Source organism: Streptomyces sp. WMMB 714, from assembly GCF_900090125.1.
GTDB classification, from domain to species: domain Bacteria; phylum Actinomycetota; class Actinomycetes; order Streptomycetales; family Streptomycetaceae; genus Streptomyces; species Streptomyces daqingensis.
Map to the genome: position 1 here is coordinate 169715 of NZ_FMHJ01000011.1, position 55253 is coordinate 224967.

Annotated in this window: 53 protein-coding genes, 1 tRNA gene and 1 pseudogene (2 of these 55 running past the window's edge); 34 read left to right on the forward strand and 21 right to left on the reverse strand. The window is 72.1% G+C overall.

Annotated elements, in window-relative coordinates:
* Both H181DRAFT_RS20460 and H181DRAFT_RS20465 read left to right on the forward strand, forming a co-directional pair.
* On the forward strand, positions 1–294 hold the 3' portion of the coding sequence (locus tag H181DRAFT_RS20460) for a hypothetical protein (RefSeq protein WP_074467958.1). 6 nt of this gene lie to the left of the window's left edge; 294 of the gene's 300 nt are visible here — the last part of the coding sequence; its start codon lies beyond the left edge, outside the window; it ends in the stop codon at positions 292–294.
* Between the two features lie 245 nt (positions 295–539).
* The gene (locus H181DRAFT_RS20465; protein ID WP_139131734.1) at positions 540–839 is read left to right on the forward strand and encodes a hypothetical protein; all 300 of its coding nucleotides are present in this window, start codon (positions 540–542) and stop codon (positions 837–839) included.
* 93 nt (positions 840–932) lie between these two features.
* Here H181DRAFT_RS20465 and fdhA read toward each other — a convergent pair whose 3' ends face one another.
* The 3 genes from fdhA to H181DRAFT_RS20480 form a co-directional block, all read right to left on the reverse strand.
* Positions 933–2162, reverse strand: a complete 1230-nt coding sequence (gene fdhA, locus H181DRAFT_RS20470) for a formaldehyde dehydrogenase, glutathione-independent (RefSeq protein WP_045865995.1) — start codon at positions 2160–2162, stop codon at positions 933–935.
* A gap of 147 nt (positions 2163–2309) precedes the next feature.
* Positions 2310–3095, reverse strand: coding sequence for an Fpg/Nei family DNA glycosylase (locus H181DRAFT_RS20475; protein WP_045865996.1), 786 nt, complete (start codon positions 3093–3095; stop codon positions 2310–2312).
* Positions 3096–3227: 132 nt separating this feature from the next.
* Positions 3228–3941 carry a TetR/AcrR family transcriptional regulator gene (locus H181DRAFT_RS20480; protein ID WP_045865997.1) on the reverse strand — a complete coding sequence of 238 codons (714 nt, stop codon included), beginning with the start codon at positions 3939–3941 and terminating at the stop codon, positions 3228–3230.
* Between the two features lie 100 nt (positions 3942–4041).
* Here H181DRAFT_RS20480 and H181DRAFT_RS20485 point away from each other — a divergent pair, with 100 nt between their 5' ends.
* From H181DRAFT_RS20485 to H181DRAFT_RS20500, 4 genes are read left to right on the forward strand one after another with little or no spacing between them, the layout of a single operon-like run.
* A complete protein-coding gene (locus H181DRAFT_RS20485) occupies positions 4042–4533 on the forward strand; it encodes a (2Fe-2S)-binding protein (RefSeq protein WP_045865998.1) in 492 nt (163 codons plus the stop codon).
* Positions 4530–5591, forward strand: a complete 1062-nt coding sequence (locus tag H181DRAFT_RS20490) for an FAD binding domain-containing protein (protein WP_045865999.1) — start codon at positions 4530–4532, stop codon at positions 5589–5591. Before H181DRAFT_RS20485 ends, H181DRAFT_RS20490 begins: the two co-directional genes overlap by 4 nt.
* The gene (locus H181DRAFT_RS20495; protein WP_078895870.1) at positions 5588–7876 is read left to right on the forward strand and encodes a xanthine dehydrogenase family protein molybdopterin-binding subunit; all 2289 of its coding nucleotides are present in this window, start codon (positions 5588–5590) and stop codon (positions 7874–7876) included. Before H181DRAFT_RS20490 ends, H181DRAFT_RS20495 begins: the two co-directional genes overlap by 4 nt.
* The gene (locus H181DRAFT_RS20500) at positions 7873–8628 is read left to right on the forward strand and encodes a Rossmann-fold NAD(P)-binding domain-containing protein (protein WP_045866000.1); all 756 of its coding nucleotides are present in this window, start codon (positions 7873–7875) and stop codon (positions 8626–8628) included. The genes H181DRAFT_RS20495 and H181DRAFT_RS20500 overlap by 4 nt, the downstream gene beginning before the upstream one ends.
* Before the next feature lie 39 nt (positions 8629–8667).
* On the opposite strand, the gene H181DRAFT_RS20505 is transcribed toward H181DRAFT_RS20500, so the two are convergent.
* From H181DRAFT_RS20505 to H181DRAFT_RS20525, 5 genes are all read right to left on the reverse strand, one after another.
* Positions 8668–10050: an FAD-binding oxidoreductase gene (locus tag H181DRAFT_RS20505; RefSeq protein WP_045866001.1), complete on the reverse strand. Its 1383-nt coding sequence runs from the start codon at positions 10048–10050 to the stop codon at positions 8668–8670.
* 774 nt (positions 10051–10824) lie between these two features.
* Positions 10825–11535, reverse strand: a complete 711-nt coding sequence (locus H181DRAFT_RS20510; RefSeq protein ID WP_045866002.1) for a DNA alkylation repair protein — start codon at positions 11533–11535, stop codon at positions 10825–10827.
* Positions 11536–11704: 169 nt separating this feature from the next.
* A complete protein-coding gene (locus H181DRAFT_RS20515) occupies positions 11705–12562 on the reverse strand; it encodes an alpha/beta fold hydrolase (protein WP_045866003.1) in 858 nt (285 codons plus the stop codon).
* A gap of 127 nt (positions 12563–12689) precedes the next feature.
* A complete protein-coding gene (locus tag H181DRAFT_RS20520; RefSeq protein WP_045866004.1) occupies positions 12690–12920 on the reverse strand; it encodes a hypothetical protein in 231 nt (76 codons plus the stop codon).
* Positions 12917–13219, reverse strand: coding sequence for a hypothetical protein (locus H181DRAFT_RS20525; RefSeq protein ID WP_368073278.1), 303 nt, complete (start codon positions 13217–13219; stop codon positions 12917–12919). The genes H181DRAFT_RS20520 and H181DRAFT_RS20525 overlap by 4 nt, the downstream gene beginning before the upstream one ends.
* A gap of 116 nt (positions 13220–13335) precedes the next feature.
* Here H181DRAFT_RS20525 and H181DRAFT_RS20530 point away from each other — a divergent pair, with 116 nt between their 5' ends.
* Together H181DRAFT_RS20530 and H181DRAFT_RS20535 are read left to right on the forward strand one after the other, a co-directional pair.
* On the forward strand, positions 13336–14169 hold the full coding sequence (locus H181DRAFT_RS20530) for a helix-turn-helix domain-containing protein (RefSeq protein WP_045866005.1): 834 nt from the start codon (positions 13336–13338) through the stop codon (positions 14167–14169).
* Complete coding sequence (locus H181DRAFT_RS20535) at positions 14166–14381, forward strand: DUF397 domain-containing protein (protein ID WP_045866006.1); 216 nt, start codon at positions 14166–14168, stop codon at positions 14379–14381. The genes H181DRAFT_RS20530 and H181DRAFT_RS20535 overlap by 4 nt, the downstream gene beginning before the upstream one ends.
* On the opposite strand, the gene H181DRAFT_RS20540 is transcribed toward H181DRAFT_RS20535, so the two are convergent.
* From H181DRAFT_RS20540 to glgC, 3 genes are all read right to left on the reverse strand, one after another.
* Complete coding sequence (locus tag H181DRAFT_RS20540; protein WP_052708664.1) at positions 14353–15966, reverse strand: sodium:solute symporter family transporter; 1614 nt, start codon at positions 15964–15966, stop codon at positions 14353–14355. The genes H181DRAFT_RS20535 and H181DRAFT_RS20540 overlap by 29 nt on opposite strands.
* A complete protein-coding gene (locus H181DRAFT_RS29225; protein ID WP_139131735.1) occupies positions 15963–16352 on the reverse strand; it encodes a DUF485 domain-containing protein in 390 nt (129 codons plus the stop codon). The genes H181DRAFT_RS20540 and H181DRAFT_RS29225 overlap by 4 nt, the downstream gene beginning before the upstream one ends.
* A 482-nt stretch (positions 16353–16834) precedes the next feature.
* The gene (gene glgC / locus H181DRAFT_RS20550) at positions 16835–18055 is read right to left on the reverse strand and encodes a glucose-1-phosphate adenylyltransferase (protein WP_045866105.1); all 1221 of its coding nucleotides are present in this window, start codon (positions 18053–18055) and stop codon (positions 16835–16837) included.
* A gap of 480 nt (positions 18056–18535) precedes the next feature.
* On the opposite strand from glgC, the gene H181DRAFT_RS20555 reads away from it, so the two are divergent.
* From H181DRAFT_RS20555 to H181DRAFT_RS20565, 3 genes are all read left to right on the forward strand, one after another.
* Complete coding sequence (locus tag H181DRAFT_RS20555) at positions 18536–19303, forward strand: response regulator transcription factor (RefSeq protein WP_045866007.1); 768 nt, start codon at positions 18536–18538, stop codon at positions 19301–19303.
* 2 nt (positions 19304–19305) lie between these two features.
* Positions 19306–20958, forward strand: a complete 1653-nt coding sequence (locus H181DRAFT_RS20560; RefSeq protein ID WP_045866106.1) for a sensor histidine kinase — start codon at positions 19306–19308, stop codon at positions 20956–20958.
* Between the two features lie 62 nt (positions 20959–21020).
* Positions 21021–21482, forward strand: coding sequence for a hypothetical protein (locus tag H181DRAFT_RS20565; RefSeq protein ID WP_045866008.1), 462 nt, complete (start codon positions 21021–21023; stop codon positions 21480–21482).
* Positions 21483–21641: 159 nt separating this feature from the next.
* On the opposite strand, the gene H181DRAFT_RS20570 is transcribed toward H181DRAFT_RS20565, so the two are convergent.
* Complete coding sequence (locus H181DRAFT_RS20570; RefSeq protein ID WP_045866009.1) at positions 21642–21872, reverse strand: hypothetical protein; 231 nt, start codon at positions 21870–21872, stop codon at positions 21642–21644.
* Between the two features lie 245 nt (positions 21873–22117).
* Between H181DRAFT_RS20570 and H181DRAFT_RS20575 the strand changes: the two genes are divergently transcribed.
* From H181DRAFT_RS20575 to H181DRAFT_RS20595, 5 genes are all read left to right on the forward strand, one after another.
* The gene (locus tag H181DRAFT_RS20575) at positions 22118–23182 is read left to right on the forward strand and encodes a tetratricopeptide repeat protein (RefSeq protein WP_045866010.1); all 1065 of its coding nucleotides are present in this window, start codon (positions 22118–22120) and stop codon (positions 23180–23182) included.
* A 457-nt stretch (positions 23183–23639) separates the two neighbouring features.
* Positions 23640–24896, forward strand: coding sequence for an acyltransferase family protein (locus H181DRAFT_RS20580; protein WP_045866011.1), 1257 nt, complete (start codon positions 23640–23642; stop codon positions 24894–24896).
* Between the two features lie 359 nt (positions 24897–25255).
* Complete coding sequence (locus H181DRAFT_RS20585) at positions 25256–26779, forward strand: M28 family peptidase (protein ID WP_107068815.1); 1524 nt, start codon at positions 25256–25258, stop codon at positions 26777–26779.
* 265 nt (positions 26780–27044) lie between these two features.
* Positions 27045–27341, forward strand: a complete 297-nt coding sequence (locus H181DRAFT_RS20590) for a type II toxin-antitoxin system VapB family antitoxin (RefSeq protein ID WP_045866012.1) — start codon at positions 27045–27047, stop codon at positions 27339–27341.
* Positions 27342–27476: 135 nt separating this feature from the next.
* Positions 27477–28154: a LytR C-terminal domain-containing protein gene (locus H181DRAFT_RS20595; RefSeq protein WP_074467959.1), complete on the forward strand. Its 678-nt coding sequence runs from the start codon at positions 27477–27479 to the stop codon at positions 28152–28154.
* Positions 28155–28208: 54 nt separating this feature from the next.
* On the opposite strand, the gene upp is transcribed toward H181DRAFT_RS20595, so the two are convergent.
* Positions 28209–28844: a uracil phosphoribosyltransferase gene (upp, locus tag H181DRAFT_RS20600; RefSeq protein WP_045866014.1), complete on the reverse strand. Its 636-nt coding sequence runs from the start codon at positions 28842–28844 to the stop codon at positions 28209–28211.
* Positions 28845–28934: 90 nt separating this feature from the next.
* Here upp and H181DRAFT_RS20605 point away from each other — a divergent pair, with 90 nt between their 5' ends.
* The 5 genes from H181DRAFT_RS20605 to H181DRAFT_RS20625 all read left to right on the forward strand — a co-directional run bounded on the left by H181DRAFT_RS20605 (position 28935) and on the right by H181DRAFT_RS20625 (position 31909).
* Positions 28935–29309 (forward strand): hypothetical protein, encoded by a 375-nt coding sequence (locus tag H181DRAFT_RS20605; RefSeq protein ID WP_045866015.1) that lies wholly within the window; start codon positions 28935–28937, stop codon positions 29307–29309.
* A 336-nt stretch (positions 29310–29645) separates the two neighbouring features.
* Entirely contained in the window at positions 29646–30188 is a 543-nt protein-coding gene (locus H181DRAFT_RS20610; protein ID WP_045866016.1) for a tRNA adenosine deaminase-associated protein, read from the forward strand.
* A gap of 138 nt (positions 30189–30326) precedes the next feature.
* Complete coding sequence (gene tadA, locus H181DRAFT_RS20615; RefSeq protein WP_074467960.1) at positions 30327–30827, forward strand: tRNA adenosine(34) deaminase TadA; 501 nt, start codon at positions 30327–30329, stop codon at positions 30825–30827.
* 103 nt (positions 30828–30930) lie between these two features.
* Positions 30931–31015: transfer RNA gene (locus H181DRAFT_RS20620), tRNA-Ser, on the forward strand.
* A 345-nt stretch (positions 31016–31360) separates the two neighbouring features.
* A complete protein-coding gene (locus H181DRAFT_RS20625; RefSeq protein ID WP_045866018.1) occupies positions 31361–31909 on the forward strand; it encodes a DUF1062 domain-containing protein in 549 nt (182 codons plus the stop codon).
* Positions 31910–32216: 307 nt separating this feature from the next.
* Here H181DRAFT_RS20625 and H181DRAFT_RS20630 read toward each other — a convergent pair whose 3' ends face one another.
* Complete coding sequence (locus H181DRAFT_RS20630; protein WP_045866019.1) at positions 32217–33461, reverse strand: MFS transporter; 1245 nt, start codon at positions 33459–33461, stop codon at positions 32217–32219.
* 78 nt (positions 33462–33539) lie between these two features.
* Between H181DRAFT_RS20630 and H181DRAFT_RS20635 the strand changes: the two genes are divergently transcribed.
* Positions 33540–34382: a LysR substrate-binding domain-containing protein gene (locus H181DRAFT_RS20635; protein WP_045866108.1), complete on the forward strand. Its 843-nt coding sequence runs from the start codon at positions 33540–33542 to the stop codon at positions 34380–34382.
* Between the two features lie 212 nt (positions 34383–34594).
* Here the strand turns inward: H181DRAFT_RS20635 and H181DRAFT_RS20640 are convergent, their stop codons facing one another.
* Positions 34595–35521 (reverse strand): alpha/beta fold hydrolase, encoded by a 927-nt coding sequence (locus H181DRAFT_RS20640; RefSeq protein ID WP_045866020.1) that lies wholly within the window; start codon positions 35519–35521, stop codon positions 34595–34597.
* A gap of 397 nt (positions 35522–35918) precedes the next feature.
* Between H181DRAFT_RS20640 and H181DRAFT_RS20645 the strand changes: the two genes are divergently transcribed.
* The gene (locus H181DRAFT_RS20645; protein ID WP_045866021.1) at positions 35919–36614 is read left to right on the forward strand and encodes a hypothetical protein; all 696 of its coding nucleotides are present in this window, start codon (positions 35919–35921) and stop codon (positions 36612–36614) included.
* 425 nt (positions 36615–37039) lie between these two features.
* On the opposite strand, the gene H181DRAFT_RS20650 is transcribed toward H181DRAFT_RS20645, so the two are convergent.
* Both H181DRAFT_RS20650 and H181DRAFT_RS20655 read right to left on the reverse strand, forming a co-directional pair.
* Positions 37040–38791, reverse strand: coding sequence for a SpoIIE family protein phosphatase (locus H181DRAFT_RS20650; RefSeq protein ID WP_078895876.1), 1752 nt, complete (start codon positions 38789–38791; stop codon positions 37040–37042).
* A 311-nt stretch (positions 38792–39102) separates the two neighbouring features.
* Positions 39103–39924, reverse strand: a complete 822-nt coding sequence (locus tag H181DRAFT_RS20655; RefSeq protein ID WP_045866023.1) for an RNA polymerase sigma factor SigF — start codon at positions 39922–39924, stop codon at positions 39103–39105.
* A gap of 463 nt (positions 39925–40387) precedes the next feature.
* Between H181DRAFT_RS20655 and H181DRAFT_RS29520 the strand changes: the two genes are divergently transcribed.
* The 3 genes from H181DRAFT_RS29520 to H181DRAFT_RS20665 all read left to right on the forward strand — a co-directional run bounded on the left by H181DRAFT_RS29520 (position 40388) and on the right by H181DRAFT_RS20665 (position 42696).
* The gene (locus H181DRAFT_RS29520; protein ID WP_175439808.1) at positions 40388–40552 is read left to right on the forward strand and encodes a hypothetical protein; all 165 of its coding nucleotides are present in this window, start codon (positions 40388–40390) and stop codon (positions 40550–40552) included.
* Between the two features lie 287 nt (positions 40553–40839).
* The gene (locus H181DRAFT_RS20660; RefSeq protein ID WP_045866024.1) at positions 40840–41631 is read left to right on the forward strand and encodes an RNA polymerase sigma factor SigF; all 792 of its coding nucleotides are present in this window, start codon (positions 40840–40842) and stop codon (positions 41629–41631) included.
* 198 nt (positions 41632–41829) lie between these two features.
* Positions 41830–42696 carry an RNA polymerase sigma factor SigF gene (locus H181DRAFT_RS20665; RefSeq protein WP_045866025.1) on the forward strand — a complete coding sequence of 289 codons (867 nt, stop codon included), beginning with the start codon at positions 41830–41832 and terminating at the stop codon, positions 42694–42696.
* A gap of 297 nt (positions 42697–42993) precedes the next feature.
* Here H181DRAFT_RS20665 and H181DRAFT_RS20670 read toward each other — a convergent pair whose 3' ends face one another.
* A complete protein-coding gene (locus H181DRAFT_RS20670) occupies positions 42994–43215 on the reverse strand; it encodes a hypothetical protein (RefSeq protein ID WP_045866026.1) in 222 nt (73 codons plus the stop codon).
* Positions 43216–43400: 185 nt separating this feature from the next.
* On the opposite strand from H181DRAFT_RS20670, the gene H181DRAFT_RS20675 reads away from it, so the two are divergent.
* The 3 genes from H181DRAFT_RS20675 to H181DRAFT_RS20685 all read left to right on the forward strand — a co-directional run bounded on the left by H181DRAFT_RS20675 (position 43401) and on the right by H181DRAFT_RS20685 (position 47455).
* On the forward strand, positions 43401–43871 hold the full coding sequence (locus H181DRAFT_RS20675; RefSeq protein WP_045866027.1) for a MarR family winged helix-turn-helix transcriptional regulator: 471 nt from the start codon (positions 43401–43403) through the stop codon (positions 43869–43871).
* Positions 43872–43908: 37 nt separating this feature from the next.
* Positions 43909–46431 carry an MFS transporter gene (locus H181DRAFT_RS20680; RefSeq protein ID WP_045866028.1) on the forward strand — a complete coding sequence of 841 codons (2523 nt, stop codon included), beginning with the start codon at positions 43909–43911 and terminating at the stop codon, positions 46429–46431.
* Between the two features lie 193 nt (positions 46432–46624).
* The gene (locus H181DRAFT_RS20685; protein ID WP_045866029.1) at positions 46625–47455 is read left to right on the forward strand and encodes a YceI family protein; all 831 of its coding nucleotides are present in this window, start codon (positions 46625–46627) and stop codon (positions 47453–47455) included.
* Positions 47456–47689: 234 nt separating this feature from the next.
* Here H181DRAFT_RS20685 and H181DRAFT_RS20690 read toward each other — a convergent pair.
* Positions 47690–48685: pseudogene (locus H181DRAFT_RS20690) on the reverse strand (N-acetylmuramoyl-L-alanine amidase); the annotation flags it as partial.
* 392 nt (positions 48686–49077) lie between these two features.
* Positions 49078–49602: a M23 family metallopeptidase gene (locus H181DRAFT_RS20695; protein ID WP_045866031.1), complete on the reverse strand. Its 525-nt coding sequence runs from the start codon at positions 49600–49602 to the stop codon at positions 49078–49080.
* A gap of 514 nt (positions 49603–50116) precedes the next feature.
* Between H181DRAFT_RS20695 and H181DRAFT_RS20700 the strand changes: the two genes are divergently transcribed.
* The 4 genes from H181DRAFT_RS20700 (at position 50117) to H181DRAFT_RS20715 (ending at position 53227) form a co-directional block, all read left to right on the forward strand.
* The gene (locus H181DRAFT_RS20700) at positions 50117–50554 is read left to right on the forward strand and encodes a WXG100 family type VII secretion target (RefSeq protein WP_052708668.1); all 438 of its coding nucleotides are present in this window, start codon (positions 50117–50119) and stop codon (positions 50552–50554) included.
* A 181-nt stretch (positions 50555–50735) separates the two neighbouring features.
* On the forward strand, positions 50736–52325 hold the full coding sequence (locus tag H181DRAFT_RS20705; protein ID WP_045866032.1) for a cysteine peptidase family C39 domain-containing protein: 1590 nt from the start codon (positions 50736–50738) through the stop codon (positions 52323–52325).
* A gap of 22 nt (positions 52326–52347) precedes the next feature.
* A complete protein-coding gene (locus tag H181DRAFT_RS20710) occupies positions 52348–52803 on the forward strand; it encodes a protease inhibitor I42 family protein (RefSeq protein WP_158715457.1) in 456 nt (151 codons plus the stop codon).
* 28 nt (positions 52804–52831) lie between these two features.
* Positions 52832–53227: a hypothetical protein gene (locus tag H181DRAFT_RS20715; RefSeq protein ID WP_045866034.1), complete on the forward strand. Its 396-nt coding sequence runs from the start codon at positions 52832–52834 to the stop codon at positions 53225–53227.
* Between the two features lie 611 nt (positions 53228–53838).
* Here H181DRAFT_RS20715 and H181DRAFT_RS20725 read toward each other — a convergent pair.
* Positions 53839–54174, reverse strand: coding sequence for an ATP-binding protein (locus H181DRAFT_RS20725; protein WP_368073279.1), 336 nt, complete (start codon positions 54172–54174; stop codon positions 53839–53841).
* A gap of 259 nt (positions 54175–54433) precedes the next feature.
* Here H181DRAFT_RS20725 and H181DRAFT_RS20730 point away from each other — a divergent pair, with 259 nt between their 5' ends.
* Positions 54434–55253: the 5' portion of a helix-turn-helix domain-containing protein gene (locus H181DRAFT_RS20730; protein ID WP_045866037.1), read on the forward strand. Its footprint extends 437 nt past the window's final position; the window shows 820 of its 1257 coding nt (coding positions 1–820); the start codon lies at positions 54434–54436; its stop codon lies off the right edge, out of view.

The window sequence follows — 55253 nt, forward strand, 5'->3', positions numbered from 1 at the left end:
AAGCTTCGCGAAGCTGCCGTAGTGGCCGCCATGGTCGGCAGCGTCGGCATGCTCGGTGCCGGTGTCGCGGCTGCTGGCGGTTCGGAGCTCCCCGAGTTCCCTGTCACCTGCACCCAGGCCAACGGCGACACCGTCGAGGGCGGCGAAGCCGACCTCCCCGCCCTCGCTGCGCTTACCGGCGGCGGTGGCGACGCCGACTCCCGCGCGCAGCAGAACAACTGCGGCATCGGCGTGGAGGACAACACGAACACCTCCGGCAGCGCCACCGGCGGAGACGCTTCCGGCCTCGTCTGAGCAACAGGCCGACCTCGTCGGAACGCATATTCGGGGACCGGACCCTCGGGGTTCGGTCCCCGAATCGTGTCCGTTTCCCGCCGCTGTGCAGACCTCGAATCCCGCCCGGCGGCGGGCCGGGCAGCGGATCGGACCGGAAGGGCGTGTTGCGCGGCCTGTATGCCGATTTCGAGGAATATGGTTTGCCACCGTCTATATGCGATCAATTACTGATCGCGTGACATCCTCATGGAAGTGGAGATGGAATGCCCAAGCTTCGCAAAGCTGCTCTTGTGGCGACCATGGTCGGAAGCGTCAGCATGCTCGGTGCCGGCGTCGCCTCCGCCCAAGGAGACGGAGAACAGCCTCCGGCCACCACAGTGACCTGTAACCAGTCCAACGGCGACACCACGTCGTCGGAGGTCGGCGGGCTCCTCACCATCAACGGCCCCCTCATCTCTATCGCCGACTCGCGCGCGCAGCAGAACATCTGCGGCGTCGACAACGACGGGAACGTGAACGGTTCGGGTGACGCCTCCGGTGGCGGGGGGAACGGCCTCGTCTGACAGACGCCGAGCGCCGGCCCCGTCGGGCAGCTCAGGAACCGGCACACACGCGGTCCTTGAGCTGCCCGTTCCCGTGTCCGGACGCGCTTCGCGTCAGGCGGCCTTCTTGAAGCGGTCCAGCGCGCCGTGGGGGTTGAGGACGTACTTGCGGCTGGCGCCCTTGTCGAACTCCTCGTAGCCGCGGGGGGCCTCGTCGAGGGAGATGACCTGGGCGTTGACGGCCTTGGCGATCTGGACGCGGTCGTGGAGGATCGCCATCGCCAGTTCGCGGTGGTACTTCATGACGGGGCACTGGCCCGTGGTGAAGCTGTGGCTCTTGGCCCAGCCCAGGCCGAGGCGCAGCTTGAGCGAGCCCGACTGGGCGTCGCTGTCGATGCCGCCGGGGTCCTCCGTGACGTAGAGGCCGGGGATGCCGAGGGAGGCGCCCGCCCTGGCCACCGTCATGACGGTGTTGAGCACCGTGGCGGGGGCTTCGTCGGCGTTCTTGCCGTGGCCCTTCGCTTCGAATCCGACGGCGTCCACTGCCGCGTCCACCTCGGGTTCGCCGACGATCTGCTCGATCTGGTCCTCGGGGGAGCCCTTCGTGAGGTCGACGGTCTCGCAGCCGAAGCTGCGGGCCTGGGCGAGGCGCTCCTTGTTGAGGTCGCCGACGATGACGACCGCCGCGCCCAGGAGTTGGGCCGCCGCCGCGGCCGCGAGTCCGACCGGTCCGGCGCCCGCGATGTAGACGGTGCTGCCGACGCCGACGCCCGCCGATACGCAGCCGTGGTAGCCGGTGGGGAAGATGTCCGAGAGCATCGTCAGGTCGAGGAGCTTCTCCAGTGCCTGGTCGCGGTCGCGGAAGCGGAGCAGGTTGAAGTCCGCGTACGGGACCATCACGTACTCGGCCTGGCCGCCGGCCCAGCCGCCCATGTCGACGTAGCCGTAGGCGGAGCCGGGGCGGGCCGGGTTGACGTTGAGGCAGATGCCGGTCTTGCGTTCCTTGCAGTTGCGGCAGCGGCCGCAGGCGATGTTGAAGGGGACGGAGACGATGTCGCCTTCGTGGACGTACTCGACGTCCGGCCCCGTCTCGACCACTTCGCCGGTGATCTCGTGCCCGAGCACGAGGCCCGCGGGGGCGGTGGTGCGGCCGCGGACCATGTGCTGGTCGCTGCCGCAGATGTTGCTCGCGAGGACCTTGACGATCACACCGTGGCGGCAGTCGCGGCCGACGTTGGCGGGGTCCACCCCGGGGCCGTCGTGCAGCCGCAGGTCGGGGTAGTCGAGGTTCTCGATCTCGACGACGCCGGGTTCTATGTAGGCAACGGCCTTGTTTCCAGTCATGAGCTGTCCCTCCGCCGGACACGGACACACCTTTAGTCCCTTTCACGGCAGTTTGAACCAGACGGCCCGAGTCAGCCAGTGCGGAGCGGGAAAAGCGCCGTTGACCTGCGGTTTCGTTCCGTTTGGCCGTTCGGCGGGGTCGTGCCGTCAGGAGGGCGCGGGCTGGCAGTGCGGGCACCAGACCGTGCCGCGGCCCGCGACGCGGCCCCGCTGAAGCGACGTGCCGCAGCGCGGGCACTCCGGGTCGGCGTCGTCGCGGTGGCCGGTCAGCCAGGAGGGGCGTGGCGGTACGCGGTCGGCCCTCATCGAGGAGCGGAGGACGCGGCGCATCTCCGTGTGGAGGCGCCGCCGTTCACCGCCGGTGAGGTCGCGTGCCGGGCGGGCCGGGTGGAGGCGGGAGCGCCAGAGGATCTCGTCGGCGAGGAGGTTGCCGATGCCGGCGAGCACGGACTGGTCGGTGAGGCCGGACTTGACGGTCCCGCGCCTGCGGGCCAGCGCCTCGTCGAACTGCTCGCGGCCGACCGAGGCGGCGTCGGGCCCCTGCGCCTCCAGGGTGCGGGCGACGGCCGCCTCGTCGGCCAGCCAGAGGCCCTTGAGCTTGCGCTGGTCCCGGTAGCGGAGCTGCCGGCCGCCGCCGAGCGTGAAGGTGACCCGGTCGTGGGGGGCGAGTTCGTCCTGCGGGGCGCAGCACAGCAGGCCGCCCGTCATGCCGAAGTGGAGGAGCACGGTGGGACCGTCGGTGCGGGCGAGGAGCCATTTGCCGTGCCGCTCCGGCTCCGCGAAGGTGCGGCCCTCCAGGTCGCGGCGGAGGCGCCGGGCGCTCACGCCCCGCAGGACGCCCGCGTCGTGCACCTCCACGCGGGCGATGCGCCTTCCGCGGGCGCAGGAGTCGAGCACCTTCCGGAATCCTTCGACGTCCGGCAGTTCGGGCATGCCGTCACCGCCAATCCCCGTGGAAGTCGTAGCAGCAGCGCCGGGACGGTGCGTTCCGAGCGTACGGCGGGGCGCGCTGCCCGGCAGGGTGAGCAGGGGGTGGGTGAGCCGGGGCGGGGACAGCGGGTGCGGTCAGGTGCCGGAGTCGCGGAGGGCCGGGAGGCCGACGGCGAGGGCCGAGACGGCGCGGCGCAGGGTGGGGAGCATCCGGGGGCAGGCGGCGGCGAGTTCGGGGTCGGCCTCGTACAGCTCGGCCAGGACGGGTGAGGGCGAGGCCACCGGGTAGAGGGTGCCGGCGAGGGCGGCCGCGGCCTGCACCAGTTCCGAGCCCTCGCTGTCACTGAGCTCCGGGCAGGCGGCGGAGACGAGCGGGCCGAGCCTCAGGACGACGCCGTGCGCCGCGTATTTGAAGCTGCGCGCCGCCTCCAGGGAGATGTTGTGCTCCAGCGTGGTGGCGGTGTGGCTGAGGAGGTCGCAGAAGAAGGGGCGCTCGTCGAGCGTCTCGGCGAGGGCGGCGGCGGTGCGGGTGCGCCGGCCCTCCGCGCCGGGCTCCGTCCCCTTCTCCCCGCCCGTCTCCGCGCCCGTCTCCGCGCGGAGGCGGGCTTCCACGGCGAGGCCCCACTCCTGCCAGCCCGCGGCCGCGAGCTCAAGGAAGATCTCCTCGCGGGTGCCGAAATAGCGCACGACGTTGGATTTCGCCAGGCCGACGGCCTGCGCGACGCCTCCCAGCGTCACGTTGCGCACGCCGGACTCCGCGCCGAGCTCCCGCGCGGCGGCGAGGATCGCCTCGCGCCGCTGCTCCTTCTGCTCCGGCCGCCGGGCCCGGACAAATCCCGCACCTGTCATGACGCTGCCAGCATACGAGCCCTATAAAAGACCACTGTTTCCTTAATAAGAGAACGTCGTTCTGTTAGTGTCCTTCCACCGCGCCACACAGGAGGACGCCATGGTTGAAGTGCGCCTGCGGGTCAATGGAACCGCCCGCGAGATCGACGTAGAACCCCAGGTCAGCCTGCTCGACGCGCTCCGCGAGCGGCTCGGGATGACGGGGACGAAGAAGGGCTGCGACCAGGGCGCGTGCGGCGCGTGCACCGTGCTGGCGGACGGGGAGCGCATCTGCTCCTGCCTCGCTCTCGCCGTGCAGTACGACGGACGCGAGATCACCACCATCGAGGGCGTCGACCATCCGCTGCAGGCGGCCTTCACCGAGCACGACGGCTTCCAGTGCGGCTACTGCACGCCCGGCCAGATCTGCTCGGCGATCGGCATGCTCGCCGAGCACAAGGCCGGGGCGCCGAGCGCCGTGACGGAGGAGCTCGACGGCGGCGGAGCCGAATTGACGGACGACGAGATCCGCGAGCGGATGAGCGGCAACCTGTGCCGCTGCGGGGCGTACAACGGGATCGTCGACGCGGTCCGGGAGGTGGCCGGACAGTGAGGCCCTTCGCCTATGTCAGCGCCCGCGACGTGGACGCCGCCGTCGAGGCCGTCGCGGAGCATCCGGGAGCGAGATTCCTCGGGGGCGGCACCAACCTCGTCGACCTGATGCGCGAGGGCGTCGAGCGTCCCCGTACGGTCGTCGACATCAGCAGGCTCCCGCTCACGGCGATCGAGGAACTGCCGGACGGCGGCCTGCGCATCGGCGCCCTCGTACGCAACTCCCGCCTCGCGGCTGACCCGTTGGTCCGCAGCCGCTACCCCGTACTCGCCCAGGCCGTGCTCAACGGGGCCTCGGGGCAGCTGCGGAACATGGCCACGGTCGGCGGGAATCTGCTCCAGCGCACCCGCTGCCCGTACTTCTACGACACGGCCGCGCGGTGCAACAAGCGTGAGCCCGGCGCCGGTTGCGACGCGATGGAGGGCTTCAGCCGCTCGGCTGCGGTGCTGGGCACGAGCGAGGAGTGCATCGCGGCGCACCCGTCCGACATGTGCGTGGCGCTCGCCGCCCTCGACGCCGTCGTCGAGGTGCGGAGCGTCCGCGGGGCGCGGCGGCTGCCGTTCGGGGAGCTGCACCGGCTCCCGGGCGGCACCCCGCACATCGAGACCGCGCTGGAGGGGGACGAGCTGATCACGGCGGTCGAGCTGCCGCCGTTGCCGCTCGCGGCGCACTCGCGCTACCGGAAGGTCCGCGACCGGGCCTCGTACGCCTTCGCGCTGGTGTCGGTCGCGGCGGCGCTGGAGGTACGGGACGGCGCTGTCGCGGACGTGCGGCTCGCTCTCGGCGGAGTCGGGGCGAAGCCGTGGCGGGCGCACGAGGCCGAGGCGCTGCTGAGGGGCGCGCCCGCCACGGAGGAGTCCTTCCGCCGTGCGGCGGACGCGGAGTTCGCCGCAGCGGAGGGCCGGTCCGCCCGGACCGGCATGCCCGACAGCCGGAGCGCGGCGGAGTCGGGCGGGCAGGGCGCCCGCGCGGGAAACGAGTTCAAGATCGAGCTGGGGCGCCGCACCGTCGTGGCCGTCCTGCGCCGGCTCGCCGACGACGAGGGGAGCGGGGCATGAGCAGCCCGCACAGTCCTGGAACGCACGCGGGCCCCGGAACCCACGCGGATCCCGGAACGCACGCGGATCCCCGAGGCACCGGGGCGGCCGGCGTCCCGGCGGAGCCGGCCCTGGCCGCCGTGGGCCGGGCCGTGGACCGGGTCGACGCGCCCGCGAAGGTCACCGGCAGGGCACGCTACGCGGCCGAACTCCCCTACGAGGGCCTGGCCTGGGCGGCGTTCACGTACGCCACCGTCACGCGGGGCCGCATCACCGCGATCGACACGGAGGCCGCGTCCGCCCTTCCCGGCGTGGTCGCGGTGATCACCCATCTCGACGCGCCCCGGATGAAGCCGTCGCCGAAGCCCAACCCGATCCGCAGCATGGAGAGCATGGCGACGGCGACGTCCGTCGACTACCTCAACACGCCGGAAGTGCACTGGAACGGCCAGCCCGTCGCCGTCGTCGTGGCGGAGGATCCCGAAACCGCCGCGCACGCCGCCGAGTCGGTCTCGGTGACGTACGAAGTCCTGCCCCACAGCGTCGACTTCGCCGACGAGGAGCGCCACGCCGTACCGCAGAGGAGCAGCGTCATCCAGCACGCGTCCGGCTCGAAGGGCGACGCCGACGCGGCCCTCGCCGCCGCGCCGGTCTCCGTGGATCTGCGCTTCACCACGCCCCGGCACCATCACAACGCCCTCGAACCGCACGCCACCACGGCCGTGTGGGACGGCGACCGGCTGACGGTGCACGACGGGACGCAGAACATCCACTGGCTCCGTTCGCAGCTCGCGACGAAGTTCGACGTCCCCGTCGGCGACGTGCGCGTCCTGGCGCCGTTCGTGGGCGGCGGATTCGGCGGCAAGTCGATGGTGTGGCCCGGCACGATCCTCACCGCCCTGGCCGCGCGCGTGACCGGCCGTCCGGTACGGGCGGCGCTCACCCGCGAGGGTGTCTACCGGTCCGTCGGGGGGCGGCAGCCGTCGGTGCAGCGCGTGGCGATCGGCGCGGAACGGGACGGCGGCATGACCGCGCTGATCCACACCAGTACGGCCCCGACGGGCAAGGTCGGCGGGGCGCCCGAGCAGATCACGTCCGTCGCACGGCACATGTACGGCGCGGAGCACATCCGCCATCAGCAGTACACGCTCGGGCTGGACACGCACAGCACGACGAACATGCGCGCCCCCGGGGAGTCGATCGGCTCGTACGCGATGGAGGCGGCCGTCGACGAACTCGCCTGCGAGCTGGGGCTGGACCCCGTCGAGCTGCGCCTGCGCAACGAGCCGTCCAGCAACCCCATCGACGGAAAGCCCTTCGCGCACCGGCAGTTGGCGGAGTGCTTCACGAGCGGCGCCTCGCTCTTCGGCTGGCACGCGCGGAGTCTCGAACCCCGGTCCATGCGCGAGGGGCGTTCGCTCGTCGGCTGGGGAACCGCAGCGGCGTACCACCCGGCCTGGCAGCTTCCGGCCAACGTGACCGTACGGCTGGACGCCGGCGGGCGGGCCCTCGTGCGCTGCGCCTTCCACGAGATGGGCATGGGCACCGCCACCGCCCAGGCGCAGATCGCCGCCGACGAGCTCGGCGTGCCCTTCGGGGCCGTGACCGTCGAGTACGGCGACTCGGACCTGCCCACCGGGCCGGGCGCCGGAGGCTCGGCGCAGACGGCCAGCGTGGCGAGCAGCCTGCTGGAAGCCTGCGAGAAGCTGAAGAAGTCGATCGGGACGCCGCGGGAGGGCGAGTCGTACGCGCAACTCCTCGCCAGGACGGGCCGGGACCACGCCGAGGCGGCCGTCGGCTCGGAGACGCGGGTCGGCAAGCGGGTCGGGCAGGTCAGGTTCACCGCGAAGTACCTGCGGGAGCGGCGGCGCTGGATGAAGGCGGCGTGCGGGGCGCACTTCTGCGAGGTGCGCGTCGACGCCGACACGGGCGAAGCGCGCGTCACCCGCTGGGTGGCCGTCTTCGACGTGGGGCGGGTGGTCAACGCCAAGACGGCGGCGAGCCAGCTGCGCGGCGGCATCGTCATGGGCATCGGCCAGGCGCTCACGGAGCAGACGCTGCTCGACCCACGAACGGGGCGGATCATGAACCCGAGCCTGTCCGAGTACCACGTCCCGGTGCACGCCGACGTCCCGCGCATCGACGTCAGCTGGCTCGACGACCCCGACCCGACCATGCCGCTGGGCATCGTCGGCGTCGGCGAGGTCGGCATCACGGGCGTGGCCGGAGCGATCGCGAACGCCCTGCACCACGCGACGGGCAGACGCCTCTACGACCTGCCGCTGACCCTGGAGAAACTGCTGTGAGGATCGTCCTGTTCGGCGCCTCCGGCATGATCGGCCAGGGCGTCCTGCGCGAATGCCTCGACGACGAGAGGGTGGCGGACGTCCTCTGCGTCGTACGGACGCCCCTGGGGGTGCGGCATCCCCGGCTGCGGGAGGTGGTGCACACCGACTTCTCCGATCTCTCGCCGCTCGCCGAGCAGTTCGCGGACGCCGACGCGTGCTTCTTCTGCCTGGGCGTGTCGGCGGCGGGCCGGAGCGAGGAGGAGTACCGGCGGATCACCTACGACTGGACCCTCGCCGCGGCGCGTGCCCTCACCGGGGGCAGGGAAGCGATACGGGGCGGGGACGGGGGCGTGGCCGGAAGCACGGGCGGCGGCGGACGTCGGCCGGTCTTCGTCTACGTCTCCGGAGCGGGCACCGACAGCACCGGGAACGGCAGGGTGATGTGGGCCCGGGTGAAGGGCAGTACCGAGAACGCGCTGCTGGCGATGCCCCTCCGCGCGTACATGTTCCGGCCGGGCTACATCCGTCCCGTACACGGCGAGACGTCGAGGACGCCGGGCTACCGGCGGCTGTACGCGGCCCTCTCCTGGCTCTACCCGGTGCTGCGGCGGCTCGTCCCGAAGCAGGTGACGACGACGGAGAACCTCGGCCGCGCGATGCTCGCCGTCGCCCGTCGCGGGGACGGTGACAGTGGCGGCAGCGGTAGCGGTGACGGTGGCGGGCAGCGAGTGCTCCACAGCCAGGAGATCAACGCCGCGGCGCGGGAGTGACGCGGCTCGTGCGCTGACGCGGTCACCGCAGAAGCCGCGTCACGGCACGAGGTAGGAGTGGAACAGGTTCGCCGGGTCCCAGTGGGCCTTGAGCCGCTTGAGCCGCTCCCAGTCGGCGGGCGCGTACGAGCGGCGCGAACGGGACGCACCCGCCGCGAGGTCGGCCTCGGCGACGTAGTGGCTGCCGGTCCCCTGCGGGTCGAAGGCGTCCATGGCACGCCGCAGCCAGCGTGTGCAGTCCTCGTCCTGCGCCGGGTCGTCCCAGATCGCGAAGGCGGCCAGATAGGACTCGCCCAGCGGCGAGAAAGCCATGCCGCGTCCGCCTTCCGGGCCGGGACCGACCGGTTCGACGGGCACAAGCACGAGCGAGTCGCCGGAGGGCGCCTCGGCGATCGCCCGTGCGGCGCGGGCGAGTTGGGTCTCGTACGGCTCCGGGGACCACAGCGTGTCGACCACGTACCGCTGCTGCCCCGGCCACTTGCCGTCGGCACCCTCGTGCAGCGCGACGTACGACGTCGCCTCCGGCGGCCGGTGCGTCAGCGCCCGGTCGGCGAACGGGCAGCCGGTCAGGGGCGCCAGCACGTCCGCGCCCTCCCGCGCGGAGCCGGCGAAGACGGTCGACGTCAGCGTCAGCCCGGGGGCGGGGCCGGAGGAGGTGGCGGCCGCCGGTTCGCGGGCCGACAGCACGAACGACGTCTCCACGGACGGCGGCAGAGCCAGCGCGGTGGGCACGGCCCAGGCAGCCACACGCTCCACCTCCGGCAGGGGAAAGGTGAACGACGTCGTGACGATCGCGCCCGGATGCGGACGGAACCGCAGGCGGAAGCGGGTGGCGACGGCGAAGAAGCCCGGCCCGGCGCCGCGGGCGGCCCAGAACAGGTCCGGATTCTCCGTCTCGTTGCAGACGACCCTGCTGCCGTCCGCGGTGACCGCCTCGACCTCCTCGACGTACGAACAGGCAGGCCCCCAGGCCCGGGAGTTCCAGCCGAGACCGCCGCTGAGCAGGAAGCCGCCCAGCGCGACCGTCGAGCAGTGGCCGAAGGGGAAGGCGAGTCCGTGCGGATCCAGCGCGGAGGCGAGGACGCGGCCCGTCACCGCCGGTCCGACATCGGCCGTTCCCGAACCGGGGTCGACGACGCACCGGTTGAGCCGTGAGAGGTCCAGCAGCAGGGCGTCGTCGCGGAGTTGGGTGCCGGACCAGTTGTGCCCGCCCGACCGGACGGAGACCCGCAAGTCCTGCGCGCGGGCGCGGGCGAGCGCCCGGGGGACGTCGTCCTCCGTGGCGGCGACCACGATCTCCGCGGGGAAGCGGCCGGGCTTGAGCCCGTTCCAGACGGCATCCGCGCGGGCCCGTTCGTACTCGGCGTCACCGCGCCTGATCAGCGGGCCGTCGATGCTGCCGGCGGACGTCCGGTCGGTCATGGGCTGGCCTCACTCAGGGGGACGCGGCGGTTGGGTGCGGCGCTCAGTATGGTCCCGCCGCGGAGGCCGCCGGGGTACGCCGCCCCGGGCCCGCGGCGTCCGACGGAGTCCGGTGGAGACCGGTGGAGACCGGTGAGGACACGTTGGGACCGGTGAGGACCGGTGGGGAGCGTGGGGGGGGCCGCCGCAAGGGGTCGGTGGAGTCGTTCCGTCGAAGGGGCCCGTACGTCGCTGCGGTGCGGTGCGCGGCTTCGTCGCTCCGCGGCTTGCGCGGAGGCTCATCTCCGGTAGCGTATGCAAGTGTGATTTTCGGTGCAACTGAGACACTTGTCCGCTGAATTCACCCGCACATCTCTCCCTCCCCACCAGCGACGCACTCTGCGATGCGCGAACAGCCTCCACCGCTCGCGCACAGACGACTCTCCTGCCGGTCGCCGACCCGAAGACGCATGGCGCATAGGATTCGACGACTTGTCCAGCACCGTCCAGCACGAGGACCTCGGCCCGAGGCCCACAGCACGAGGGCTTCCGCGGCCCCGCGGGACCGGCGGCGCCTCCGCCCCTGGAGGCCCGTCTCGGCGTGCGAGGCTGGACCAACAAGACGGACCCGCCCCCCTGTTGAGGGGAGGGCAGGTCGATCAGACCCGGCGGCGGACCAGTTCGTGTTCCCTTCCGTGACAGTTCACGAACGGTCCGCCGCCGCGGTACGTCCGGTCCCCGACCGGGCCGCGGACCCTCGGAGATCCGAAAGAGCGGAGATCCGAAAGACCGGCCCTATCCCCGCCGCCGCACCATCTCGGTGATCCACGTGGGCGCGAACGGGGAGGTGCAGCCCGGGGGCGTCGGGTAGTCCTTGAGCACTTCCAGGCGCTCGCCGATCGCGACCGCGCGGGCGCGGTGCTCGGCGTGTTCGATCCCGATCCGGGCCAGGCAGTGGTTCATCGCCCACTGCAGCCGGTCAGGGGCGTCCTTCATCTCCGCCTCGACGACGTCGAGCAGCCCGGCGAGGTCGAGCCCCTCGGGCCTCTTCGCCACGCGTTCGGTGGTCAGCGCCCAGCCCGCACTCGCGACCACCGGATCCGGATCGGCCCACCAGGCCAGTCGCAGCTCCTCCGAGTGCGGGCTCTTCTTCACCACGTAGTTCACGAGCCAGTCGTGCACCTTGGGTGTGCGCGCCTCGCGCAGCATGACGTCCAGCTCGTCACGTCCGAACGCCTTCGGACGGCAGATCAGCAGCGCCAGCAGCCTCGCCGCGGTGTCACCCGTCTCCCAGAGGCCGCACGCGAGTTCCTGCTGCTTACGGAGCCTCTTCGCCAGGGCGCGCAGCTCGGTGAGGTTCACGCCGTGATCGTCGCCGTGCCTCTCGTTGACCGCGCGGATCCTCGGATCGTCGAGGCGGGCCAGCTCGGCCGTCACCTCGGCCAGCGGCGTCGGGACCGGCGTCGCCCGGCTCGCTGTCCGCGGACTCGGTGTCGCTTCGGGCATCTCGGCCTCCCGTCCGTCGCGTGGGACGTCCGTCGCACGGGATGTCCGTGGCATGGGGCGTACGTCCCATGGGTCGTCCGTGGCATGGAACGTCCTCACGTGGAACGTCCAGCGTACGGCGGCCGCCGGGAAGCAGACAGGCGTCAGAACCCGGGTCTCCCCCGCCGGCTCAGCTCGCGTCCCGTACCGGCGCTGCCCCGGTCCGGAGCAGGAAGTCGGTGAGCACTTCAGCGAGCCGCTCGGGCTGGTCCTCGGGGACGAGGGTGGACGAGTCGGCGATCTCGACCAACCGGCCCTGCGGGTAGAGCTCCGCGAGGCGGCGGCCGTGCTCGCGCGGCATCAGCCTGTCCTCGGTCGCCCAGACGACGAGTACCGGACGGTCGAAGTCCCGCAGCCGCTCGCTCCAGGCCAGCAACGTCGCACGCCTGGGCGCCGACGTGGCGAACTTGGCGAAGTCCCTGCGGACGGCCCTGCTCTGTGCCGCGGGAGCGAACCAGCCGTCCAGGACCTCGTCGGGGATTCCGCGCAGGCTCATCCCGCCGTAGCCGCGGGGGTCGTTCCGGAACCAGGGGACGCGCATGAGGCGCGTCAGGAGCAGGACTCCACCGGGAACCCTGCACACCGCTGCGGCCGCTCGGGCGGGCCCCGGGGGGAAGTTGTCGAACGCCTCGCAGGCAACGAGCACCAGGCGCGCGACTCGCTGGGCCCGCCCTTCGGAGATCAGGAACTGACCGCCGCCCCAGTCGTTGAGGACGAGGGTCACGTCGTCGAGGCCGAGCCGTTCGATGAACTCGCCCAGGAGCAGCGCGATACCGCGCTGGGACAGGTCGGCGTCCGGGTGCATCGGCCGGCGGTGGCCGCCCATCGGCAGCGTGGGCAGGACACAGCGGTACCCGTTCAGCAGGGGCACCACCTTGCGCCACTGCGTTCCGCTCATCGGCATGCCGTGGCAGAAGACCAGTACCGGGCCCTCGCCACCGGTGTCCTGGTAGTCGATCGTTCCCGAGGACAGCGCGATCTGCGGCATTCCACCTCCACGTGAGCTTTCCTCACCGCCCATTCCACCGAATTGACGCGTATCCCGCAAAGGGCGCCGCCGGAAGCGGGAACGGGCAGGCGGCGGCGCCCCGGACCCGGCCGAGGACGGCACCCGCTCACGCGCGTCCCGCGCTGCTCGCCGCGTTCACCGCGGCGAGGGTGGCGGCCAGGCGCTCCTCCGGCGTGGCCGTGCGGACGCGGGACGGGTCGGCGTCCCACTCGCGGCCTCCCCTGACGGGCCGCAACTGCACCCGGCCGCCGGACGAGTCCATCACCTCCCCGACCCGGCCCTGCTCCTCGTCGACCGCCACCGTCCCCACGGACGGCGGGACCGGCTCCGCCGTCACCCCTGCGCCGCCGCCCTGCGCAGGGCCGCCGTGAGCGCCGCCGCCGTCTCCAGGTTGCAGCGGCCGAGTTCGACGAGGGGCCGGGGGCCGAGCGGGCGGCTACAGGAGAGCAGGTCGATGCTCAGCGAGGGCAACGTGATGCCCAACGCCGCCAGCGCGTCCCCGAGTCGGGCCACGGCACGGTCGGAGAGTTCGAGCGCGTCCAGGGTCCTCTCGCCAGTGGAGTCCGGATGCCCGGAGCCCGCGGAGGAGTCGGACGGTGTCCCAGCGCTGGGAGATACCGGTTGATTCGAGGCCATGTGCGTCCTTCACTCGTTGCCGATCGTCACGCTTCGAACCCAAAGAGTGACGCCCCGGAGCTACGCTGAGTAGGAGGTGCGACCCAGCAGGCAACTTGCGGACAGAGGACGCCGTCATGACCCAGCCCAAGGAACTCGACCCGTACACCTCGGCACGGGCCTTCTACGGTGCGGAACTTCGGCGCCTGCGAGAGCAAGCGGGCCTTTCGCAGGACCAGTTGGGCGAGCGGGTCTTCTGTTCCGGTACGTACGTGGGGCAGTTCGAGTCAGCTGTACGGCGACCGCAGGCGGACGTCTCCCGGCTCTTCGACGACGTACTCGGCAGCGGTGAGCACCTCCAGCGACTGTGCAGGCTGGCACGCCGGTCCAAGCACCCCGACTACTTCGCGGACGCGGCGGAGCTGGAGAAGCTGGCGACGACGATCAGCGAGTACGCACCCATGCTGGTGCCCGGGCTGTTGCAGACGGAGGCGTACGCCCGGGGCCTGACCAGGGCGGCTCTGCCGTTCGCCCCCGAGGAGGAGGTTGAGGCTCATGTCTCGGCCCGAATGGAACGTGGGCGTCGCATCGACGAACCGGGTGCGCCCGAGGTGTGGGCCATCATCCACGAGGCCGCGCTGCGCGTGCCGGTCGAGGCGCCGGAAGTGATGTGTGAACAGCTCGATCGCGGCTGGGAGTTGTCACGCTCGCATACCCGCGTCGTAGTGCAGGTGATTCCGTTCAGCGCAGGCCCTCACCCGCTCATGTACGGCACGACGATCCTGATGACCTCCGCCGAATCCCCACCTGTCGCGTACACGGAGGGCGCGCACACCGGCCAGCTCATCGACGAGCCACCGATGGTCGCCAAGTTCCAGAGGTCATACGATCACGTCAGGGCTGCCGCACTCTCGCCGAAGGCATCCCTGCCCGTGATCGCATCAGCCGTGAAGGACTACTCCACACCATGAGCCTCCTGCACGATCCCGGCAACGCTGTCTGGCGCAAGTCCTCGTACAGCAACGGGGAAGGGGGAGCCTGCGTCGAGGTCGCCGACGGGTACGACCGTGTGCTGCCCGTGCGTGACAGCAAGGCCCCCGACGGCCCGGCGGTCACGTTCTCCGCCGGCGCCTGGAGCTCGTTCGTGTGCGCCCTCAAGTCCGGGGCGTTCCGGCCGCGTTGACCCGCTCGCCGTCCGGCGTGCCGAGTTGCGGCGGGGTGTGCTGCTGCCGCCTCCGCAGCGACCCGAGCGCACCCAGCAGGAACGCTGCTGGGATGCTGACCAGCCCCGGGGCGTGCAGGGGGAAGACGCTCCAGTCCGCGTCCGGCACCAGCGCGTGCGGGCTGCCGGAGACGGCGGGCGACAGCGCGAGCAGGGCGACGGTGATGCACGTGCCCCCGTGGACGCACCAGCGCAGCCCGCGCAGGGTGAACCGGCTCCACAGCAGGCTGTAGGCGACGGCAGGCAGCACGACTGTGGCGGCCTCTGTGTACGAAAGCGTGAGCCAGAACTGGGCGTTGGCGGTGCGTCCGGTGACGGCGAGTCCGATGCAGGCACCGCCGACGAGCAGCAGGGCCGTCCTCGCCCGCAACCCCCCGGGCGCGGGGCCCTGTCCCGCCGGTGGGCGCCCCTCGTGCCGGAGGTCGTGGACGATCGCCGCCGAACCGGCGAGCAGCAGCACCGAGGCGGATGCGAGCACGGTGAGGAAGGCGACGCAGGAGACGAAGGTCAGCAGGGTGCCCGGTGCGTCCATGCTGCCGGGGTCGGCGCCGTCGAGGACGGCGGCCAGCAGCAGCACGTTGTCGCCGCCTCGCGGCCCGGCCTGGCGCAGCGTCTCGCTGTCGACCAGGGCCTGGATGCCGTAGCCGGTGACCGCCGCCGCCGCGCACAGGAGGCAGGAGGCCAGCACGGCCCAGCTGGTGGCGCGGCGTGCTGTTCCGGCGGTCGGGCTCGCCGAGAGGCGGGTGAGGAGGTGCGGCAGGAACGCCGTCCCGAAGAGCACGGTGAGGCCGAGGCTGAGGGTGTCGAGGCGGCTGGCGGCGCCGGTGCCGAAGAGCCGTCCCGGTGCGAGGTACGCGTCCCCGGCGCCGCTTCCCGCCGCGGCCCTGGTGAGCAACTCGCCGTAGTTCCAGTCGAATTGGGCGAGGACGAGCACCACCAGCAGCGGCGCGGCCACGACGAGCGCGAGGGTCTTCCCGATCTGCAGCAGCGTCGCCCCGCGTACGCCGCCGATGCCCGCGCAGGCGCAGATGAGGACGCCGACGAGGACGATGCCCGTGATCTCGCCGGTCCGTCCGGGCACTCCCATCAGGGCGGCCGTGATGCGGCCGATGGGTACGAGCTGGGCGATGAGCAGCGGCACGGAGACCACGAGGGTCGCCCACCCGGCCGCGCGCCGTGCAGGACCGGACGGCAGGCGCCGGGCCAGGACGTCGCCGAGGGACCTGCCCGGTCCTCCCGGCAGCCGCTCCGCCAGCCACACCTTGAGCAGCAGCGGTGAGAGAGCGGCGGCGACGACGAGCAGGACGCCGTCGTAACCCGTCTCCGCGACGATGCCGCAGAAGTACAGCACCCCCGCGGCGGAGACGAAGTCGCCGGTCAGCGCGAGTCCTTGGCGCAGCGGCCGGGAGCGGGACGGGTGCGCGAAGAAGCCGCCGCCGCCGTGCTGGAGGTCCGGGCTGGCGAGCATCGCGACGAACAGGCATCCGGCGATGAAGAGGACGAAGAGCGAGATGACCGTCGCGCGGTCCCCGGCGAGCCAGCTCACAGAGGCGCCCTTCCGCCGAACGCCTTGACCCGGTCGAAGGCGTCGAAGGACGCGGAGGGGGCGGCTACCCGGGCGGCGGGGACGGAGGCAGGTCCGCCGTCGGTAGCGGAACCGGCGGCGCCGGGCTGACGGCCGAAGCCGTCCCGGTGCCGGTCGGCGACCCGCCGCGCCAGCGGGTCCACGTACCGCCTCGCGGCTCTGTCGTGCGCCCACACGCCGAAGCCGATCACCAATACCTGTGCGCCCGTGGCCAGTTCGCCGACCTGGAGGCCGCCGTGGACGGAGCGGCTGAGCAGTCCGGGTGCGAGGCAGAAGGCGAGCGCGTGCAGCAGGAACGCGCCCAGCACCAGGGCGACCCCCCGGCGCAGCAGGCTGCGGCGTGCCACCCGCAGGCCCTCGGACGAGCAGCGGCCGGGGGACGGGCGGGACGGGCGGCCACCGGCACCGGGGCGCGCGGTACCGGTCCCGGGACGCGCGGTACCGGTCCCGGCCGCCGCCCCGGGGTACGACGCGCCCGTGGGCGCAGTGGAGCGCCGCCCAGGGCCCAGGGGTGCCGTCTCCCGCAGTGCCGTCTCCCGCGGTGCCGTCGGCCGCGCCCCCCGGACGCGGGTGCGGAGCCGGAAGCGGAGGCGTGCGGGCATGCCGATGCGAGGGGTGACGGTCACGGGAACTCCAGCAAGGGGGATGTGCGGGCAGCCTGAAGCCGGGAAGGGGCGGTGCCGCAGAGGGGGATGCGCCAGTGATTACCGGCGGTTACGAAGGAGTCTAGATCCACCCATGGTGATCGTCCAAGGGCTCAGCGTGAAGGGCCCCGTGAAGGTACCGTGTCCGGCCGCTCACACTCCGTGTCCCCGGGCCCGGCGCGCGGTCACTCCCGTACACGCTGCCCCTTGCCCAGCGCGACGATCCCCTCGGGGGAGATGGTGCAGTACTCCGCGTCGTGCTCCGGGTTGACGCCGATCGTCGCTCCGGGCGGCACCACGACGTTCTTGTCGAGGATCGCCTGCCGCACCACCGCGCCGCGTCCCACCCGTACCCCTTCGAGCAGCACCGCGCCCTGCACCATGGCGCCCTCCTCGATCACGACCCCGGGCGCGACGACGGAGTTCGCCACCTGGCCCGCGAAGATGCCGCCCGCGCTGACCATCGACTCGTTCGCGATCCCCCCGGCCACGAACTTCGCCGGAGGGCGCTGCGCCTGCTTGGTGAAGATGGGCCAGTCGCGGTTGTAGAGGTTGAAGACCGGCTCGGGGGAGATCAGGTCCATGTGGGCGTCGTAGTAGGCGTCCAGGGTCCCGACGTCCCGCCAGTAGCCGTGGTCGCGCTCGCTCTCCCCCGGCACCTCGTTGGCGTCGAAGTCGTAGACCTGCGCCTGCCCGCGCGCCGTGAGCAGCGGCAGGATGCTGCCGCCCATGTCGTGCACGGAGTCCTCGTCGGCGGCGTCCTCGCGCAGGGCTTCGAGGAGCACGCCGGTGGAGAAGATGTAGTTGCCCATCGACGCGAAGACGTGGTCGGGGTCGGAGGCCAGTACGGGCGGGTCGGACGGCTTCTCCAGGAATTCGCCGATCTTGTCACTGCGCGCGTCCGTGCTGATCACGCCGAACGAACCCGCCTGGTCCCGGGGGACCTTGATGCCCGCGACCGTCACGCCGGCGCCGCCGGCGATGTGCTGCCTGAGCATCTGCCACGGGTCCATGCGGTAGACGTGGTCGGCGCCGAACACGACGACGTAGTCGGGCTGTTCGTCGTGGACGAGGTTGAGCGACTGGTAGATGGCGTCGGCGCTGCCGAGGTACCAGCGCGGCCCGAGGCGCTGCTGCGCCGGCACGGGCGTCACGTAGTCGCCGAGCAGCCCCGTCAGCCGCCACGTCGTGGAGATGTGCCGGTCCAGGGAGTGCGACTTGTACTGCGTCAGGACGCAGATGCGCTGGATGCCGCCGTTGACGAGGTTGGACAGGACGAAGTCCACCAGCCGGTAGACGCCGCCGAACGGCACCGCCGGCTTCGCGCGGTCGGCCGTGAGGGGCATGAGCCGCTTGCCCTCGCCGCCTGCCAGCACGATGCCCAGCACGCGTGGTTTTGCTGCCATCACGACACCTCCGCCGCCTTCGTTCGACCGCCGGGTCCGCCTCCGGCCGGGCCTCGAGTCGATCACGCCCGCGTCCCGCACCGGTGGTACGGCGCACCCCGGAGCGGCGGCTCCCGCGCACGCCCGGCTCCGCGGAGTCCCGCGCCGGAACGCCGGAACGGGGGGCGCGAGGCCGGGGCGCCGAGTTGGGCGGGGACGGGCGGACGGGGAGCGATCGGAGCGGGTCGGGACGGGAACGGAGCGGGACGTCGTGGACGCGGACCCGTGTACCCCTTGTGCGCCTGTTCGCCGCGCGGCAAACGTCGCGGATGGAGCGGCGCGGCGACCCGGGGCGGCCGGAGGGTCGCGCGCCGCCGCGAGTCCGCGCGAGACTGCGCCGGACGGGCGGGCTCCGGACGGCCGGAGCGGGACGGCAGGCCGGACCGGGACCACCGACCGGGACCGACCTGGACGGCGGGCGAGGATGACAGGGGAGGACGGATGAGCGGTGCGGGCAGTGACCGCGGACGCGTGCTGGTGGTCGACGACGACGCCGCCATCCGGCGCTCCCTCCGACGCGGCCTGCGGCTGAACGGTTTCGACGTCGACCTGGCCGAGGGCGGGCACGGCGCCCTCGCCCGCATGCGGCAGCACCCCGCCGACGTCGTCGTCCTCGACATCTCGATGCCCGGCCCGGACGGGATCCAGGTGTGCCGGACGCTGCGCGAACGCGGCGACGACGTACCGGTCCTGATGCTCTCCGCGCTCGACGAGACGGCCGACCGCATCGCCGGGCTCCAGGCAGGCGGGGACGACTATCTGATCAAGCCGTTCGCGCTGCAGGAGCTGGTGCTGCGCCTGGACGCGCTGCTGCGCAGGCGGCCTCCTCCCGCCGCCCCGTCCACGGGCGCCGCCCCGCCCGCGGCGCCCCCTCAGGCGGACCCGCCCCCTCAGGCCCCCGTACGGGTCGGCGGCCTCGTCCTCGACCCCGCGGCCCGCGAAGCGCGCCGGGACGGCGAGCTCCTCCCCCTCACGCGCCGCGAGTTCGAACTGCTGCAGGTTCTCGCCCGCAACGCGGGCATCGTGCTCACCCGCGACCAGCTCCTGGAACGCGTCTGGGGCTACGACTTCGAGGTGCGCACCGACGCCGTCGACACGTTCGTCAGCTACCTGCGGCGCAAGACGGAGGCCGGCGGCCGCCCGCGGCTGCTGCACACGGTGCGGGGCGTGGGCTTCGTACTGCGCGAGGAGAGGCAGGCGGCGCCGTGAAGATGAAGCTCTCCACCCGGATCGCGCTGGCGATCGGCGTCACCGTCCCGCTCCTCGTACTGGCGTCCGGCTGGCTTCTGTACCTGCTGGTCGCCCGCGATCTGCACGCCGAGCAGGACGCGCACCTGCGCGAACGCGCCGCCGTCGTGCAGGGCGACGCCCGGCGCCTGCTGCGGGCGGCGGCCGCCGGCCGTCCCGCCGCCGAACTGGCCCGGGAGCGCAGGCTGTACGCGTCCGCCCTCGACGTGGGCATCCGCGTCACCGGCCCGAACGGCACCGTCTCCGGCGGGCCGCAGCCGGACGCCCGGACACGGCTGCCCGAGGCGGCACCGGACCCGGTGACGGTGCGGGAGAGGGGCGCCGGACGGGCGGAGGGGATGCCGGAAGGCCGCCGCGTCAAGAACTGGCGGGTGCTGTCCGTCCACATCGACGGCCGACGGCCCGGCGTGGAGGGCACGCTGTGGCTGTTCTCCCCGGACACCTCGGGGCAGGCCCGGCTGGCGTCCGTACGGAGGCGAGTCGTGGTGGTCGCCGTCGCGGCCGCGCCCGTCTCCGCGCTGCTCGCCTGGGCCGCGGCGTCCCGGGCGAGCCGTCCGCTGCGCCGCCTGCAGCAGCGGACCAGCGGCCTCGACCCGCGTTCCGACACCTCGCGGCTCGAACACGCCCCCAGCGGGATCACGGAGGTCGACGACCTCGCCGCCACGCTGCGCACGGTCCTGTCCCGCTACGACGAGCAGGCCGCCCGCACGTCGCAGGCGCTCGCCACGGCCCGCTCCTTCTCGTCCGCGGCGGCCCACGAACTGCGCACGCCGCTGATGAGCATGCAGACCAATCTCGAGATCCTCGCCGAACACCCCGAACTGGCGGGCCAGGACCGCGACGAGGTCGTGGAGGACCTGCGGCAGGAGCACAGCCGGCTCCTCGGGCTGCTGGTCATGCTCCGCCGGCTCGGCCAGGGGGACCTCGTCGAAGCCGACGCCTTCGCGCCCCTGGACCTCGCCGAGGTGGCCGAGGCGGCCGTGTCCGACGCACGGCGGCGCGACCGTACGGCGGACGTCACGTTCTCGGTCGCCGCGCCGGGGGAGGGCAGCGGCGACCACTCCGGCCCGGCCGGTACGGTCGCCCCGCCCGTGACCGGCCCGGCCGCGCCCGGGACCGTCCTGACCGTGCACGGCTGGGAACCCGGCCTGCGCTCGCTGCTCGACAACCTCGTCGCCAACGCGCTCGCGCACGGGCGCGGCGCGGACGGTCGCGCACACGTCGAGGTCCTCGTACGAGGCGGCACCTCGCCCCTGGGGCCCATCGCCGTCCTCACCGTGGACGACGGCGGCCCCGGCATACCTCCCGAGCAGCGGGCCGCGGTCTTCCAGCGCTTCCAGCGCGGACCCGGCAGCACGGGTTCCGGACTCGGCCTGACCCTCGTGGCGCAGCAGGCCGCCCTGCACCGGGCGACCGTCGAGATACGGGACCGCCCGGGCGGCCGCGGCGGTACGCGCGTCGAACTGCGGATCCCGCTGGCGGACCACGAGGGGACGGGGACGGCACGGGCCGCACAGGACCTGCCGTCGCAGCGTGACTGGCTGATCGGCGCCGCCCCCGGCACGTCCTCCCGAACGGCCTCCGATCCACAGGGAATTCACAAGAACGGTCTCTAGCGTCTCCGTCCGCGCGGGGCGAACCGCACTCGTGCTGTCCCCACACGACACGGAGGAGACACATGATCAAGGTGAAGACGACCACCGTCGCGCTGACGACCGTCGCCGCGCTGCTCGCCACTGGCGGAGCGGCCGCCGCGGTCGCCACCTCGGACTCCGACGCGGGCCCGGCGGCGGCCGGCACATCCGGGACGCAGGCGAAGACGGCGAAGCACGCGCCGAAGGGGGACGGCGCGAAGCGCCTCTGCAAGCGCGCACCGAAGATCGACAAGAGGATCGACCGTGTGCTGCGCCGTCTCGACGGCGACGTGAAGAAGCGCGGCTCGCTCGAACGGCTCGAGAAGCGCATCAGCAACGCGAAGAAGGCCGGCCACGACGACGTCGCGAAGTTCCTCGGCGAACGGCTCAAGGACCGCCGCGCGCTCGGCCCGAGGCTCGAGGACCGCCAGAAGGACCTGGCCGATCTGCGGAAGTGGTGCGCGGAGCAGAAGGACGAGAAGGAGAAGGAGACGGACAAGGGCTAGGCACGTCCGGCGTCCGCTTCCGGCGTCGTCCCGCTTCCGGCGTCCGGCCGTCCGGCCGGACGGCGGGGAGCCGAACCGGAAGCCGGGCCGTTCCCGACCGGGGCCGTTCCGCGACGCGGGGCGGCCCCGGCGCCCGTCCCGGGGCCGGGCCGGTGCGCGTCAGTTCGTACGCTCACCCACGTAGAACTCCAGCCGGCGGCAGGCCACGCACGCCCGGGCCAGGATCGTGTGATGGACGCTTCGCGACTTCCGCGCCCCGCCGAAGACGTTCAGCTTGACCGGACCCGACATCCATCGCACCCCGTTCTGGCCGAGCGTCTCGACGAACCCGTCCTCGAACTCGACGCCCCCGCACCCGGGGCATTCAGGGGTCCCGCTCTGCGGACTCATGCCGCCGCAGCGTACTCACCCGGCCGGACTGCCGGGAGCCGTTTCCCCGTGCCCGCAGCCTCCGGCGCGATCGCCCCGCGCGCCCGCCCGCCGCTGCGCTGAAGTCCCCGCCCGCTGCGCCGAGTTCGCGGCCGGGCCCGCCCGTACCTGCCGTCCGCGGCACCGTTCCAGCGCTCTATACACTCCATGTATACATACTGTGTATAGTCTCCGGGAGCCCCCACAGGACCGCGGAAAGGCAAGGCATGTACGGCAAGGCATTCGCGCCCGAGTACCAGGGCACCCTCGGCTCGCTGTCGGTCAACTCCTCCCTCGCCGACGTACTCGCGCAGGCGGGCACACGGCTGCGAGCCGCCGAACATGCGGGCGCCGTACGGGAAGCGGCCCACTGCGGCCTCGCCGTCGCGGAGGCCAGCCGCCGTCTCGGCAACGTCGACGACGCGGAACGGGCCTGGAGGGCGAGCTACCGCGCCGCACGCAGTGCCGGTGACTCCGCCGCGATGGCCTGGGCCGCGTGGAGCGGAGGCACCCTGGCCCGCCAGCGTGGAGCCATGGCGCTGGCCCGGCGGCTCCTCGCTCTCGCCGCCGGACTGGGCGAACGCGGCGGCAGCGTCCACGCCCGCGGGTACGCCCTCGCCGGACTCGCCGAGACCGGCCGCATCCAGGGCGACTACGAGGCCGTCGAAGCGCTGCACGAACAGCTCCTCAGCGAGGCACGCTCGCGCGGCGAGGCCCGCCACATGGTCTGGGCGCTCGAAGGCATCGCCCAGATGCACCGCAACACCGGCCGGTACGACTCGGCGCTCGCCATGTTCGAGGAGGCCGCCGAGATCGCCGCGCACGCCGACGACAGACGGGGCCTCGCCTGGGCGCTGCGCGGCATGGCCGACGTGGTCTCCGTCCGCGACGGCGACACCGGCCGCGCCCTCGGCCTGCTCACCGAGGCCGCCGCGCTGTGCGGCGCCATGGACCTCGCCGGAGCCCTCGCCTACAACCACAAGATGCGGGCCAACGTCCTGTACCGGGCGGGCCGTTGGACGGAGGCGCGGAGGACGTACGAGCAGGCGCTGGCGGAGTTCCGCGACCTGGGCGAGCCGCGGGGCGAGGCCCTGGCACGGCTCGGCCTGGTCAAGTCGCTCGCGCGGCTGGGGCGCGACCCCGGCCGTACGTCTGCCGACCTGGACGGACTGCGCCTGGACCTCGAAGCGGTCGGACTGCGGCACGCCCGGCAGATGGTGGACGACGCCAGGGCCCAACTGGGCGTCGCCGCAAGCCGGAAGGGGGACACGGAGGACGCCGTCGCGGCCTGAGCGACGTGCCCCGCGGGTGGGGCGAGCCGTCCTGCTGCCCCGCCCGCGCCGGTCCCGGCCGCCTCCACCGGCCGCGCGGCCCGGGCCTCCGGCCCGATGTGGTGAATCCGACCCGCCGATCAGGCCGGGTACGGCCGATTACGGGGAACCCGTGGGCCATGAGCCCCTCGACAGCGCCATGCCGCGCACGCCGAGTACGGGCCGCAGCCCGTACGCCGATGAGACGCAGACCGGAGCACTCGGCCCGGCCCGCCTCCCTTTCCGCACCTCACAGGCCGTCACCCCGGACCCGAGGGCGGCCCGCCGCACCGTCACGCGTGCCGACGCACCGTCAGCATCGTCCGGGCCGCGGCGAGTTTGCGAACAGTGGGAGCGCAATTACAGTGATCGCGATGCTCTCCCCCTCCCCCTTCCTCCTCACCGCAGCGCGTCCGCCACGGCCTTTCCAGGAGGTCCGGTGAGACAGCAACTCACGAAGTTCAGCTCGGCACGGGCCCCGCTCCCTCCCGCCGCCCCCGGCACCCCGCAGTCCACGGAGCCGACGGCGGGCAGCGACCACCGGCGTGCCGCCCCGGGCACGACGCCCGGCGCGGCCGGCAAGCCGGAAGAGCGGACGGCGCGGAGCGGCAGCGCGAAGCCGCGGGACCCCTACTTCGACAACGCCAAGTACCTGGCCATCGTGCTCGTCGCGCTGGGCCACTCGTGGGAACCGCTGAGGGCCGACTCGCGAGCCGCCGGAGCCCTCTACATCTTCGTCTACACGTTCCACATGCCGGCGTTCATGGTGATCTCCGGCTACTTCTCGCGCAGTTTCCAGGGAAAGCCGCACCAGCTGAAGCGCCTGGTGACCGGGATCGCCGTCCCGTACGTCCTCTTCGAGGTCGCCTACACGTTCTTCAAGCGCTGGGCGGACGACGACCCGAACCAGCCGATCAGCCTGCTCGACCCGTGGTATCTCACCTGGTTCCTGGGCGCGTTGTTCCTGTGGAGGCTGACGACGCCGCTGTGGAAGATCGTCCGCTGGCCGGTCGGGCTCGCGCTCGCCATCGCCGTGCTGGCCTCGGTCTCCCCCGACATCGGCGACGACCTGGACTTCCAACGCGTACTGCAGTTCCTGCCGTTCTTCGTGATCGGGCTCTTCCTCAAACCCGAGCACTTCGACCTCGTACGGCGCCGCTCGGCCCGCCTGCTGTCCGTCCCGGTCCTGGTCGTGGGGCTGGTCGTCGCGTACTGGGCCGTCGAGCGGATGAACGCCGAATGGTTCTACCACCGCGACAGCGCGCAGGAGATGGGCGCTCCCTGGTGGGTCGGGGTCGTCATGACGCTCGCGCTGTTCGGCTGCTCGATGGTGCTCACGGCCTGCTTCCTCGCCTGGGTTCCGCGCCGCCACATGTGGTTCACCGCGCTGGGCGCCGGGACGCTCTACGGCTACCTGCTGCACGGCTTCGTCGCCAAGGGCTCCCGCTTCTGGGAGTGGTACGACGTCGGCTGGGTGAACACCCCGCTCGGCGCGATCGGCGTGACGTGCGCGGCGGCGGCGCTCATCACCGTGCTGTGCACGCCGCCGATCCAGCGGATCTTCCGCTTCGCCATGGAGCCGAGGATGCCGTGGGCGTTCCGGGAGGACCCTGCCGCGACGGCCCGTCAGCGCGTGGAGACCGCGGCCGGGAGCAAGGCCGAGGGCGCTGAGGGCAGGGTTCCCGAACGCAAGTGAACTCCCCGCGGGAGAGCGGCACTTCCCGCGGAGCACAGGCCCGGACCTTCCGAGGTCCGGGCCTTCGCCGTGGCCGCACCGAGCCGCCCCCGACCGCGGGCAGGGCGACGCGGACAAGACGCGCGGACAAGACGCGGAGACCAGGTGCGCCCGACACGTTCCCTGCGGGCCCCCGGCCCGCTAACTTGCCGGTACGCGCGCTTCGTCCGCAACCCGGACACGGAGCACACCAAGCCGGACAGCGCCGTCGCCACCGTTCGCACCGGAAGGACCCGACAGTGCCCGTACCACTCTCCACGACCCGCCGCTCCCCCGACGGAGCGGCACGAAGAGGCCGGACGGCCAGGTCTCTCGCCGCTCTGGCGGCAGCCGTGCTGGCCACGCCGCTGCTCGTCACCGCGGCCGCCTCGCCCGCCGCGGCCGACACGACGGCTCAGCCCGCGCCGTCCAAGTCATCCGGCTCGCAAGGCAGTTCGTTCGGCGCCGGCACCGACGAGGGCTCGAAGCTCGCGAAGAAGCTCGTCCGCCGTACGGGCGTCAAGGGCGCCATGCGGCACATGAAGGCCTTCAACGCCATCGCCGAGCACGCCGGAGAGGGCAACCGCGCCGCCGGGTCGCGCGGCCACGAACTCTCGGCGAAGTACGCGGGCACCGTCCTGAAGGCGGCGGGCTACGAAGTCACCTACCAGGACTTCGACTTCATATACCGCGAGACCCTCGCCGAGAAGCTCACCGTGCGCACGCCCGGCGAACGCGACGTCCCCGTCAAGGTGATGACGTACACGAAGAGCACCCCCGAGGGCGGCACCGAGGCGGCGGTGACCCACGTGCCCGTCGACGAGGACGGCACCACCGGCTGCACCGCCGAGGACTACGAGTCCGGGGACTTCGACGGCAGGATCGCGCTGATCCAGCGCGGCGGCTGCACCTTCGCCGAGAAGCAGGCCGCCGCGGCCGACGCCGGCGCGGTCGTGGCGGTCGTCTACAACAACGAGGAGGGCGAGCTCAGCGGCACCCTGGAGGACCCCTCCAACGGCCGCATCCCCACCGGCGGGATCAGCAAGAAGGACGGCGAGGCCCTGGCGGCGGACGCCGAAGCCGGCGACGTCACGGTGAACGTGGAGCTGCGCGAGTTCCAGGAGGAGCGCAGCACGCCCAACGTCATCGCCGAGACCCCCGGCGGCGACGCCGACAACGTCGTGATGCTCGGCGCCCACCTCGACTCCGTCGGCGAGGGACCCGGCATGAACGACAACGCCTCGGGCTCGTCCGGAATCCTCGAGACCGCGCTGCAGTTCGCCGCGGCAGGCGGCACCGAGCGCCACGGCAAGGGCGGCTACGACGGGAACAAGGTGCGCTTCGCGCTGTGGACGGCCGAAGAGGTCGGCCTTCTCGGTTCGGAGCACTACGTCTCCGAACTCTCCGAGGCGGAGCGGAAGAAGGTCGCCCTCTACCTCAACTTCGACATGATCGCCTCGCCGAACTACGGCCTGTTCGTCTACGACGGCGACGACTCGGACGGCGAGGGCTCCGGCCCGGGCCCGGAGGGCTCGGCCCTTCTGGAGCGCGACATCGTCGAGTTCATGGCCGGGCGCGGCGCCGAGGCACGCGGCACGGACTTCGACGGACGCTCCGACTACGGCCCCTTCATCGAGGCGGGCATCCCCTCGGGCGGCGCCAAGACCGGCGCCGAGGACCTCAAGACGGAGGAGGAGCAGAAGCTGTGGGGCGGCGAGGCGAACGCCGCGTACGACGGCTGCTACCACCTCAAGTGCGACGACCTCGGCAACATCGACAAGAAGGCGTTCGACCTGAACGTCAAGGTGATGGCGAACGCGGTCGGCCACTACGCCCATGACCTGGGCGGCCTGCCCCGCCCGTAGCCCGTCCGGCGCTCCCTCCGGGAGTCGCCGCCCTGCCGGCGCCCGCCCCGCAGCGACACCTCGTCACCTGTCGCGCGGTGCGGGCGCCGGCGCTTCGCCGCCCCTTGTGCGGCTCCCGCCCCGGAAAACGCTTCACCCCTTGCCTGACGGGCACGGCGCCACGTCGGCCGCACACCCGCACCGGGCCCGTCCCCGGCCCGCCGACCCGCCCCGTAAGAGCCACAGGAAGCTGCGCCCGGCGCTGGTGGCCCGGTAGGCTTTCCGTGTGATCTTCAAGCGAATCGGAAACGGGCGGCCGTACCCCGACCACGGCCGGGAAAGCACCCGCGAGTGGGCGGATGTGGCCCCACGCCCGGTGCGTCTTGACCAGCTCGTCACCACGAAGGGCCAGCTCGACCTCGAAACGCTGCTGGCCGAGGACTCCACGTTCTACGGAGACCTCTTCGCCCACGTGGTGAAGTGGCGCGGCGATCTCTACCTGGAGGACGGGCTGCACCGCGCCGTACGGGCGGCACTCCAGCAGCGGCAGGTGCTGCACGCGCGCGTGCTGGAACTGGACTGAGCCGCCTGACGCTCCATGACATCGCCGGTCGCGGTACCGGGCCCCGGAATTGTGCCCTAGCCCTTTCAGGGTCGGCACGTCACGATCACTGATCATCTAGTAGGCATTGCGTTCATACGGCATTACCCTGCGCCTATGAGCATGCTGACTCCCCCCGGCATGGGCGGAAAGTACCGGATCACGGGAAACCGCTACCCCCGCATGCGCCGCCCCCGCCAGCGGCGCAGGATCGTGCTCGCCTCCATCGCCACCGTCTGCGCCCTGAGCCTGGCCGCGTGGGGAACGCTCCAGCTCATCGACATCTTCACCGGCGGCAGCTCCGCCAGTGCCTCCAGCGGCCAGGACAAGTCCAAGGCCAAGGGTGCGAAGTGCACCACCGACGCGAAGTCCCAGGCCGCCGGGAAGGGCAAGCCCGGCGACGGTGAGAAGCTCCCCGAGCCGGTCTCCGTCAAGGTCAACGTCCTCAACGCGACGGACCGCAGCGGCCTCGCCAAGTCCACGGCCGACGAGTTGAAGAAACGCGGCTTCAAGGTCGGCGAAGTGGCGAACGCCCCCGCCGAGTTCGACGGGAAGGTCAAGGAGACCGGCGTGGTGCTCGGTGCTCCCGGCGAGGACGGCGTCGCCCGTCTGAAGGTGCTGGGGACTCAGCTCGACGACGCCGACACCCGCTTCGACGAGCGCAAGGGCGACGACGTCGACCTCATCATCGGCGACGCCTACAAGAAGCTGGCCGAGAAGAAGGAAGCCGAGGACGCTCTGAAGGGGCTGTCCGCCGCCGGCGCCTCGCCGTCCGGCCGGGACTGCTCCCGCTGACACGCCGTCCGGGGCGCGCCGGCCGTCCGGTTCACGTGCCCCGCGGGCAGCGGCTCAGCCCGCCGTCCCGTACATGCGGTCGCCCGCGTCGCCGAGCCCCGGCACGATGTAGCCGTTCTCGTTCAGACGCTCGTCCACGGACGCCGTCACGACGGTGACCGGCGTCCCCGCCAGCTCCTTCTCCATCAGCCGCACGCCCTCGGGGGCCGCGAGCAGGCAGAGCGCCGTCACGTCGTCGGCGCCCCGGCGGATCAGCTCCCTGATGGCGGCGACGAGCGTGCCCCCGGTGGCGAGCATCGGGTCCAGCACATACACCTGACGGCCGGACAGGTCGTCCGGCATCCGGTTCGCGTACGTGGACGCCTGCAGCGTCTCCTCGTCGCGGATCATGCCGAGGAAACCCACCTCGGCCGTCGGCAGCAGCCGCACCATCCCGTCGAGCATGCCGAGCCCGGCACGCAGGATCGGCACCACGAGGGGACGAGGGTGCGACAGACGCACGCCGGACGTCTCCGTCACCGGCGTGCGGATGTCGACGGGCTCGGTACGCACGTCCCTCGTGGCCTCGTAGGCGAGCAGGGTCACCAACTCGTCGGCGAGGCGCCGGAACGTCGGTGAGTCCGTGCGCTCATCACGCAGGGTCGAGAGCTTGTGCGCCACCAACGGGTGGTCGACGACGTGGATCCGCATGACTCGACAGTAGCCGAGGGATGCGAACGGCTGTACTGGCGTACCCCTTCGATGCGGGGGAAAGCGGTCCTGTACGGCGGAGGTGTGCAGATGCCCGACTCACATGACCAGCGGAAACGCGAGCGCAAGGCCGAAGGCGACAGGCCGTCGGCCGGGAAGAAGGCAGGCAGGCCCGACCCGGGCCACGTACGCGCGCGCAGGATCAGCGCGGAACGCAGCGAGGTGAAGGCCCACGGCAGCGCTGCCGCCTCGCCGGACGGCCGCCGCGCGGCCGGTAGGCCGCGCCCCGCGAGCAGCAAGGAGGCCGGGCACGCCGGGCACAGCGACGCCGAACGGCTGCGGCGGCGCGCACGCTTCCTGCGCGAGCGCAGCGAGGCGAAGGAGCTCCGTGAACGCGTCCAGCCGCGCCGTACCCGCAGCGCCCGGCTGCGTCAGGCACTGCGGATGCGCACGTTCCGCTGGTGAGGCGCGGTCGCCGCTTCCGGCCGGCGGGCGCCGGCCGGGCGGAGCGCCGGCGCGACCGGCCCCGCCGTGGCCATCACCGGGACGGGTGACCCTCGCGGGGAGGCATCGGCGCGATGTGGCGCGGAATCCCGGGCCGTTCCGCGACACCAGGTCAAAGTCATGTAACCCTGCGTCCCCATTTCGGGGCTTGTGCTGCGGAAACGTGCAAACACCCGCACGACGCACTGTCGAAGACCCTTCGCATCGCCCCGGTTTCTGCCACGATGCCGAATGGGGCGGGGGCGTACTCCTCGTCAACAGCCATCGGGCACCTCAGATACCAGTGGGAGAGTCACGGTGTATTTCGCCGCACTGCTCGCGCGCACCGAAGACGGGTGGGAAGCGAGCGACACAGAGCTCGACGATGTGGAGACCCTGGCCGACCTGGCCGATCTGGCCCGGGAGGCAGCGACCGACGACGAGCCCGTCCTCGCCTGCATCGAGCAGGAGGGCGCATGGTTCGGCGTCGTGAGAATCGAGGGCGAGGACGACCCGCGTGTCTTCGTCTCGGACGCCGCCGCTGCCATGCGCAGCTCGTACGGCGAGATCCTGCTCTCCGACGAACTGCTCGGCCGCGAACCGGAGGACCTGGAAGCGCTCGACCAGCTCGTCGACCTCGACGGCACGGAGGACGGTGAACCCGACTCGAAGGACAGCTCCGACGGCGGCGAACAGGCCGGCGGCAGCGACACCACGCCGCCCGGCCCGATCGGCGACGCGAAGCTCCTGGCCGACCTCGGCATGGACGACAAGGCACTGGTCTCACTCGCTCCCGAGGACGCGCTGAGCGAGATCGCGGACGCGCTCGGCTGCACGGACGTCCTGGAAGCCGTGCGCTGAGGAGCCGCCGCCCGCACACCGGTCCACGGGCCGGGCCCACGCGGGCGGCACGTTCCTCCCCCGAAGTCCTCGTCGCGCTCGGCCCCTCACCCTGTGCGGGGCGCACGGCCGGCGGGGCCCGGTAGCACACTGGCTGCCATGACAGACGTCCCCGCCGCCGTCCCTCCCCCGCCCGGCCCCGACCCCGTACGGGACCCGTGGCACGCACCGATGCGCCTGGCCCTCGCGGAGGCCGCACGGGCGGAGGAGACGGGCGACGTACCGGTCGGCGCGGTGGTGCTCGGCCCGGACGGCGCCGTGCTCGGAGCCGGTCACAACGCCCGCGAGGCGGACGGCGATCCGACTGCCCACGCCGAGATCGTCGCGGTCCGCGCCGCCGCCGGAGTCCTCGGGGAGTGGCGGCTGCACGGCTGCACCCTGGTGGTCACGCTGGAGCCGTGCACGATGTGCGCGGGCGCCGCCGTACTGTCCCGGCTGGACCGCGTCGTCTACGGAGCGGCCGACGAGAAGGCGGGCGCCGCGGGCTCCCTGTGGGACGTCGTACGGGACCGGCGGCTCAACCACCGGCCCGAGGTGATCTCCGGCGTCCTCGCGTCCGAGTGCGCCCGCCTGCTGACGGACTTCTTCCGCTCCCCCTGACCGGAACCGGACGGAGGGCGCCCGGGCGTCAAGGCGACCGCCTGCCGTCCGGCCGCCGGAACGGATTTCGGGACACGGCACCGATTGGGCTAGAGTGCCTCTCGGTAGCGTGTCCGAGCGGCCGAAGGAGCTCGCCTCGAAAGCGAGTGAGGGGCAACCCTCCGTGGGTTCAAATCCCACCGCTACCGCAGATGAACGAAGGGCCGGACCCGGCAAGGGTCCGGCCCTTCGGCGTGCTCCGGCGTGCTTCGGCGTGCTCACCGGACGACGTATGCGGCGACACGGATCCTGGGCCGGAGCCCGGCCTTGCCCGTCATCCGACCCTCCCGTGGCCGCCAGGCGGCGAGGCCCAGCGAAAAATCAGTAGAGCATGCCGCTGCGCTTCCCTACCGTGCTGCCCGACCGAACAGTCGAGGCAAGGACGTGCCGTTGTACACCGCGTGAGACCCCCCGAGCGCTGAATCGTCGCGCGTCGCGCCTGCGCGCCGCGCCCCTTCTTGCTGCGGACTTCTCACAGAGACCGGTGTACCCCTGTGCTCCACCGCTGGGCCATCGAGCCCACCTGTCTGCCTGCCATTCTCCGCCGCTGCCACGCGTGCGCTTCCGAGCGCTCGCAGGCGAGCGGCAAATTCCGTGTCAACGCCCACCACAAGCTCATCGACGCCTGGCTCCTCGCGCTCTGTACCGCTTGCGGGGCTACCGCGAAGCTCACGGTCCTGGAACGGGTGAACGTGCGCTCCGTACGACCGGGGCTGCTGCAACGCCTCCACGGCAACGACCTCGCTCTGACAAGCGAGTTGCTCCAGGATCCGGACATGCAGCGCCGCAACAAGTTCGCCCTCGACTGGGGAGGCGCATGGCGTCTCGACACCGGCGGATCGGACCATCTCCACCGCGAAGCGATCGACGTCTCGGTCCGTTTCGCGGCGCGGATACCCGTCCGTCCGGTGCGACTGATCGCTGAAGGCTGCGGTCTCCCGCGGGCCGAGGTCGGGAGACTCCTCGCGGAGGGGAAGCTCGTGTCAACGGCCCGGCTGGGCGGCAAGCTCTCCGGCGACTTCGCTTTCCTGCTCAAACGCTGAGCCGCCGGCACAAGGTGCCTGCCCGGCGGACTGCGCCGGGCAGGCACCCGCCGGGAACTCCGGCCCTCACCAGTCCCAGTTCCAGTCCCACCGCTACCGCAGATCAGAAGGCCGGACCCACTGGGCCCGGCCTTCGCCGCGGAATGTCTCAGCCTCCGTCAGATGCAAGCACGGCAAGAACGAGGTAAGGAATCGCGCTCCCGCCGCCCTGACCGCAGGCACCTCGGCTTCCTGGCCGACCTCGCTTTCGAAGGCTGATGACGGACGACGGCTGCTCACCACCGCGGTGCCCGTCCGTGGCCGTGCCTCAAGTGCCGGGGCGGGCTTCGGCTTCGGCTTCGGCTTCGGACGGCTCGTCGTCGGGGGACGAGGGTGCTGAGGGGGGCCGCCCGCGGGTGGGGACGCGGCGGGAGAGCAGGTAGCCGACCAGTGCGGCGGCGACGCCCGCCAGTCCGGCGGCCGCGAAGCCGCCCGCCGGCACGGTCAGGTCGATGGCACCGCCCACGACGGGCGACCCGAGCGCGAAGCCCGCGCTCAGCGCGGAGGACTGCAGACCCGTCGCCTCGCCGCGTACACGGGCAGGCGCGAGCCGGCTCACCGCGTCGGCCACCGCGGAGAGGGCCGGCGCGGCGAGCAGCCCGGCGCAGGCGACGGCCACGCACAGCCAGGGCCAGCCGCCGGCCAGTCCGGCGGGGATCGTCGCCAGCCCGAGCAGGCCGAGCGGCAGCCATGTGGGCAGCGGTCGGGAGAGCCGGCCGTACACGAGTCCGCCGGTGACGGAGGACAGGCCATACACCGCGACGATCACGGCGGCCCACGACACCTGGCCCTCCTCCTCGAGGGCGGCGACGATGGCCAGGTCGGTGCCGCTGAGCAGCATCGTGACGCCGAACGACATCACCAGCGCGGCGATCATGCCGGGGCCGAGCCATTCGCGGCGGGCAGGACGTCCGGCGGCCGCTGCCTGCGACTCGTGCCCGGAGCGCAGCGGCGGGTCGAGCAGGGCGAGCCCGGCTCCCCCGGCGACGATCGCGGCACCGATACCCCACGCCATCACGCCGGAGGACGCCTCCGCCGCACAGAGGATCACGATCGGCGGACCCACCATGTACGACAGTTCGCCCTGCACGGACTCCAGCGCGAACGCGGCCCGCCGCTGTCCCTCCGTCGTCATCGCGGCGATCGCCTGCCGCGTCACCGCCTGCGCCGGGACCATCAGCAGTCCGGCCGCGAAGGCGGCGCACAGCAGCGCCCCGTACGGGAGGACCGGCACGCTCAGCCAGAACACGGCTTGCGCTGCGGCCGTCGCGAACAGCACGGTGCGAGGGCCCCGCCGGTCGATCACGCGTCCGAGCAGCGGCCCGCCCAGAGCCACCCCGGCGGTGAGAGCCGCGGCGACACCGCCCGCCGCGACGTAGCTCATGTCCAGGTCGAGCACGACGTACATGGTCAGCGCCATCACGTCCGCCGTGATCGCGAGACGCGCGAGCAGCGAGACGCCCAGCAGGGACGCCATTCCCGGTACGGCGAGAACCTGTCGGTATCCGGTCACCCGCCTGACGCTAGGTCAACCGCTCCCCCATAGGTAGCGGTTAATTGGTTGGGGGCGGCATAATCGATTCTTATGGCCATGGTCCGGGATCTCGAGACGGCGTTGCTGCGGTCGTTCGTCACCGCCGTGCGCGCCGGCAGCATCAGCCGCGGCGCGGCCGCGCTCGGGCAGACCCAGCCCGCGCTAAGCCAGCAACTGAGGAGGCTGGAGAGCGCCGTCGGCCGCCCGCTGCTGCACCGCTCGCCGTCCGGCGTCTCGCCGACCCGGGCGGGTGAGGAGCTCCTGCCGTACGCCGAGCGCATCCTCTCCCTCTGCGCGCAGGCGCTCGCCGAGACCGGGCGCGCGCTGACCGGGCACTGCCGGGTGGGGCTGCTCGAAGACCTCTCGGCGTCCCGGCTCTCGCAGGCCCTCGCCGACCTCGCCCGGCTGCACCCCGGCGCGACGCTGGAGGTGCTGAGCCTGTCCAGCGCCGAGATGCGGGAGGCGTACGGCGCAGGCCGCGTCCAGCTCGTCCTCGATCACGTGCTGGACGTGCCGGGTCCGCCGCGCTGGACTGTCCGCCGCCCGCTGACCTGGGCGATGGGCCCTGGCGTGGAGGCGGAGGCCGATCCGCTGCCGGTGGTGCTGTTCTCGAACCCGTGCTTCTGGCGCACCTCCGTGCTGGAGGCGCTCGAACGCGCCGGCCGGCGCTGGCGGGTGGCGTTCGAGAGCAACAGCCTGGCCGGGGTCCTCGCGGCGGTACGGGCCGGGCTCGGTGTGGCGGCGCTCATGCCCGCGAACGTCGAACCGGCCATGGCCTGCCATGACGCCGGAGCCCTGCCCGCCCTGCCGGACGTCGAACTCGCTCTCGCACGGCATCCGCGGACGGAAGGCGATCTGCTGGTCGACGCCGTGGAGACCGCCCTGCGGCGCATGGTCTGACGCCGGTCGTCCGTCGATGGTCAGCTGTCAGTTGTCAGATGCCGTCAGCTGTCATCCGTTAGCCGTCGGCCGTCGGCGGTCATCCGTTAACCGTCAACCGTCGGTGGCCATCCGTTATCCGTCAGCGGTCGGCCGTCAGCCGTCAGCCGTCAGCGGGCCTCGCGCACCTCGGTCCCGGTGTAGGACATCGGCATGCGGAGGCCCATCGGCGTTCACGGCACGAGGAAGTCCCGTACGAGACGGCCCACTTCCCCGGGCGCCTGGAGGTGCAGCATGTGCCCGGCCTCCGGAACCGTCGTGATGCGCAGCCCGGGCCTGCCCTCTTCCCGCAGCGATGCGAGCCCCCGTCGTACGCCCTCCGCCAGCGCCTCGTTCAACTCCCGGAAGGGCGCGGGCAGTCCGGACAGCTGCGGTCCCTGCCCGCCCTGCACGAGGAGCACCGGACAGGACGTCTCGCGCACCGCGGTGAAGGTGTCCCAGCCCTCCAGCGGGCGCATCAGCGCCTTCTGCGCCGACGCTCCGGGCCTGCGGAGGAGGCGTCCGTCCTCCAGCGGCCGGAGGGAACGCCGGGCCCCGGCTTCCTCCAGCTCCGCGTCCAGGCCGTGCGCGGCGGCGGCCCGCCGGGCCCGTTCCAGGACGAGATCGGCCTGGCCGGCGTCGAGGATCTCCGGCTCGAGCGCCGCCGAGTAGACGGCGAGCTGCTCCGCGCGCCGCTCCGCGACGGTCTCGGGGTCCAGGCCCGGGTAGAGCTCGGGACGGCCTCCGCCGAAGCCGTCGAGATCGACCACGCCCGGGCCGTCCGGGCGCCGTCGGCCGTGGCACAGCGCGATCACGCCGCCCAGGGAGTGGCCGATCACGCGCGGGTCGTCGAGGGCGAGTGCTTCGCACACGGCGTCGAGGTCGGCGAGGTGGGCGTCCCAGCCGTAGTCTCCGTCCGGCGGTGCGTCCGACCGGCCGTGGCCGCGCAGGTCGTAGGAGACGAGGCGCAGGCCGGTCAGGTGCGGCAGCAGCTTCTCCCAGTCGAGCAGCGTGCGGTTCGCTCCGTGGCAGAGCACCGCGTCCGGGCCGTCGCCGCCGTGGTCGGTGACGGCGATCTCCCCGGCCGGTCCTGGTACGCAGTGGTTCCGTACGTGTGACACAGGTGCTCTCCCCCTTGGTCCTGACATGGCGCCGCCAGAGTGCCTCCCGCAGCTCCGGGATGCGACCGAATATCCGGGGACGCGGGCAGGCCTCGTACGGCACCGCCCGGGGCTGCTCACGGCGGCCGCCGTGCCCGCCCGCCGGGAGGGCACTCAGCGGCGCGCTCCGCAGGCTGATCTTCGGGCTGGTCCGCGGGCTGGTCGGCAGCATGCTCAAAGTCCGTAAGAATGACCCCAGTTGACTGTCCCCAGGTGCCTGGCGGCCGTGGTGCCTGCACGTGATCCTGTCGATCCTGGGAACCTGTGGTGCGGTCCGAAGGCGCAGGGGGCGGAATTGAGTGCAGTGTTCTCGAGCGGGTTCGACAAGCGGTCCCCACGAGGGAGCGCGTATCGGGGCATGTTCGGCACCGGGGTGCTGAGCGGACTCGTCGAGGGCATCGACGAGTACCGCGCCGGCCTGGAGCGGCAGCCGTACCGGTCGCGCAGCCTGGGTCCCGCCCTGCTCGGCGCCTTCCACCGGCTGGACGACGAGGAACTCGTGGAACGCATCGCCGGATACCCGGCCGCCTGCGTCGTGATCGGTGACGAGCCGCACGCCCTGCCCACCGACGTGGAGCTGCTGCGGGACGCCGCCAAGCGCAGCGCCGGCTTCCCGGCCGGAGCGCTCCCGGGCCTGCCTGGCCTCGCGCTCGCGGCCAAGGGCAGGCCCCCCGTCGCCGGACCGGCGAGCCCCATGGCGGACGTACGGCTCTCCGCGCTGCGCACGCTCGGCAGCGCCTCGGGGGAGGAGGAGGGGGACGGCGCCGCGCCCGCCCTCCACACGAAGATGCTGATGGTCGGCGAGCTCTGGTGGCACGACGAGGCGACGCTGGGCAAGGCCGCCGACGTCGCCGAGTTCACCCCGCACAGGCTGTGGCTGGGCAGCGCCGACGGCACCGCGCGCTCCAGGGCGGACCTCGAGTTCGGGCTGTGGCTCGACGACCGCGGGCTGCTGGAGACCGCCCGCCAGTTCATGGTGCAGCTGCTCGCGCGCTCGGAGGACTGGAACCCGGACGGCGCGGCTCCCGCCCCCGGGCTCACGGCTCAGGCCTGAGCCGGCGGACCGGCGGGGCGCTTTCCGCGCGGCGCGGCCGTCAGGGCGTCCCGCGTGCACGGCGGCCGGACGGGGGACGCCACTCGGGGCGCCGTCGAGACCTGCTGGGGAGTCCCGGGCGATCTGCTCGGGACGCACGAAGGCATCTGCACGAGGAGGCCCGGAGTCCCGCCGGGCGGAGGCCGGGAGTCCGCTCGGGTACGGCCGGGAGTCCGCTCGGGTACGGCCGGAGGTCCGCTCGAGGATGCCCGGAAGTGCGACGGGACGTGTACGTCCGTGCAGCGCGGTTACTCAGAGGACTGCCCCGCTGCTTCGGCAGACAGGCAGTGGGGAAGTACCTGCGGGCCGGCCGCGGACGGCGTGCGGGTACGCCTGGTGCCTCCGCCTCGGACAGTGCGACGGGGCGGGCGCGCTCCGGCACGGTCTCAGACGGCCTGTGCGGGCTCCGCGCCGTCCGCTGCGGGCGCGGCGGGCACCCGGAAGGCGAGCATCGCGACGTCGTCGCTGTTGTCGTCCGGACGGACGCTCTCCAGGAGCCGGTCGCAGAGGACGCCCAGGGGCCCCTGCGCGAGCGGCACCGCGTGGTCCCGCAGCTTGGCGAGCCCGAGGTCGATGGACTCCCCCGGCGACTCGACCAGGCCGTCCGTGTAGAACACCACGGTGGACCGCGGGGGGAGCGTGATGACGGCGTCGTTGCGGTCGGGAGCCACTCCCGTCCCGAGCAGGATGCCGTGGCCGTACTCCAGGAAGCGCGCCTCGCCGTCGGGCGTCACGAGCAGCGGCGGAGGGTGGCCGGCGTTGGTCCAGCGCAGCAGCCACTGCCCGTCGTCGGTGCCCTCGACGTGGGCGAAGACGATGGTGGCCATCGATATGTCGGTCAGGTGCAGCAGCGCACGGTCCAGCCGTTCGAGGATCGCGGCGGGACGTTCCTGATGGGACCAGGCGAGGGCGCGCAGCATGTTGCGCACCTGCGCCATGCCCGCCGCCGCGTCGAGGTCGTGGCCGACGACGTCGCCGATGACGAGGGCCGTGGGGCCGTCCGGCAGCACGAACGCGTCGTACCAGTCGCCGCCCACCTGCGAGGCGTTCGGCGCGGCGAGGTACCGCGCCGTCATCTCCACGCCCGTCACACCGGGGAGTTGGGGCAGCAGATGCCGCTGCATCGTCTCCGAGACGCGGCGCTGCTGCTGGTACAGGTGGGCGTTGGACAGGGCGAGTCCGGCGCGGCGGCTGATGTCCTCCAGAAGGGACAGCTCGCCGGCGTCGAACTGCCCGTCCCGTTCGGCCCGGCCGAGCGTCAGGGCGCCCAGCACCTCGCGCGGCGCGCGGATCGGCGCGATAGCCGCCGAGTGGATACCGGTCGCCTCGAACATCGCCCGCTGCACCACCGCCACCCTGGAGTCGGGCGCGCCCTGGTACGTCTGCGGTCCCGCGACCGCGGCGGAGACCCCGCGCAGCGCGCGGGAGAGCGGCATCGACGATTCCTGGGGGGCCGGGGGCATCCGCCCTTCGAGGCTCTCCTTGCGGACGAGGGAGCCCTCCTCGTAGTGGTACGCCGCGATCCGCCGGACGTCGCCCCCCTCGGTGATCAGGTCGACGATGGCCCAGTCCGCCAGCAGCGGCACCACGAGCCGCACGAGCCGGTCCACCGCGTCGTCGACGTCCAGCGTCGAGGTCAGCGTCGTCGTCGTCTCGGCGAGGAGCGCCAGGCGGTCGAGCTCGGTGAGGGGGGTGGAGCGGAAGCTGTGACGGTCCGCGGTGATCGTGGAGGTGTCGGGGCGCTCCTTGTGGATGAGGACGACCGCGCCCCGGGCCTCTTCGCCGAGGTGGCAGGGGGTGACCGTCCAGGAGAGCTCCAGCAGGGAACCGTCCCCGCGTTCGAACCAGTCCTGCGTGCCGTGCGCGGTGCGGTTGCTGAGGAAGGCCTGCATCAGCGAGCACTGGGCGCGGGGGACCGTCTCCCCGCGGCTGTTGCGGCGGAGCAGGTCGTGGGCGTCCTGGCCGACGAGTTCCTCGGCGGTGCGGGCCAGCAGCTTCTCGGCCTGTGCGTTGACGTCGACGATGCGGCCGTGGGCGTCCAGGACGTACATGGCGACGTCCAGGGCGGCGCCCAGCCCCCGGAGTGGCTGCGGGCTGTGCCCCGTTCGTCTTTCGGCGCCGGAACCGCTCACGCACATGCCTCCTCAGCTCCGCCTTTCACTGGCCGCCACTCTTGCACACCTCATGGATATCTCCCCCGGTCGCGAGGACCGCAAGCGGGCAGGCGGATGTCCCCAGGTGATCTGGCGAACCCACCCTGTGTACCCCGCGGGTGGAGTCCAAACGCGTATGCGGCGAGGCGGTGTTGCGCCGCAGGCCGGGTCCGGCGCCTGTGCGGCAGATCACGGGAGTCCGCCGTGCCGGACGGGTGGGAAGCCGCCCCGCGGACAGGCGCTCCCGGGGGGTGCGGGGCCGGAGGTGGCCACGGCCCGGAGGGCGGTGCGGTGCGTCAGGCCGCGGCCAGCGCGACCTCCGGATGCCGGTCGCTCTCCACGTCCCGGCGCAGACGCTCGCACGTGCCGGAGATCAGCCGGGAGACGTGCATCTGCGACAGGCCGAGATGCGCCGCGATCCGCGACTGCGTCCATCCGCTGAAGAAGCGCAGGTAGAGGATCTGACGCTCCCGTTCGGGAAGGCTGTGGAGGTGGGGCTTGACGGCCTCGCGCGACACGACCAGATCAAAGCCGGGGTCGGTGGCGCCGACGCAGTCGAGCAGCGCGTAGCCGTCGTCGCCGCCGCCGATCGGCGCGTCCAGCGAGAGCGACCTGTAGCTGCCGAGGGCCTCCATGCCCAGCTGCACGTCCTCCTCGCACAGTCCGCACTCCTCCGCGAGCTGTGCGACGGTCGGCGACCGGCCGAGGGTGCTGCTCAGCGTGGCGATGGCGGTGCGGACCCGGTTGCGCAGCTCCTGTACGCGGCGGGGAACGTGGACGTCCCAGGTGTGGTCGCGGAAGTGCCGCTTGAGCTCGCCCGTGACGGTCGGGATCGCGAAGCTCTCGAAGGCGGTTCCCGTCGAGGGGTCGTACCGGTCGACCGCCTTGAAGAGGCCGAGCGCGGCCACCTGCTCCAGGTCCTCCAGCGACTCGCCCCGGTTGCGGAACTTCCGGGCGAGACGGTGCGCCATCGGCAGCCACGCCGCGACGAGGCGCTCACGCAGTTCGTCGGCCTCCGTCCCCGGGCCGAGACGGGCCAGGCGCTCGAAGTCGCCGGCGGTCTCCGGAGCGTCGTGATGAGGGTGCCTGCTACGCCCGTGGAGTCGAACGGCGTCCATGAGGGTGCTTACCTCCCGCGATTGCACAGCCAGTCGGATGGCGCGGGCGTCGACGCAGCCGTGGAAGCCGGCCGGTGAAGAGCTGCCGACTCCCGCGCTGTGCCTGCTTTCCGAAGCACTGGCCTCCCGTTTGTCCTGGGGTCCGCCCGTCAAACCGGGCCGTTCCGGGAACGGGTTCGGAGGCCGGGTTCCGAGCCGGGGTGGGATCCGGGTTCCGAGCCGGGTTCCGAGGCCGGGCGGGCGTCCGCCGGGCATCGTGGCGCACCGCGGCGACCTGGCCGGTGCGTGTGCGCGCGGCGGGAACCACCCGGTGAGGGGGAGGGGCGAAAGTGGTGGCGAACCACGTCAAAGAGCCCTGCTTGCGGCCCATTTGGGGCTGTACGCGCAGATCATGCAGGCGGTGCCGGTGGTTAGACTCACCCGACTGCGATCGGGGACGTCGGGCAGCCGCAGGAGGCACAGGATGGTGCAGGCGAAGAAGATCATGCTCTACGTGGTGGTGGTCTTCGCGCTCTATACGATCATCACGTCCCCGGCCCGGGCCGCCGACCTCGTCCAGATCGGCTTCGAGGGCATATCGAGCGCCGCGCAGGGCGTGGGCCACTTCATGACGGAGCTCGTCAACTAGTTCGGTTCCCGGCGCCCTCCCGCGACGTTCCGCGAGAGCGCCGGCGTACTCGGCAGTCGGCCCTCGCGCTTCACCGGTGCGGGGGCCGAACGCCGTCCACGGCCGCCGCCGCGGCCCTCCGCGCAGCCTCCGCCACCAGCAGCCGGAGGCCTCTCGTGCTTCTCAACTCACCACCAACACGGCCATTTACGGTGCTTGCACACGTTGCACATGTCTTGTGATGCTATGACCGCTTTTGGCCGATGCATCGAGCGAACAGACCCGGACCTTGAATAGGTGGTGGCTGAGTGGCGGCGACCCAGACCCGCGAGAGCCGCAGCGCGGAGGCCCGGGCGCTGACCCAGGAGCTCTTCGAGCAGCTGGCCGGGCAGAAGCCCGGCACCGCCGGCCATGAACGGGTGCGCACCGCGCTCATCGAGGCGAACCTGCCGCTGGTGCGGTACGTGGCAGCCCGCTTCCGCAGCCGCAACGAGCCGATGGAGGACGTCGTCCAGGTCGGCACCATCGGGCTCATCAACGCCATCGACCGCTTCGACTCCGAGCGGGGAGTGCAGTTCCCGACCTTCGCCATGCCGACGATCATCGGCGAGATCAGGCGCTACTTCCGCGACAACGTCCGCACCGTGCACGTCCCCAGGCGGCTGCACGAGATGTGGGTCCAGGTCAGCAGCGCGACGGAGGACCTGACCACCGCCTTCGGGCGCTCGCCCACCACGGCCGAGATCGCGGAGCGGCTGAAGCTCGCCGAGGAGGACGTCCTGGCGTGCATCGAGGCGGGACGCTCCTACCGCGCAACGTCGTTGGAGGCGGCGCAGGAGCGCGAGGACGGCCTGCCGGGGCTGCTGGACCGGCTCGGCTACGAGGACCCGGAGCTGGACGGGGTCGAGCACCGCGATCTGGTCCGGCACCTGCTCGTCCAACTCCCCGAGCGCGAGCAGCGGATCCTGCTGCTGCGCTACTACCGGAACCTGACGCAGTCACAGATCAGCGCCGAGCTGGGTGTGTCCCAGATGCACGTATCGCGGCTTCTGTCCCGAAGCTTCGCGCGGCTCCGCGCGGCGAACCGTATCGAGGCATAACCGGGCAGAGGCGTACGTAACGAGGACTCAACTGCCTTCGCTGTGCAGTTTTATCGACATGAGGCTACGTCGCGTTGCCTACTTGTGACATTCTGCAAGAGCTGCGTTTGCCGCAACGGCGCTTCCGGTATGCAGGGGGAGGTGCCTCCCTCGAACGAGGGTGCCGCTGCGACCCGTCCGCGACCTCAAGGGGGTGGCATGTCCGTAGAACTGGGCAGCTCGAAGGTGCTCACCGAGAACACGAACGCGACCGGCGACGTCGACGCCGTGGGAGCCCCCGAGGCGCCCGCAGAGGACACCGCCCTCGACACGCGCACCCTCTCCCGCGCCCTCTTCCTGCGGCTGGCCACGCTCGGCAAGGACAGCGCGGAGCGGACCTACGTGCGGGACACCCTCATCGAGCTCAACCTGCCGCTGGTGCGGTACGCGGCGGCGCGCTTCCGCAGCCGCAACGAGCCGATGGAGGACATCGTCCAGGTCGGCACGATCGGCCTGATCAAGGCCATCGACCGGTTCGACGCCGAGCGCGGCGTGGAGTTCCCGACGTTCGCGATGCCGACGGTCGTCGGCGAGATCAAGCGCTTCTTCCGCGACACCTCCTGGTCGGTGCGCGTCCCCCGCCGCCTCCAGGAGCTGCGGCTGGCGCTCACCAGGGCGAGCGACGAGCTGTCGCAGAGCCTGGACCGCTCGCCGACGGTGCCCGAACTCGCCCAGGCCCTCGGGGTTTCCGAGGAGGACGTCGTCGACGGACTGGCCGTGGGCAACGCCTACACGGCCTCCTCGCTGGACTCCCCCTCCACGGAGGAGGACGGCGGCGAGGGCTCTCTCGCGGACCGGCTCGGCTACGAGGACGCGGCGCTGGAGGGCGTCGAGTACCGGGAGTCGCTGAAGCCGCTGCTGGCCAAACTGCCGTCGCGCGAACGCCAGATCATCATGCTGCGCTTCTTCGCCAACATGACGCAGTCCCAGATCGGCGAGGAGGTCGGCATCTCGCAGATGCACGTCTCCCGGCTGCTGACGCGCACGCTCGCGCAGCTGCGCGAGGGCCTGATCGCGGAGGAGTGACCTCGGGCCTGCCCTTCGGATCTCCGCGGTCGTGCCGGCCACGGCGCGCGGAGACCCCCGAGCGGCCTCCGTACGCGCCGGCGTGAGCAAGCGTCACCAGCGGGACGCCGGCCGGAGCGCACGCCCGGGGGCGGGCCCGCAGCCGGACCGGTCCGGCGGACAGCGATCCGATGAACAGCGCCCCGATGGACAGCGGGCCGGTGGGCAGCGACCCGGGCGCGCGGACCAAGGTGACGGCTGACCGTCAGTGGCAGCGCCCCCGGCAGGGGCGCCGGTGAAGTGCGGCCCCGCCGGCCGTCAGGCCATGGCCAGCCAGATCGCGGCACCGACGACCACTGCTGCGGCGACGATGCCGAAGACGACGCCCATCCGCGAGCCGGACGACGCCGCCTGAGGGGCGGACCGCCGCGCTCCGCCGGGGCCGCCCTCCTCCTCGACGAAGGCGCGGAACATCTGCGTGCTGCCGGCCGGATCCTGGGAGTTCTCCGGGCCCTGCGGTGCATGCGGGTTGTGTGCCATGAGGCAGGACCCTAGCGAACGCGGGGAAGGGCCGTCAGCCCCCGCCCCACCATGAAGATCCACCCCCGTCGCCGCCCTCCACCACCGGCGCTTTGCCGATTCTTTGATTCCGTTTCCCTCATTCAATTTGCGTACGGCAACTAATGGACTATGGTTGCCTTGAGCAACAATAAGGAGGGGGTGAGATGGCTGCGCGAGCTGCACGCAGTAGCTACGAGGAACTGGCCCGGCACCTTAGCGGCATAGGCGCCGTGAGGCGAGAGATGGCGCGAGGATTGCCGCCGGACTGCCCGCCGGCCTCCGCTGCGGCCCTGACCCTTCTCCACAAGTACGGAGAGATGCGGATAGGCCGCCTTTCCGAACTCATGGCCGTCGACATGTCGGTGACCAGCCGACACGTCTCGCACATCGAGGAACGGGGCTGGGTCGAACGCCACCCCGACCCCCTGGACGGCAGATCGCGGCTGCTGCGCCTCACCGGACCGGGCCGCCGGCAGCTGGACGTCCTCGCCGAGGCCACCACGGAGACCCTGGAGACCTTCCTCCACGACTGGACCGACGAGGAGATCGCGGGACTGAACGGAATGCTTGAGCGTCTTCGCCAAAGCTTCGGCGACAGCCGTGCATCCCGCCCCGCCCCCGAGGACACTCCATAGACCACCGCACCGCACCGAGCACGAAGTAAGGAAACGAATGGCCACGACCACACCTTCCGGTGTGCACGGAGCCGGCGCCGGAGGCGGAGCCGGGCACGCGTCGCCGGCGCCCGCGCACGCCTCCGGTGGTGCCGCACCCATGACGCACCGGCAGATCATGGAGGCGCTGTCCGGGCTGCTGCTCGGCATGTTCGTCGCCATCCTGTCGTCGACGATCGTCGCCAACGCCCTCCCGAAGATCGTCGCGGAGCTGGGCGGCGGACAGAGCGCCTACACCTGGGTGGTGACGGCGTCCCTGCTGACGATGACCGCGACGACGCCTCTGTGGGGCAAGCTCGCGGACCTGTTCAGCAAGAAGGCCCTGCTGCAGACCGCCATCGTCATCTTCGTCCTGGCGTCCGCCACCGCCGGCTTCTCGCAGGACACCAACCTGCTGATCGCCGCGCGCGCCGTACAGGGCATAGGCATGGGCGGCATCACGGCTCTCGTGCAGACCGTGATCGCCGCGATGATCTCCCCGCGCGAACGCGGCCGCTACACCGGCTACATCGGTGCGACCTTCGCCGTCGCGATGGTCAGCGGCCCGCTGCTCGGCGGCGTCATCACGGACACGAGCTGGCTCGGCTGGCGCTGGTGCTTCTACGTCGGCATACCCTTCGCCGTCATCGCGCTGGTCGTGCTCCAGGCCACGCTGCGGCTGCCCAGGGCCAAGCGCCAGGTGAAGATCGACTGGCTCGGTGCCTTCTTCGTCGCGGCCGCCGCCTCGCTGCTGCTGATCTGGGTGACCTTCGCCGGCGACAAGTACGACTGGCTGTCGTGGCAGAGCTACAGCATGGTGGGCGGCTCCGTCGCACTGGCGCTGCTGTTCCTGCTCGTCGAGGCGAAGGCCTCCGAGCCGATCATTCCGCTGCGGCTGCTGAAGAACCGGACGATCGCGCTGAGCTCGGCGGCCTCGATGTTCGTCGGCATCTCGATGTTCGGCGCGACGGTCTTCCTCAGCCAGTACTTCCAGCTGGCGCGCGGCGAGTCGCCGACGATGGCCGGTGTCATGACGATCCCCATGATCGTCGGCATGTTCCTCTCGACGACCGTCTCCGGACAGGTCATCAGCCGCACGGGCAAGTGGAAGCTGTGGCTCTGCTCCGGCGGCGTGCTGCTGACCGCGGGCCTCGGCCTGCTGGGCACCCTGCGGCACGACACCGTCTACTGGCACATGGCCTGCTTCATGGGCATGCTCGGCATCGGCGTCGGCATGATGATGCAGAACCTCGTCCTCGCCACCCAGAACCAGGTGGACACGGCGGACCTCGGCGCAGCCAGCTCGGCGGTCAACTTCTTCCGCTCCCTCGGCGGTGCGGTGGGCGTCTCCGTGCTGGGCGCGGTGCTGTCCCACCGCATCTCGGACCACGTGAACGAGGGCCTGGACAAGCTCGGCATCAAGCACGGCGGACCCACGGGCGGCGCCGGCAGCGAGATCCCCGACCTCTCCGAACTCCCCCGCCCGATACGGCAGGTGATCGAGGGCGCCTACGGGCACGCCATCGGCGACATCTACCTGTACGCCGCGCCCGTCGCGCTGGTGAGCCTCTTCCTGGTGCTGCTCATCAAGGAGGTGCCGCTGAAGACGACCTCCGGCCTGGAGCAGCAGGCTGCCGACGGCGTACTGCCCGGACCGGCCGCCACCGACACCGCCGCGCAGCACGCCCTGCAGCAGGCGGGCGTCCAGCGGACCCAGGACATGCAGGCTCCGCCGTCCGCCCAGGAGGCCCCGGAGAGCGAGCTGTCGGGCAACTCGCAGCACTCGATCCGCGGCACCATCCGCAACCTGGACGGTTCCGGCGTCTCCAGGGCCGCCGTGACGCTGATCTCGCTGAGCGGCAGCCAGCTCGGGCGGGCCGTGGCGCGGATGGACGGCAGGTACGGCGTGGACACCCCCGGTCCCGGCAGCTACGTGCTGATCGCGGCCGCCGAGGGCCACACTCCGCAGGCGTCGACGGTGACCGTGGGCGAGGAGCCCCTGCGGCACGACATCCTGCTGGCGTCGACCAGCGGACTCGCCGGACGCGTCCGCAGCACCGGCGACGGGCAGCCCGTGCGGAACGCGATGGTGGTCGTCACCGACGCCAGGGGCGAGGTGCTGGCGACCGGGCGTACGGGCGAGCGGGGCGAGTTCAACTTCGACGAACTCGTGCCGGGAACCTTCACGATCGCCGTCAACGCGCCCGGCTACCGGCCGATCGCGCGCCCCGTCGAGGTCGAGACCCAGGGCGTGACCAGGATCGACCTCGAACTGGCCGCCGGCGCCCGCGTGCAGGGCGTCATCAGGGCCGGGGCCGACCGGCGCCCGCTGCCCGACGCGCGGGTGACGCTCATCGACGCGGCGGGCAACGTCGTCGCCACCGCCACGACGGCGGAGGACGGCGCGTACGGGTTCACCGACCTGGACGCCGGGGACTACTCGGTCATCGCCAGCGGCTACCCGCCGGTGGCGACCGCTCTGAACGTCCACGGCCAGGGTGCGGACGACTACGACATCGAGCTGCACCACCCCGACGAGTGACGCATGCGGGCCGCCGCGCGGCGAACGCGGATCACGCGGCGACCTGCACGAAGAAGCCCGGCACCGCACCTCCCGTTACCCACGGGCAGCAGGAACACTGGGCGGCGGGCGGGGGACGGCGTGCCGTCCCCGGTGCCGGGGGCCTGTCATGGGCCGCAAGACCGGGCCTGAGCGAGAAGGAGCGAATCGGAAGATGGCAGGCGCAGGCGTACGGGCGCAGATCCAGACCCGCGAGGGGTGGCCGGTGCAGCACGCCGTGCTGACCGTGACCGACATGACAGGTGTGCAGGTGCTCCGCGCGGAAGCGGACACGGACGGCTTCGCCCAGAGCGACGAGCCGCTCCCCCCGGGCCCCTACACGGTGATCGCGACCGCGCTCGGCTACGCGCCGGCCGCCGCCACGGCCCTGGTCACCGCGTCGGGACGGGCCGAGCTGGGGACGCTGACGCTGGTACGGCAGGGCGGTACCGAACTGCCGCCGCCCGGCCCGTGGACGATCGACCCCGTGCACTCCACGATCGGCGCGACCGCGCAGCATCTGGGCATCTCCAGCGTCCACGGCCGGTTCACGAAGTTCAGCGGCCGGGTCGAGATCGACGAGGACCCGGAGAAGTCCTACGTCGAGGCCGTCATCGAGGGCGACAGCATCGAGACGGGCAACCGCATACGCGACGCCCACCTGCGCTCCGAGGACTTCCTGAACGTCGAGAAGCACCCCCAGCTCACCTACCGCAGCCACGCCGTCGAACCCTCCGGCACCGACCGCTGGACGGTGCACGGCTGGCTGGCCATGCACGGCGTCGTACGGGACGTGGCGCTGGACCTGACGTACCTGGGATACGGGCCCGACCCGTGGGGCGGCACCCGTGCCGCTTTCCGCGCGACGGCGGAACTCCAGCGTGAGGACTTCGCGATGAACTACAACCAGATCCTCGCCGCCGGCATCGCCGCCATCGGCACCACGCTCAGGATCGAGCTTGACGTGCAGGCCGTGCAGGGCGAGGAGCTGCCCGACCTGGAGTGAGCACCGCCCGCCCCGGCGCCGCGCCGTCCCGTGCGTGCGCGGCGCCGGGGCGGGCGGTGCTCCTCGGCATCCCCCGGCATCCCCCGGAACTCCCCGGTACTCCCCGGCACGAACGCGCGGTGGCCCGGTCCTGAAGAGGACCGGGCCACCGTGTTTCACTCCCGTTCGTCTGTAACTCCGTTCTTCGGCATCACCCCGTCTGCGTCAGCCGTTGACGTACCCCATGTACGTGTCCCAGTTCCAGTTCGGACCCGGGTCGGTGTGGTCGTTGCCGGGGACCTCGTTGTGCCCGACGATGTGGGCCCGGTCCTTCGGGATGCCGTGCTTGTCGCACAGGTGCTTCGTCAGGGCGCCCGACGCGCGGTACATGGCGTCGGTGAACCACGACGGGTCGTCGACGAAGCCCTCGTGCTCGATGCCGATGGCGGAGGCGTTGCCGCCCCGGGCGTGCCACGCGGTGTCGGCGTCGCGCACCATCTGCGTGATCTCGCCGTCGGACGAACGCACCACGTAATGGGCGCTGACCTGGGCCTCGGGGTTCTGGAACCAGCTGATGGTGCCCGCGTAGGCGCCCTGCGTGACGTGGACGACGACCTGGGAGATCGCCGCGTCACGGCCGGTGTTGTAGTTGGCCGCGTTGGCGGGGTTCCAGATGGCCGGCGGGTAGTCCTCGCTCTTGGTGCCGACGCCGGGGGCCTTGGCGTCGGCGAGCTTGCCGCGCTCGGGCGTGACCTTCTGCCCGGACATGTCGACCTTCGCCTTCGCGGGGAGGCCCTTCTTCACGAAGTCGTACGCGGCGTCCGCGTAGAGGCGCTTGAGGGAGGCGCTGTCGGCACCGCCGTAGGCGGCGACCGCCGGGTACCAGGCCTCGATGCGCTCGCGGTCGGCCGCCTTGAGCCCGGCCTTGTCGGCGAAGGCGCGCAGGACGGCGGCACCGCCGCGGATGTTGGCGGCGTCGTTCTTCTTCAGGTCCGCGACCGACTCGTCGGTGAGCTTCGCGGCCTGGTCGAGCGTCTGGCGCTCGGGGTTGTCGACGAGGTGCATGACGCCGAAGCCGTTGTCCTGGCTGGGCTCGCCCTTGTGCCCGTCCAGGTGGGTCTCCGCGTAGCCGACCGAGACGAGGAGGTCGCGCGGCACGTCGAACTCCTCGGCCGCGTCGCTGAATGCCTTGCCCATGGTCGGCTCGCTGTCGGAGGGCGCGGCGGTGGCGCTCTGTCCGACGACGGCCATCGTGGCGGCGAGCGCGCCGCCGACAGTGACGGCGAGAAGTCTCTTGCGTGAGTTCATCGGGTCTGGCTGCCTCTCTGCATGTCCGGCACGTGGTGGGGGGATCGAGCGCCTGGCACCGGCCGGCGCACCGGATCTCGGCCGGTGCCAGGGTCGTGCGGGGTGGTACGCCCCGGTCGGCGGCGATCCGGCGGGTGGGGCTCCGCCGGGGCCGTGCGTGGTGCGGGGTCGTGCGGACGGGGCTCGCGGTGCCCTGTGAGGCGCCGTCAGGCCGGAGGTTCCGGTTCCGGGACGCGGAGCCGCCGGGGAGGCGGCGGCTCCACGTCCCTTCCCTCGCGGGGCGTCCGGGAGCGGACCGGGCGCCGAGGACCGCGAGGGCCCGTACGGTCAGCCGGTCAGGGCGTGCAGGGCAGGTTGACGCCGCGCTCCGACATGTAGACCAGCGGGTCGTCGCCGAAGCCCGTGCCGCCGTCGCGGTGGACCTCGAAGTGGAGGTGCGGGCCGGTCGACTGGCCTTCGTTGCCGACGTTGGCGATGTGCTGCCCGCCGGTGACGGTGTCGCCGACGTTCACGAAGCGCTCGCTCATGTGCCCGTACTCGGTGACGGCGCCGTCGGAGTGCTTGATGCGGATCCACTGGCCGTAGCCGCTGGCGGGGCCCGACTCGGTGACGGTCCCGGGGCCCGCCGCGTAGATCGGCGTACCGAGGGGCGCAGCGAGGTCGACTCCGTCGTGACCGTCGTGGTATCCCTGGCTGATCTCGGCGGCGACGGGGCACGACGCCGGGTCCGCGGCCTTCTCGCCGCCGGTCACTGCCGCGCTCGCGGGGACGGCGACCAGGGTGGTCAGCGCGCAGCCGGCGACGGCGGCGAGCGCGATCAGGCCGCGCTTGACGCGTCTGCTGTGGGGGAGACGGGACATCGGGATTCCTTCCACGGATGAAGACGAATTCCGTGCGTCCGCCAGTAGAAGCAACCAGCCATGTACGCGACAACCCCGTTCGTGCAACAAGTGCCACTTTCTTGCTCAGGTGAAGAATTTTCAGGGCGCGAATCGTGAACACCCGCGCGATACCGGGCAGTACCTTCCGTGGTGCGACCACTGAAAGATTCCGCCGTCTCACTCTGTGGACGAACTGCGGTGCGGCTGCGAGCCGTTGGACGTACGGAATCCGTATCCGGCTCCGCCCGCCGGCTCCCGGGCCCCTCCCGCCACCGTGCACCGGACGCCGCGCCGCCCTGCCGCGGAATCCCCTGCGCGGCCCGTGATCCGGACTCCCAGACCCCCGTCTGCCCGCCCGCGGAGAATCAACACCCGGGCCCCGCAGCGTAGTTGAGGGGCCCCTGACCTCGGGCTCCGCACCGGGTGCGAGTAGACTCCCCGCCCGAGGAGCCGGGCGTCACCCGCACCCGGCCGGGGGCAAGGGGGGCGGACGATGTCCGGGTACGAGGTGCGCGCGAGCGGCATGTCGGCGGAGGCCGGGAAGCTCGACCGGGCGGGCGACGACGTCGGCCGCATCCGCAAGGCCGTCGAGGACCAGATGTGCTACACACCCGACGCCCTCGGCGGATCCGACTCGGGCCCGGCGTACGACGCGTTCGCGGACGCCTGGCAGGCCGAGGCCCGCACCCTCGAAGCCGCGCTGCACGAACTCGCCGGCAAGGTCCGCGTCTCCAAGCAGAACTACAGAGGCGCCGACGACGACGCCGTACTGGGCCTGCGCTCCGCGGCGGGCGGCGGCACACCTGCGGCGGTGCCCGCCCCCGCGGCAGGCGGAGTGACCACCATGCCGGCACCGGCGGCCCACCACCCCGGGATCACCACCGGCCCGACGCCGGGCGAACCGCCGCCGGGCCTGGCCGACTTCGGCTGACCGCGGCTGTCCGACGAGCTGCGGCACCGCAGCCCGGCAACAGGCGCAGCCCGGCGACCGCAGCAGCCGCAGCGCACCGCACGCGGACAACGGCATGCGGTCGCACGTCCACCCAGCCGCACGGCGCCGCACGTCCGCGTCACCGCCGTCCACACCGAACCACGTCACGGGGCAACGAAGCATGGCCGAGGAATCCACCACAGACCGCCGCGAGAAGCTCGCCGGACACGTGAAGTCCATAGCGGGAGCTGACGACAAGAACTCCCTCATCGAAGCGATCGACGACGCCCTCGGGGTCTCCCCGCCCGTCGGCTCGCCCAGCACCATCGAGAGCATCGCCAAGCGGTACAAGGGGCAGGCCGACGACGCCCGCGACGTGCAGGAGCGCGTGGAGAAGGCCGCCAAGTCGGGCCTGCCGTCGGTCTGGGTGGGCAGCACCGGCGCCAAAGCGTCCGAAGTGGTCGGAGCCGCGGGCCGTTCCGCCGAGCAGATGGACGTCGCGTTCCGCAAGGCGTCCAAGGCGCTCTTCGACCTCGCCGACGCCGTCACCTCGGCCCAGGCAGCGGACTCCTCCGGACGCAGGCAGCTCCGCGAGGCCCGCTCCATGCTCGGCGGAGAGGACGGCTTCTTCGACGACATGGTGGAGAAGGACGCCGAGGAGAGGGAGCGCAAACGCGCCCAGGAGACGGCCGGGCACGGCGTACGGGGCATGCACAAGGCGGCCTCGCAGGCCGACGACGCCGCCCGCACCGCCGCGCGCGAGCTCAACAAGTACGCCTCGGAGGCCCGTGCGGGCCGGATGAAGACCGATGAGATATCCGCGGCGGACCGTCTCGTCCTCGCCGACATCGCCACGGACGGCCAGCCGCAGGAGCAGAACGAGCTGCTCTCGGCCAACGACCTCGAACGCTCGGGCCGTCGCCTGGAGAAGATGAGCGACGCCGACCAGGCGAAGTACGAGCGGATGCTCGCCGACGCCAAGACCCCCCAGGAACGCGCCTACCTCGTCAAGGCCCTCGCCGCCGGGTACAGCCTGGGCGAGGTCTCCGAGTTCCGGGACAAGATCCACGGCAAGGACCCCGCCTGGCTCCAGCAGCACCTCACTCCCGTCACCACCGCGAGCGACAGCAAGGCCGACGAAGGACTCAACACCGACGGCTCGAACCGCAACACCGACGAGCAGCGGTTCGGTACGGAGAGATGGTCGCAGGACGGGAACACGTGCGTGCCGTCCTCCACCGTCACGGCCCGCGCCATGGTCGACCCCGTCTACGCCCTGGAACTGACCGGCGGCCCCTCCGGCCAGGAGGACGACCCGGCCGCCTTCCGCGAACGCCTCGGCGACGAGCAGATGCGCGTCCACGACGAGGGCGACGGCAACTACGAGCACTGGTTCTCCGACACACCCTCCGGCATGGACAACGACGGCAAGACGGAGGTCGTCAACAAGGAGATCAGCCCCCACACCGGCAGCGAGTACGACTTCCAGGAGACGCGCAGCGCCGACGCCCGGCGCGACGTGCTGCCGGACATCGAGAAGGCGGTCGCGGAGGGCAAGCCCGTCCCCATCGGCGTCGAGGGGTACTCCGACGGCGAACGGAGCGGCCACGCGATGATGGTGGTCGGCCAGGAGGGGGACAAGCTGCAGATCTACAACCCGTGGGGCACCACGACCTGGGTCAGCGAGGACGACTTCGTCAACGGGCGCATGGGCAAAGCCTCGGACCAGGACCTGCCCGACGCCTACGCCGTCCACCTTCCCGCCGAGTGAATCGACGACCGCCATGCGCACCGTGACCAAGCGACTCGCCCTGCCCGCGCTCCCCCTCGTGCTGACCGCGCTCCTCACCGGGTGCGGCCAGGACACCTACGGGCAGGACGAGAAGAACCTCCAGGTGGACAACGGCGAGGAGTTCACGCTCTCCGTCCCCGTCGAAGCCGCCATGGGGGAGGACTGGTACCTCGCTTCCCCCGCACCCGACAAGGACGTCGTACGCAGCACCGGCGACCGCGAGGAGACCGACGGGAGCGACAACGACGGCGGCCAGAGCGCCACCCACTACTTCGACTTCAAGGCCGTCGGCAAAGGCACCACCGAGATCCGACTCCTGGAGTGCCCCTCGCTGGGCTGCGCCGGAGGAGGCGACGCCGGCGGCGAGATCTCCCCCTCACCCGTGCCCAGCGGCAGCCCCACCCCCGGCGCGGACGAACGCGGCCGCTACCACACCTACAAGGTCACCGTGAAGTGACCTCCGTGCTATCCCAGTTGAGGCAGCCATGAGCACCACCCCGACGCCCCCGGACCGCACCGACGACGAACTCGCCGCACTCGACCCGGCGGCCATGCTGCGCTACGGCCTCTCCTTCACCGGAGCCCACCGCACGGCGCTCTTCGGCGACGGAGCCGTCTGCGCCGCCGTCCGCCTCGACCGGCTCGGCGTCCAGCCGCGGGCCGTCGCGTTCGTCGCGAAGATCGTCCGCGGCGGGGGCGTCCGGTACGCGGCGGACCTGACGGAACCGGTCCCCGGCGAGGAGGCCGCCGCCCAGGTCCGGTCCTGGCTGCGGTCGGCCTCGGACGTCGCCGGTGGCCCGGACGCCGAGGAGACCTGCGCCCGCTGGCTCGAAGCCGTGGCCGAACTCCTCGCCCTCCGCCGCACCTACGGCAAGCGATAGCCGGACCGCGCCGCGACTCGGCGTCCGGCTGCACACCGGGGGCCTCGGGAAGGCACGTAGCGGTGAGCTTGAAAGGCCCCAAGGCGGTCTGTAAGGCCGCCAACGGGACGGTGAAAGCCTTCGACGAACTGCATCACCAAGCGTTCGCCTGGGAGCGTGGTGGCCGGGACACCCACATCGATGGACGCCCGGTCAGTTTCGGCGATGACTACACGCACGAGGTCCAGGGAGGAGCTGGACCGCTACCTCAAGGAAGCCCGGAAGGCTCTGACGACGTTCGCGGGCAGGTGAGGCCCCAGCCATCCGGTCACGGGGGAGGAACGGACGGCCGGGGCCGGTCTCAGAGGGTCGGCTGCGGCCGCCAGACCTCCCACACGACTACGGACGACGCACAGCGCCACCAGAGCAGGAACGCAAGGCGCTGCTTCACCGCTCGTCTCCCGCCTCTCGGGCGAGCCACGGCCAGGAGCCCGGCAAGGCAGCGATCTCACGAGCGTGCGGGCGGCAGGCGTATACGTTGCCGGTGCGGGGGCCGGAGCGCTCGCCCTGCATGTTCCCGGCGTCGACCTGATGGACGAGCACAACGCCCCGCGCCTCACAACGGATGCACTTCACGACGCCACCAGCTCCGCCCAGACCCGCTTCCCCCACGGCAGCGGGTCAGCCCCCCACTTGTCGGCCAGCAGCTCGACCAAGGCCAGCCCACGACCGCCTTCGTCGTCCTCTGACGCGCGGCAAGGAACGGGCGCCACGCGGGACTTGTCCACCACCGCGACGTGGACGGACGCGGGGCCGGGACGTGTGACGACGACCCGGATAGCGCTGCTCCGTGCGTGCTGCACGGCGTTGGTCACCAGCTCGGAGACCACCAGCGCGGCACTGTCGCTCAATTGCTCCAGCCGCCACGTGGCCAGGGCTGTGCGCACGAGCCGGCGGGCTGTGGCCACGCTCTCCGGCGCACGTGGCAGCGTCTCGCTGTATCCAGGGACTCCGGTCGGGCGGGCAGTGGCGGGCACGGTCATCACAGACCCTCGTCGGTGGTGTGAGCGGTACCGGCCGTCGCGTTGGTCACGACGGCCTGTGCACCACTCAACGACGGGTTGTGACTGCCCGTGAGGAAAAGTCCGGCTCGCGTGCATCGCCGACAACCGGAAATTACGGGGCTGTTGAGGCGTCGGAACCGCGCTGCCTGGCTACCTTGACGGTGTGGAGGGTAACGAGGCACTGGCAGGCGCGCTGCGCGAAGCCGAACTGACTCAAGCGGAGTTGGCCGAGGCCGTGAACGCCTACCTGCGCTCCCTCGGCCGCGAGGGCACCGTCAGTGACCGCACCGTGCGTCACTGGCTGACCGGAAAAACCCGCTGGCCGCACCCCCCGCAACGGGAGGCGCTGGAGGCAGTATTCGGGTGTGCCGCCGCAGAACTGGGATTCGCCTCTCCGGCGGCCCGAAGTGACTCCAGCAGCACCTCGGAGGACCCCGTGCGGCGTAGGAACTTTGTCACCGCTACCGCTACCGCGGCCGTGCCCTTGGTCGCCGCGCGCCCCCACGCCGTCGGCACCACTGACGTGATCCGGCTGCGCTCCGGCCTGGACGCCCTGACGGCCCTGGACGCCTCCAGAGGCGGCCACGAGGCCCTGGAGCGGGCCGCCCTGGCAGGCGCCGCTGATGCCCTGGGGAAGCAGAAGCAGGCGGCTTCCCAGCGCATCCGCCAGCGCCTCTTCGCCGTGGCCGCCGAGTACACGTCCACAGCCGCATGGTCGGCGGTGGACGCGCACCAGTCGGAACGTGCCCGTGGACACCTGAACCGCGCCCTCTACCTCGCGGGCATGGCGAAGGACTCCACGGCGGAGATGCGCGTATGGAACGCGCACGCGATGCTGGCCCGCCAGCAGCTCCGCCACAGCGAGGCCGTGGACTCCGGCCAGGCCGCGCAGGCGACCACGATCACCCGCCGGGACCCCCTGTTCGCGTCCCTCGCACACGCACGGACAGCCGTGGGCCATTCCAACTGCGGTGACCGGCAGG

Bases quoted from the DNA above. Each gene is read 5' to 3' on its own strand.
- H181DRAFT_RS20505 (WP_045866001.1), bottom strand. From the start codon at position 10,050: ATGACCGACCGGACGTCCGCCGGCAGCATCGACGGCCCGCTGATCAGG.
- H181DRAFT_RS20715 (WP_045866034.1), top strand. From the start codon at position 52,832: ATGAGCACCACCCCGACGCCCCCGGACCGCACCGACGACGAACTCGCC.
- H181DRAFT_RS20575 (WP_045866010.1), top strand. From the start codon at position 22,118: ATGTACGGCAAGGCATTCGCGCCCGAGTACCAGGGCACCCTCGGCTCG.
- H181DRAFT_RS20465 (WP_139131734.1), top strand. From the start codon at position 540: ATGCCCAAGCTTCGCAAAGCTGCTCTTGTGGCGACCATGGTCGGAAGC.
- H181DRAFT_RS20535 (WP_045866006.1), top strand. From the start codon at position 14,166: ATGAGCCTCCTGCACGATCCCGGCAACGCTGTCTGGCGCAAGTCCTCG.
- H181DRAFT_RS20485 (WP_045865998.1), top strand. From the start codon at position 4,042: ATGGTTGAAGTGCGCCTGCGGGTCAATGGAACCGCCCGCGAGATCGAC.
- H181DRAFT_RS20510 (WP_045866002.1), bottom strand. From the start codon at position 11,535: ATGCCCGAAGCGACACCGAGTCCGCGGACAGCGAGCCGGGCGACGCCG.
- H181DRAFT_RS20670 (WP_045866026.1), bottom strand. From the start codon at position 43,215: ATGGCACACAACCCGCATGCACCGCAGGGCCCGGAGAACTCCCAGGAT.
- H181DRAFT_RS20475 (WP_045865996.1), bottom strand. From the start codon at position 3,095: ATGCCCGAACTGCCGGACGTCGAAGGATTCCGGAAGGTGCTCGACTCC.
- H181DRAFT_RS20705 (WP_045866032.1), top strand. From the start codon at position 50,736: ATGGCCGAGGAATCCACCACAGACCGCCGCGAGAAGCTCGCCGGACAC.
- H181DRAFT_RS29520 (WP_175439808.1), top strand. From the start codon at position 40,388: ATGGTGCAGGCGAAGAAGATCATGCTCTACGTGGTGGTGGTCTTCGCG.
- tadA (WP_074467960.1), top strand. From the start codon at position 30,327: ATGACAGACGTCCCCGCCGCCGTCCCTCCCCCGCCCGGCCCCGACCCC.
- H181DRAFT_RS20680 (WP_045866028.1), top strand. From the start codon at position 43,909: ATGGCCACGACCACACCTTCCGGTGTGCACGGAGCCGGCGCCGGAGGC.
- H181DRAFT_RS20480 (WP_045865997.1), bottom strand. From the start codon at position 3,941: ATGACAGGTGCGGGATTTGTCCGGGCCCGGCGGCCGGAGCAGAAGGAG.
- H181DRAFT_RS20565 (WP_045866008.1), top strand. From the start codon at position 21,021: ATGATCAAGGTGAAGACGACCACCGTCGCGCTGACGACCGTCGCCGCG.
- H181DRAFT_RS20695 (WP_045866031.1), bottom strand. From the start codon at position 49,602: ATGTCCCGTCTCCCCCACAGCAGACGCGTCAAGCGCGGCCTGATCGCG.
- fdhA (WP_045865995.1), bottom strand. From the start codon at position 2,162: ATGACTGGAAACAAGGCCGTTGCCTACATAGAACCCGGCGTCGTCGAG.
- H181DRAFT_RS20665 (WP_045866025.1), top strand. From the start codon at position 41,830: ATGTCCGTAGAACTGGGCAGCTCGAAGGTGCTCACCGAGAACACGAAC.
- upp (WP_045866014.1), bottom strand. From the start codon at position 28,844: ATGCGGATCCACGTCGTCGACCACCCGTTGGTGGCGCACAAGCTCTCG.
- H181DRAFT_RS20655 (WP_045866023.1), bottom strand. From the start codon at position 39,924: ATGGACGCCGTTCGACTCCACGGGCGTAGCAGGCACCCTCATCACGAC.
- H181DRAFT_RS20645 (WP_045866021.1), top strand. From the start codon at position 35,919: ATGTTCGGCACCGGGGTGCTGAGCGGACTCGTCGAGGGCATCGACGAG.
- H181DRAFT_RS20605 (WP_045866015.1), top strand. From the start codon at position 28,935: ATGCCCGACTCACATGACCAGCGGAAACGCGAGCGCAAGGCCGAAGGC.
- H181DRAFT_RS20525 (WP_368073278.1), bottom strand. From the start codon at position 13,219: ATGGCCTCGAATCAACCGGTATCTCCCAGCGCTGGGACACCGTCCGAC.
- H181DRAFT_RS20635 (WP_045866108.1), top strand. From the start codon at position 33,540: ATGGTCCGGGATCTCGAGACGGCGTTGCTGCGGTCGTTCGTCACCGCC.
- H181DRAFT_RS20560 (WP_045866106.1), top strand. From the start codon at position 19,306: ATGAAGCTCTCCACCCGGATCGCGCTGGCGATCGGCGTCACCGTCCCG.
- H181DRAFT_RS20570 (WP_045866009.1), bottom strand. From the start codon at position 21,872: ATGAGTCCGCAGAGCGGGACCCCTGAATGCCCCGGGTGCGGGGGCGTC.
- H181DRAFT_RS20700 (WP_052708668.1), top strand. From the start codon at position 50,117: ATGTCCGGGTACGAGGTGCGCGCGAGCGGCATGTCGGCGGAGGCCGGG.
- glgC (WP_045866105.1), bottom strand. From the start codon at position 18,055: ATGGCAGCAAAACCACGCGTGCTGGGCATCGTGCTGGCAGGCGGCGAG.
- H181DRAFT_RS20495 (WP_078895870.1), top strand. From the start codon at position 5,588: ATGAGCAGCCCGCACAGTCCTGGAACGCACGCGGGCCCCGGAACCCAC.
- H181DRAFT_RS20555 (WP_045866007.1), top strand. From the start codon at position 18,536: ATGAGCGGTGCGGGCAGTGACCGCGGACGCGTGCTGGTGGTCGACGAC.
- H181DRAFT_RS20595 (WP_074467959.1), top strand. From the start codon at position 27,477: ATGAGCATGCTGACTCCCCCCGGCATGGGCGGAAAGTACCGGATCACG.
- H181DRAFT_RS20675 (WP_045866027.1), top strand. From the start codon at position 43,401: ATGGCTGCGCGAGCTGCACGCAGTAGCTACGAGGAACTGGCCCGGCAC.
- H181DRAFT_RS20530 (WP_045866005.1), top strand. From the start codon at position 13,336: ATGACCCAGCCCAAGGAACTCGACCCGTACACCTCGGCACGGGCCTTC.
- H181DRAFT_RS20685 (WP_045866029.1), top strand. From the start codon at position 46,625: ATGGCAGGCGCAGGCGTACGGGCGCAGATCCAGACCCGCGAGGGGTGG.
- H181DRAFT_RS20515 (WP_045866003.1), bottom strand. From the start codon at position 12,562: ATGCCGCAGATCGCGCTGTCCTCGGGAACGATCGACTACCAGGACACC.
- H181DRAFT_RS20650 (WP_078895876.1), bottom strand. From the start codon at position 38,791: ATGTGCGTGAGCGGTTCCGGCGCCGAAAGACGAACGGGGCACAGCCCG.